Annotated in this window: 43 protein-coding genes (1 of these 43 cut by a window edge); 21 read left to right on the plus strand and 22 right to left on the minus strand. The window is 72.1% G+C overall.

The window, feature by feature from the left end; genetic code table 11:
• Positions 1 to 182: 182 nt before the first annotated feature.
• Positions 183 to 1,424, minus strand: coding sequence for a DUF6777 domain-containing protein (locus ACGFZW_RS15595; RefSeq protein ID WP_393893626.1), 1,242 nt, complete (start codon positions 1,422 to 1,424; stop codon positions 183 to 185).
• A 221-nt stretch (positions 1,425 to 1,645) separates the two neighbouring features.
• On the opposite strand from ACGFZW_RS15595, the gene ACGFZW_RS15600 reads away from it, so the two are divergent.
• Positions 1,646 to 2,983: a streptophobe family protein gene (locus tag ACGFZW_RS15600; protein WP_393893627.1), complete on the plus strand. Its 1,338-nt coding sequence runs from the start codon at positions 1,646 to 1,648 to the stop codon at positions 2,981 to 2,983.
• Positions 2,984 to 3,045: 62 nt separating this feature from the next.
• Here ACGFZW_RS15600 and ACGFZW_RS15605 read toward each other — a convergent pair whose 3' ends face one another.
• From ACGFZW_RS15605 to ACGFZW_RS15615, 3 genes are all read right to left on the minus strand, one after another.
• Positions 3,046 to 4,023: a serine/threonine-protein kinase gene (locus ACGFZW_RS15605; RefSeq protein ID WP_393893689.1), complete on the minus strand. Its 978-nt coding sequence runs from the start codon at positions 4,021 to 4,023 to the stop codon at positions 3,046 to 3,048.
• A 62-nt stretch (positions 4,024 to 4,085) separates the two neighbouring features.
• A complete protein-coding gene (locus tag ACGFZW_RS15610; protein WP_393893628.1) occupies positions 4,086 to 5,153 on the minus strand; it encodes a hypothetical protein in 1,068 nt (355 codons plus the stop codon).
• Positions 5,154 to 5,169: 16 nt separating this feature from the next.
• Complete coding sequence (locus ACGFZW_RS15615; RefSeq protein ID WP_393893629.1) at positions 5,170 to 7,515, minus strand: FHA domain-containing protein; 2,346 nt, start codon at positions 7,513 to 7,515, stop codon at positions 5,170 to 5,172.
• 505 nt (positions 7,516 to 8,020) lie between these two features.
• Between ACGFZW_RS15615 and ACGFZW_RS15620 the strand changes: the two genes are divergently transcribed.
• Entirely contained in the window at positions 8,021 to 9,460 is a 1,440-nt protein-coding gene (locus tag ACGFZW_RS15620; protein ID WP_393893630.1) for a nucleobase:cation symporter-2 family protein, read from the plus strand.
• Positions 9,461 to 9,555: 95 nt separating this feature from the next.
• Here the strand turns inward: ACGFZW_RS15620 and ACGFZW_RS15625 are convergent, their stop codons facing one another.
• Both ACGFZW_RS15625 and ACGFZW_RS15630 read right to left on the minus strand, forming a co-directional pair.
• Positions 9,556 to 10,278 carry a transcriptional regulator gene (locus tag ACGFZW_RS15625; protein WP_393893631.1) on the minus strand — a complete coding sequence of 241 codons (723 nt, stop codon included), beginning with the start codon at positions 10,276 to 10,278 and terminating at the stop codon, positions 9,556 to 9,558.
• Positions 10,279 to 11,076: 798 nt separating this feature from the next.
• The gene (locus ACGFZW_RS15630) at positions 11,077 to 13,866 is read right to left on the minus strand and encodes a SpoIIE family protein phosphatase (protein WP_393893632.1); all 2,790 of its coding nucleotides are present in this window, start codon (positions 13,864 to 13,866) and stop codon (positions 11,077 to 11,079) included.
• Positions 13,867 to 14,242: 376 nt separating this feature from the next.
• Between ACGFZW_RS15630 and rsgA the strand changes: the two genes are divergently transcribed.
• Positions 14,243 to 15,403: a ribosome small subunit-dependent GTPase A gene (rsgA, locus tag ACGFZW_RS15635; protein ID WP_393893633.1), complete on the plus strand. Its 1,161-nt coding sequence runs from the start codon at positions 14,243 to 14,245 to the stop codon at positions 15,401 to 15,403.
• 144 nt (positions 15,404 to 15,547) lie between these two features.
• Entirely contained in the window at positions 15,548 to 17,092 is a 1,545-nt protein-coding gene (locus ACGFZW_RS15640; protein ID WP_393893634.1) for a DNA-3-methyladenine glycosylase 2 family protein, read from the plus strand.
• A gap of 71 nt (positions 17,093 to 17,163) precedes the next feature.
• Here the strand turns inward: ACGFZW_RS15640 and ACGFZW_RS15645 are convergent, their stop codons facing one another.
• Positions 17,164 to 17,646, minus strand: a complete 483-nt coding sequence (locus ACGFZW_RS15645; protein ID WP_393893635.1) for a DUF456 domain-containing protein — start codon at positions 17,644 to 17,646, stop codon at positions 17,164 to 17,166.
• 370 nt (positions 17,647 to 18,016) lie between these two features.
• Between ACGFZW_RS15645 and ACGFZW_RS15650 the strand changes: the two genes are divergently transcribed.
• The 3 genes from ACGFZW_RS15650 to ACGFZW_RS15660 all read left to right on the plus strand — a co-directional run bounded on the left by ACGFZW_RS15650 (position 18,017) and on the right by ACGFZW_RS15660 (position 22,440).
• Positions 18,017 to 18,517 carry a hypothetical protein gene (locus tag ACGFZW_RS15650; RefSeq protein WP_393893636.1) on the plus strand — a complete coding sequence of 167 codons (501 nt, stop codon included), beginning with the start codon at positions 18,017 to 18,019 and terminating at the stop codon, positions 18,515 to 18,517.
• 245 nt (positions 18,518 to 18,762) lie between these two features.
• On the plus strand, positions 18,763 to 20,511 hold the full coding sequence (locus ACGFZW_RS15655) for a protein phosphatase 2C domain-containing protein (protein ID WP_393893637.1): 1,749 nt from the start codon (positions 18,763 to 18,765) through the stop codon (positions 20,509 to 20,511).
• A 186-nt stretch (positions 20,512 to 20,697) separates the two neighbouring features.
• On the plus strand, positions 20,698 to 22,440 hold the full coding sequence (locus tag ACGFZW_RS15660) for a pyruvate dehydrogenase (RefSeq protein ID WP_393893638.1): 1,743 nt from the start codon (positions 20,698 to 20,700) through the stop codon (positions 22,438 to 22,440).
• 22 nt (positions 22,441 to 22,462) lie between these two features.
• On the opposite strand, the gene ACGFZW_RS15665 is transcribed toward ACGFZW_RS15660, so the two are convergent.
• Entirely contained in the window at positions 22,463 to 25,597 is a 3,135-nt protein-coding gene (locus ACGFZW_RS15665; protein ID WP_393893639.1) for an alpha-mannosidase, read from the minus strand.
• Between the two features lie 315 nt (positions 25,598 to 25,912).
• Here ACGFZW_RS15665 and ACGFZW_RS15670 point away from each other — a divergent pair, with 315 nt between their 5' ends.
• Complete coding sequence (locus ACGFZW_RS15670; protein WP_393893640.1) at positions 25,913 to 26,278, plus strand: ATP-binding protein; 366 nt, start codon at positions 25,913 to 25,915, stop codon at positions 26,276 to 26,278.
• A 74-nt stretch (positions 26,279 to 26,352) separates the two neighbouring features.
• Here the strand turns inward: ACGFZW_RS15670 and ACGFZW_RS15675 are convergent, their stop codons facing one another.
• From ACGFZW_RS15675 to ACGFZW_RS15695, 5 genes are all read right to left on the minus strand, one after another.
• The gene (locus tag ACGFZW_RS15675; RefSeq protein WP_393893641.1) at positions 26,353 to 27,435 is read right to left on the minus strand and encodes a DUF2637 domain-containing protein; all 1,083 of its coding nucleotides are present in this window, start codon (positions 27,433 to 27,435) and stop codon (positions 26,353 to 26,355) included.
• Between the two features lie 1,193 nt (positions 27,436 to 28,628).
• The gene (locus tag ACGFZW_RS15680; RefSeq protein WP_393893642.1) at positions 28,629 to 29,372 is read right to left on the minus strand and encodes a flavodoxin; all 744 of its coding nucleotides are present in this window, start codon (positions 29,370 to 29,372) and stop codon (positions 28,629 to 28,631) included.
• A gap of 235 nt (positions 29,373 to 29,607) precedes the next feature.
• A complete protein-coding gene (locus ACGFZW_RS15685; protein WP_393893643.1) occupies positions 29,608 to 30,456 on the minus strand; it encodes an aldo/keto reductase in 849 nt (282 codons plus the stop codon).
• A gap of 41 nt (positions 30,457 to 30,497) precedes the next feature.
• The gene (locus ACGFZW_RS15690; protein WP_393893644.1) at positions 30,498 to 31,475 is read right to left on the minus strand and encodes an aldo/keto reductase; all 978 of its coding nucleotides are present in this window, start codon (positions 31,473 to 31,475) and stop codon (positions 30,498 to 30,500) included.
• Between the two features lie 97 nt (positions 31,476 to 31,572).
• Entirely contained in the window at positions 31,573 to 32,973 is a 1,401-nt protein-coding gene (locus tag ACGFZW_RS15695) for an MFS transporter (protein WP_393893645.1), read from the minus strand.
• 166 nt (positions 32,974 to 33,139) lie between these two features.
• Between ACGFZW_RS15695 and ACGFZW_RS15700 the strand changes: the two genes are divergently transcribed.
• On the plus strand, positions 33,140 to 34,030 hold the full coding sequence (locus tag ACGFZW_RS15700; RefSeq protein WP_393893646.1) for a helix-turn-helix transcriptional regulator: 891 nt from the start codon (positions 33,140 to 33,142) through the stop codon (positions 34,028 to 34,030).
• Positions 34,031 to 34,109: 79 nt separating this feature from the next.
• Here the strand turns inward: ACGFZW_RS15700 and ACGFZW_RS15705 are convergent, their stop codons facing one another.
• Positions 34,110 to 34,409 carry a hypothetical protein gene (locus tag ACGFZW_RS15705; protein WP_393893647.1) on the minus strand — a complete coding sequence of 100 codons (300 nt, stop codon included), beginning with the start codon at positions 34,407 to 34,409 and terminating at the stop codon, positions 34,110 to 34,112.
• A gap of 174 nt (positions 34,410 to 34,583) precedes the next feature.
• Positions 34,584 to 35,435, minus strand: a complete 852-nt coding sequence (locus ACGFZW_RS15710; RefSeq protein ID WP_393893648.1) for a (2Fe-2S)-binding protein — start codon at positions 35,433 to 35,435, stop codon at positions 34,584 to 34,586.
• A gap of 129 nt (positions 35,436 to 35,564) precedes the next feature.
• Here ACGFZW_RS15710 and ACGFZW_RS15715 point away from each other — a divergent pair, with 129 nt between their 5' ends.
• Positions 35,565 to 36,386: a GntR family transcriptional regulator gene (locus tag ACGFZW_RS15715; protein WP_393893649.1), complete on the plus strand. Its 822-nt coding sequence runs from the start codon at positions 35,565 to 35,567 to the stop codon at positions 36,384 to 36,386.
• 30 nt (positions 36,387 to 36,416) lie between these two features.
• On the opposite strand, the gene ACGFZW_RS15720 is transcribed toward ACGFZW_RS15715, so the two are convergent.
• The 3 genes from ACGFZW_RS15720 to ACGFZW_RS15730 form a co-directional block, all read right to left on the minus strand.
• Complete coding sequence (locus ACGFZW_RS15720) at positions 36,417 to 37,292, minus strand: hypothetical protein (RefSeq protein WP_393893650.1); 876 nt, start codon at positions 37,290 to 37,292, stop codon at positions 36,417 to 36,419.
• A gap of 454 nt (positions 37,293 to 37,746) precedes the next feature.
• Positions 37,747 to 38,583, minus strand: coding sequence for a hypothetical protein (locus ACGFZW_RS15725; RefSeq protein WP_393893690.1), 837 nt, complete (start codon positions 38,581 to 38,583; stop codon positions 37,747 to 37,749).
• A 560-nt stretch (positions 38,584 to 39,143) separates the two neighbouring features.
• On the minus strand, positions 39,144 to 40,808 hold the full coding sequence (locus tag ACGFZW_RS15730) for a PucR family transcriptional regulator (RefSeq protein WP_393893651.1): 1,665 nt from the start codon (positions 40,806 to 40,808) through the stop codon (positions 39,144 to 39,146).
• A 269-nt stretch (positions 40,809 to 41,077) separates the two neighbouring features.
• Here ACGFZW_RS15730 and ACGFZW_RS15735 point away from each other — a divergent pair, with 269 nt between their 5' ends.
• The 6 genes from ACGFZW_RS15735 to ACGFZW_RS15760 all read left to right on the plus strand — a co-directional run bounded on the left by ACGFZW_RS15735 (position 41,078) and on the right by ACGFZW_RS15760 (position 49,333).
• Positions 41,078 to 41,977, plus strand: a complete 900-nt coding sequence (locus ACGFZW_RS15735) for an FAD binding domain-containing protein (RefSeq protein ID WP_393893652.1) — start codon at positions 41,078 to 41,080, stop codon at positions 41,975 to 41,977.
• On the plus strand, positions 41,968 to 42,585 hold the full coding sequence (locus ACGFZW_RS15740) for a (2Fe-2S)-binding protein (protein ID WP_393893653.1): 618 nt from the start codon (positions 41,968 to 41,970) through the stop codon (positions 42,583 to 42,585). The genes ACGFZW_RS15735 and ACGFZW_RS15740 overlap by 10 nt, the downstream gene beginning before the upstream one ends.
• A gap of 5 nt (positions 42,586 to 42,590) precedes the next feature.
• Entirely contained in the window at positions 42,591 to 44,975 is a 2,385-nt protein-coding gene (locus ACGFZW_RS15745; protein WP_393893654.1) for a xanthine dehydrogenase family protein molybdopterin-binding subunit, read from the plus strand.
• 213 nt (positions 44,976 to 45,188) lie between these two features.
• The gene (locus tag ACGFZW_RS15750) at positions 45,189 to 46,646 is read left to right on the plus strand and encodes an NCS2 family permease (RefSeq protein WP_393893655.1); all 1,458 of its coding nucleotides are present in this window, start codon (positions 45,189 to 45,191) and stop codon (positions 46,644 to 46,646) included.
• A gap of 36 nt (positions 46,647 to 46,682) precedes the next feature.
• Positions 46,683 to 47,915: an XdhC family protein gene (locus ACGFZW_RS15755; protein WP_393893656.1), complete on the plus strand. Its 1,233-nt coding sequence runs from the start codon at positions 46,683 to 46,685 to the stop codon at positions 47,913 to 47,915.
• Positions 47,916 to 48,148: 233 nt separating this feature from the next.
• On the plus strand, positions 48,149 to 49,333 hold the full coding sequence (locus ACGFZW_RS15760; protein WP_393893657.1) for a winged helix DNA-binding domain-containing protein: 1,185 nt from the start codon (positions 48,149 to 48,151) through the stop codon (positions 49,331 to 49,333).
• Positions 49,334 to 49,357: 24 nt separating this feature from the next.
• On the opposite strand, the gene ACGFZW_RS15765 is transcribed toward ACGFZW_RS15760, so the two are convergent.
• Positions 49,358 to 49,924, minus strand: a complete 567-nt coding sequence (locus tag ACGFZW_RS15765; RefSeq protein WP_393893658.1) for a GNAT family N-acetyltransferase — start codon at positions 49,922 to 49,924, stop codon at positions 49,358 to 49,360.
• A gap of 121 nt (positions 49,925 to 50,045) precedes the next feature.
• Between ACGFZW_RS15765 and ACGFZW_RS15770 the strand changes: the two genes are divergently transcribed.
• Positions 50,046 to 50,963 (plus strand): LysR substrate-binding domain-containing protein, encoded by a 918-nt coding sequence (locus ACGFZW_RS15770; protein WP_393893659.1) that lies wholly within the window; start codon positions 50,046 to 50,048, stop codon positions 50,961 to 50,963.
• Positions 50,964 to 51,008: 45 nt separating this feature from the next.
• Here the strand turns inward: ACGFZW_RS15770 and ACGFZW_RS15775 are convergent, their stop codons facing one another.
• The gene (locus tag ACGFZW_RS15775; protein WP_393893660.1) at positions 51,009 to 51,926 is read right to left on the minus strand and encodes a response regulator transcription factor; all 918 of its coding nucleotides are present in this window, start codon (positions 51,924 to 51,926) and stop codon (positions 51,009 to 51,011) included.
• A gap of 92 nt (positions 51,927 to 52,018) precedes the next feature.
• On the opposite strand from ACGFZW_RS15775, the gene ACGFZW_RS15780 reads away from it, so the two are divergent.
• The 3 genes from ACGFZW_RS15780 (at position 52,019) to ACGFZW_RS15790 (ending at position 56,076) form a co-directional block, all read left to right on the plus strand.
• The gene (locus tag ACGFZW_RS15780; protein ID WP_393893661.1) at positions 52,019 to 53,722 is read left to right on the plus strand and encodes an AMP-binding protein; all 1,704 of its coding nucleotides are present in this window, start codon (positions 52,019 to 52,021) and stop codon (positions 53,720 to 53,722) included.
• Positions 53,719 to 55,356, plus strand: a complete 1,638-nt coding sequence (locus tag ACGFZW_RS15785) for an AMP-binding protein (RefSeq protein ID WP_393893662.1) — start codon at positions 53,719 to 53,721, stop codon at positions 55,354 to 55,356. Before ACGFZW_RS15780 ends, ACGFZW_RS15785 begins: the two co-directional genes overlap by 4 nt.
• 180 nt (positions 55,357 to 55,536) lie before the next feature.
• Positions 55,537 to 56,076: a GNAT family N-acetyltransferase gene (locus ACGFZW_RS15790; protein WP_393893663.1), complete on the plus strand. Its 540-nt coding sequence runs from the start codon at positions 55,537 to 55,539 to the stop codon at positions 56,074 to 56,076.
• Positions 56,077 to 56,135: 59 nt separating this feature from the next.
• Here the strand turns inward: ACGFZW_RS15790 and ACGFZW_RS15795 are convergent, their stop codons facing one another.
• Positions 56,136 to 56,510: an MmcQ/YjbR family DNA-binding protein gene (locus tag ACGFZW_RS15795; RefSeq protein WP_393893664.1), complete on the minus strand. Its 375-nt coding sequence runs from the start codon at positions 56,508 to 56,510 to the stop codon at positions 56,136 to 56,138.
• Positions 56,511 to 56,595: 85 nt separating this feature from the next.
• Between ACGFZW_RS15795 and ACGFZW_RS15800 the strand changes: the two genes are divergently transcribed.
• Complete coding sequence (locus tag ACGFZW_RS15800; RefSeq protein ID WP_393893665.1) at positions 56,596 to 57,360, plus strand: glucose 1-dehydrogenase; 765 nt, start codon at positions 56,596 to 56,598, stop codon at positions 57,358 to 57,360.
• A gap of 108 nt (positions 57,361 to 57,468) precedes the next feature.
• Here the strand turns inward: ACGFZW_RS15800 and ACGFZW_RS15805 are convergent, their stop codons facing one another.
• A protein-coding gene (locus tag ACGFZW_RS15805; protein WP_393893666.1) for a GNAT family N-acetyltransferase crosses the window boundary here: on the minus strand, positions 57,469 to 57,671 show its 3' end. It continues 331 nt past the right edge of the window; only the last 203 of its 534 coding nucleotides appear in the window; the start codon falls outside the window, past its right edge; the stop codon is at positions 57,469 to 57,471.

The following is a 57,671-nucleotide window of genomic DNA, read 5'->3' on the forward strand; positions in this document are numbered from 1 at the left end:
ACCCCCCCCCCCCCCCCCCCCCCCCCCCCCCCCCCCCCCCCCCCCCCCCCCCCCGCGGGGGCCCCCCCCCCCCCCCCCCCCCCCCCCCCCCCGCCACCGTCCGTCGCCGTCCGTCAGGGCGTGACGGACCAGGGGGCGCTCTCCAACTCCTGCGTCAGACCCCGCGGGCCGGGCGGGCCGCCCTAGGACTCACCACCGGAGGCCGAGCCCTGGGAGGCGGAGTCGGGTGCCTCGCTCGGCGGGGCCGGGGAGTCGGGGCCCGGCGTGTCACTGTCCGGCGGCGCGGACGAGGTGCCGGGCGCCGAGGGCGGTGAAGCGGGCGTCGACCCGGGCGGTTCGGAAGGGGGCTGCGAGGTCGGTGTCGGCGACGAGGGGGAGGCGGAGGGCGTCCGCGTCGGCGGTGTCGTCGGGACGTCCGAGCCACCGGTGTCGCCCTGGGGGCGCTGGAACCACTGTCCGGTGTCCGGGTCGACGAGGACGAAGACGTTCACCACCGTCGTGGCCTCCTGTACGACCACCACGTTCGAGGAGCGGTAGGCCGGCCAGGACTTGCCGACGGTCTTCGGTGTTCCCTTGACGGCCACCGGAGGCGTGAGGGGGTTCCCGCAGGCGCAGCGCACCCGCGGCACCCCACGGGAGTCGACCATGACGGCCGTGCCGGTCTGCAGCACCGCCTGGTAGGCGGTGGCCTTCCCGTCCTTGAAGCCGTGGTTGGTGACCCGGGTGTCCATACGCAGCTGTACGGGTGTCAGCGACCGCAGGTACGACGGGATCGAGCCGGTGTCGATGCCCGCGACGCCGGCGAACGCCGCGGCCTTGGTCCGGTCCTTCTGGAGGAAGGCGATCTGCTGATCGACGTCGCAGCTCGCGGCGTTCCGGCTGCCGCCGTACAGGCCGGGCGCCGAGCCGCGGACGCCGGTCGTGCCGTCGTCCCCGCCGGAGGGCGCGGCGGGTGTCGCCGTCGGGGAAGCGGGTGCGGAGGAGTCCTTCGCCGTCGACTCGGTGTAGGGGTCCGGGCCCTCGGCGGCGGCGGGCTGCAGGAACACCTCGCCCGAGCCCGAGGTGCCGTCCGGGCGGGTGAGCACCACGGTCAGGACCACGGCGGCCACCACGGCGGCCGAGATGATCGCGACGCGCGGCGCGGAGCGCCACCAGGGCTTGCCGCCGCCCCGCCCACCGGACGCGCCACCCGCGCCGCCGTCGCCCCCGGAGTCACCGCCGCCGCTGCCGCCACCGTCGCCGGGGCCACCCGGTGTGGTGGGAGGCCCCGGCGGTGCCGGCTGCTCGGGCGGTCCCTCCTGCGGGCCGGAGTCGACCTGGGTCGGCTCGGGCGAAGGGCCGGCGGGTGAGCCCGAGGAGGGGTCGGACAGTGGCCCCGACGGCGGGCCGGTCGGGTGGCTGTCAGGCGGCGGTGGCGTTGTCACGGGCCCCTCTTCCGATCTTCCGACGCGCGTGGGCCATCCGGCGATGCGAATTTTGCCCGTATTTGCCTATATCAAAGCCATTGTGTGCCCCGGCACGGCGGTGTCCGCAAGCGGGGCGGCCCGCTCGTGCTTACGGTGGTTCAAGGCGTCCCCACGGCACGGCACATGTCGTTCGGGCGAGTTGTCACCCCTCGGTCCCGCCCGCCCGGCAGGAGACTTGCGTGAGCCAGATGCGAGGCCATTCGCCGGCCGGCCCCGACAAGCCGTCACGTCCCGTCGGCGCGCCGCCGTTGGTGCGGGCCTGGGCGGAGGCTCTGGGGGCGGCCGCGGCGGGCATCGTCGCGATGTTCGTGGTCGCCGCGCTCGGCCTGTGGGCCGCGGGGGCGGGCGACCTGCCGGGCGGGGCATTTCCCCGGGTGGTCGCCGCCGTTGTCGTCATCGCGGCAGGCGGTTCGGTGGACCTGTGGGGCGACGCCGGCGTCATCGTGCAGGCGGACGCGGCCCTGGAGGTCGTGCCGCTGTCGGTGACATTGGCCGGCGTCCTGGCCACCGCCACCGTCTTTCTGCTGCCGCTCCGCCATCGGGCGGTGGCCGGCACCGGAGAACTGCTCGGCCGGGTCGCCCGTACCGCCCTGTTCTGGCTGCTCTTCCTGCTGTTCCTCGCCCTGGCCGCGCGCCACAGTTTCCGCATCTCGCTCGGCGACGACACCGCCGACGACCTCGGCGCGGAATTCGGCGCGACGCCCACCGTCAGTTTCCGCGCCGATGTCCCCGCCACGCTCGGTCTGGGGCTGCTGTGGCTGGTCGCGGTGCTCGCGCTCACCTTCCTCATCTCGCGCCGGGCGCCGCTCTCCTCCGGACTGCTGCACTTCCAGAACTCCGTACGGCCGCCCGGGTTCGCGATGCTGCTGGTGCTGCTCGGCTATGTCGTGATCGGACTGATCGCCGGCGTGGTGGTGCTCCTCACCAAGGGCCATCAGGCGGAGACCTTCGCGGTCATCTGCCTCGGCCTGCCGAACCTGGTGTGGATGGCGCTGGGCGTCGGGATGGGCGGCGCCTGGACGGGACACGTCGACAAGGGCATCGGTCTGCCCATGCCGCATGTGCTCGACCAGGCGCTGCGCAGCCGTGGCGGTGACCGCACCCTCGACGTGGGCGCCCTTGCCGCATACGACGGCCGCGCCTGGCTGTTGGTGGCCCTGGCGGCGGTGGTGCTGCTGGCCGCCGCGTTCGTCGCGGCGGTCCGTGCGCCGGCCGGGGTACCTGCCTGGCGGCACGCGCTGGAGATGGCCGTCGCCCTGGCGCTCACCCTGCTCGTCGTCGGACTGCTCACCGAGGTCTTCGCCCACTACGGCCTCTCCCTGATGGGCATCGGGGACCTCGGCGGCCTGGGAGGCGAGATCGTCCTGCAACCGGAACTTCTGCGGCTGGTGGGTCTCGGCGCGGCCTGGGGGCTGGTGACGGGCTGGCTCGGCAGCCTTCTGGCGCGCCGGGTCCTGCACCGTGGCCAGGTGCCGTTCGCCGAGGCGCGCCGCCCCGGGCCCTCTTCCGGCGCCTGACCTCTCCCCTTTCCCGGACCGGCGCCCAGGCCCCCGGGCGCGGCTCGCGTTCGGAAGGACCGCTAGGGCCGGCCCGGGAACACCGGTGTCGCCCAGCGCGGTGGGGGAGGGGGAGCCGTGCTGCGCGGACCGGTCTGTTCCACGTCGACGTCCACCCTGGTCGGCGCATGCTCCTCGGGCCGGACCGCCGTCGCCCCGCGCGGCACGGTTCTGCCCGCTGTCCGCAGCGCGGTGACGAACCCGCGGCAGGTCTCGTAGCGGTCCTCCGGTGCCTTGGCAAGCGCCGCGGCCAGCACGGTGTCGACGGCGGGCCCGAGGTCGGGCCGCAGCGTCGTCAGGGCCGGGGGCGGATCGTACTGATGCGCCCAGAGAAGCGCCATGTCGTCGTCGCGGCGGAACGGCGGCGCTCCGGTCAGCATTTCGAACACGACGCAGGCCAGGCTGTAGACGTCGCACCGGCCGTCCACCGGGCGCCCCGAGATCTGCTCCGGCGCCACATAGTCCAGCGTGCCCACGAACTGCCCGACGCTGGTGAAGCCGGTCAGCGACAGGGACTTCTTCGTCAGCCCGAAGTCGGTCAGGTAGACGTGCTCGGGGCGGTCGCTGTCGGTGCCCTCGGCGACCAGGATGTTGCCCGGCTTGACGTCCCGGTGCACGAGGTCGTGCGCATGGGCGGCGTCCAGCGCTGAGGCCACCTGGAGGGCGATCCGGCAGGCGGTCTCCAGGGGCAGCCTGCCGTCGCGGTCGAGCAGCGCACGCAGGTCCCGGCCCTCGACATAGCGCATGGCGATATAGAGGACGCCGTCGGTCTCCCCGGCCTCGAAGACCGGCACGATGTGCGGATGGTCGATGGCCGCGGCCACCCGGGACTCGTGGGCGAAGCGCCGGCGGAAGGTGTCGTTGCGGGCCAGTTCGGGGGCCAGCAGCTTCACCGCGACCGTGCGGCCGAGTCGCAGGTCCTCGGCGCGGTAGACGACGGCCATGCCGCCCCGGCCGATCTCGTCCTCCAGTAGATAGGCCGCGATCCGACGCCCCCGCAGCCCGGAGGCATCGGCTGCGGTCGAGCGTTCCCTCGGCCGGTCGGGCGGCGTCCCCTCGCCCCTCACCCGAAGTCACCCGGGCGGGTGGGCGGATGGTCTGGTGGCGGCGGGTGCGGTGTGCCAGGGCGGTCGGCGCCCTGCTGGATCGCCCGGGTCTCGTCGGGGTCCTGCTCCTCCGGTGTGCGGGCCCGGGCAGGGGCGCGCTCCGTCTCCTCTCGCGGCGCAATGGGCGAGGCCTCGTGCGAAAGGTCCTCCGGGCGGACGGTCCGTGTGGCGTCGGGGAGGAGCTCATCGGGGCGTACGGCGCGGGTGGCTTCCGGCGGTGTGGTGTCGGGGCGTAGGGCGGGAGTGGCCTCCGGGGGGAAGTCGTCCGGCCGGACGACGCGGGTCGCTTCGTAGGCGGCTTCGGCCGGTTGCGGCGCGCTGCGGCCGTCCGCGCCCGTCTCGCCGGGCGCCAGGACCGTGGTCTCCTGCGCCTCAGGAGCCGAAGGCGGTCCCGCGGTCGACGCCCCCGCCCCCGACGCCCCATGGGCCCCAGCCTCTCCGCGAGACCGCGGCGCCTCGTACGACCGTGATGTCTCGTACGGCCCCGATGCGCCGTACGACGGCGACGCGCCGCCCGTATCGTCCGGCGCCGGTGACGTCGAAGGCCGCGCGCTCACCGCGTAGGTCTCCATCGACGGCCCGTCGCAGTAGCACCACCGCTCGTGCCGCGCGTCGTACAGCCAGACCGCTTCGCCGTCCACGACGACCCCCACCCGCATGCCCCGGGTGCGCTGTCCGAACGACTCGCCGTCCAGCCGCCCCGCGGCCAGCTCCTCGATCAGCCGCCGGTAGCGGCTCAGTTCGCCCTCGACCGCGCCCAGCAGCGGCCGGGGGTCCGCGGTCCTGGCCGCGGGCTGACCCGCCGCCGGCGGGCCGTGCGGTACGGACAGCAGCAACCGCCCGTCGACCCACGCCGACCAGCCGTTGGAGCACAGCGCGAGCGCCCAGTCGCCCCGGCGCTCGACGACCTGGACCGGCAGCAGCGGGTCGAGCGGCACCAGCGGCCGGGTGGCGTCCGGGGCCGACCAGGTGGCCATGCCTTCCGGCGGGACGACATGGCTGGGGAGGAAGGCGGGCGCGGTCACAGGCGGCTCCTCGGCGCTACTTGCGCATGATCTCGGGCTCGCGCCGCCGCAGCAGCTTGGTGACCAGGAACCCCAGCACGAGGCAGAGCACGACCAGCATCCCCAGGTTGAGCAGCCAGACCCCCGCCGAATGCTGGAACAACGGGTCCGAGGTGATGTCCGTCGGCACGATCCGGTGCAGATCGATCGTGCCCGCCATGGCCCCCAGCGCCCACCGGGAGGGCACAAGCCACGCCAGCTGCTCCAGCCCCGGGACGCCCTGGAGCTTGAGCAGCGCGCCGCAGAAGACGACCTGCACGATCGCGAGGAGGACCAGCAGCGGCATGGTGACCTCCTCCTTCCGCACCAGGGCGGACACGAAAAGGCCGAGCATCATGGCGGTGAAGGCCAACAGCGCCACGGCGAGGGTGATTTCGATCAAGGGTGGCAGCAACACTCCTTTGCCGTCGGGCGTGTTGAGCTTCACCCCGAACAGCGCCACCATCGTCAGGACGACGGCCTGTACGACCGTGATCACTCCCAGCACCAGCACCTTGGACATCAGGTACGCCGAGCGGGACAGGCCGACGGCCCTCTCCCGCTGGTAGATCACCCGCTCCTTGACCAGTTCGCGCACCGCGTTGGCGGCGCCCGTCAGCACCGCGCCGACGCACAGGATCAGCAGCGCGTTCAGCGCCGAGTCCTTGGTGAGCCGGCTGCCGGCCAGGGCGTGCGCCATCGCCCCCATCACGAACGGCAGCGCCACCATGATGATCAGGAACGTCCGGTCCGCGGTCAGCGCCGCGGCGTACCGGCGGACCAGGGTGCGCAGCTGTGCGCCCCAGCTCTGCGCCTTGGGCGCGGCCACCGGGCCCCGCGGGGACTCGGGGGTGCGCCGCGGCTGCCGGGAGTCGGCGGCGATGTAGTGCCGGTGGAGGTGGGACCCCCGGAACTGCCCCGCCCAGTCCCGGTCCTGGTCGTTCTCGAAGGCCTCGAACGCCTCCGGCCACTGCGCGAACCCGAAGAACGGCAGGGCGTCCTCCGGCGGGCCGTAGAACGCGATCCTGCCGCCCGGTGCGAGGACCAGCAGCCGGTCGCAGACGTCGAGGCTCAGCACGCTGTGGGTGACGACGATGACGGTCCGGCCGTCGTCGGCCAGGCCGCGGAGCATATGCATGACCGACCGGTCCATGCCGGGGTCGAGACCGGAAGTCGGCTCGTCGAGGAAGAGCAGCGACGGCTTCGTCAGCAGTTCCAGCGCCACGCTCACCCGCTTGCGCTGGCCGCCGGAGAGGCTGTGGATCGGCTGCTTGACGCGCTGGTCCAGCCCCAGCTCATGGATCACCTCGTCGACCCGCGCCTGCCGTTCCGCTTTCGCGGTGTCCTCGGGGAAGCGCAGTTGCGCGGCGTAGCCGAGGGCCCGGCGCACGGTCAGCTGGGAGTGCAGGATGTCGTCCTGCGGTACGAGCCCGATGCGCTGGCGCAGCTCGGCGTAGTCGCGGTACAGGTCGCGGCCGTCGTAGAGCACGGTGCCGCCGTCCGCGGGGCGCAGCCCGGTCAGTGCGTTGAGCAGCGTCGACTTCCCGGCGCCGCTCGGTCCGACCACGGCGAGCAGCGACTTTTCGCCGACGGGGAAGGAGACCGTGTCGAGCAGCGTCCTGCGCCCCTTGTCGACCCGTACGGCGAGGTCCTGGACGTCCAGCGACACCTCGCCGGTGTCGATGAATTCCTGGAGTTCATCGCCGACGAGGGCGAAGGCGGAGTGGCCGATGCCGACGATGTCACCGGGGATGACGGCGGCGCCGGTCACCGGCTGGCCGTTGAGATAGGTGCCGTTGTGGCTGCCGAGGTCGACGATCTCGTAGCCCTCGGGGCCGGACCGCAGTTCCGCGTGCCGGCGCGAGACCACGAGGTCGTCGATGACCAGGTCGTTGTCCGGTGCGCGGCCGATCCGTATGGTCCGGGCCGCGGGGAGCGGCCGTACCGAACTCGGCTGCCGGAACGTGTGGGTGCCGGCCGGGTGGGAGACGGCGGACGGCCGTCGCGCCGACTTCTCGGGCCGGGGCACGCCGGTGAGCACCGCGCACGGGCCGTCGGCGGGGTTGCCGAACCGGATCACGCTGCCGGGGCCCACGCCGGACTGCTCCACCCGCCGCCCGTCGGCGTACGTCCCGTTGGTGCTGCCCTCGTCCTCCACCAGCCAGTGCCCGGACGTGGCCCGCAGCACGGCGTGATGCCAGGAGACGCGGGCGTCGCTCAGCACGACATCGCTCGTCGGATCGCGCCCCACGTGGTAGATGCGGTGCGGATCGATCACCTGCGAGTCGCCGTTGGACTCCACGAGGAGTTCAGGTGCGGGAGGGGATCCCGGCCGCTCTGCCATACAGGAATTTTACGGCGGGGGGCCGGGCCGCGCCTGTTTGCCCGGGGCGCCCCGCCCCGCACGGGGCCGCCGTCGCCGAGCCGTGCGGCGCGTCGGGCGGCGGCGGCGAACGGTGGTGCCGGACGGACCACTTAAGAGGGCATGCGGGGTGCGAATCCGCGCGATGACCCGGAAAGCGAAGGGTGTCCTTTTCCCTGCCGTGTGCCGTTCTCTTCCGGCTGTGTACGGGTGTGGTGTCCGGTTACTCGCGGGAAAGTGCGGGGGTCAACTATGGTGAGCGCTTCGATTGATCCCACCTGCAAATTCCATGGAAATGCCGGAATTTGCTGCGTTGATCGAAGGATGTCCTGTCGAACCAGGACGCAATGTGCAGCGCAGGGCTACGTGGTGTCGGCAACACCGCCGAGCGTCGGCTTTGTATGACCCAGCCGGCCCGTCCTGTCATCCGGGACACGACGGCGCCGGGTTCCCTCTTATTCACCTACCTCGTGAAGGCAAGGCAGAGATGGCACGAGTCTCCCGACAATCCTCCCAGCAGTTCCCCCGGCAGAGGGCGCACCCGGTCGACGAGGTGCTCCCCGTCGGCAAGCTCGCCCTCTACGGGTTCCAGCACGTCCTTGCCTTCTACGCGGCAGCGGTCATTGTCCCGATCCTTCTGGGCAACTCCCTGGGGCTCTCCCACGACGAGCTCGTCTACCTGATCAACGCCGACCTGCTGACCTGCGGTGTCGCCTCGATCATCCAGGCACTCGGCGTCTGGAAGATCGGCGCCAAGCTGCCCCTGGTCCAGGGCGTCACCTTCACCGCCGTCTCGCCGATGATCGCCATCGGCCTGGGGGCGGGCGGCGGCACCGCCGGCCTCCTCGTGGTCTACGGTGCGGTGATCACTGCGGGCATCGCGACGTTCCTCTTCGCACCCTTCTTCAGCAAGCTGGTGAAGTACTTCCCGCCGCTCGTCATCGGCACGATCCTCACCATCATCGGGCTCACGCTGATACCCCAGGGCCTGCAGGACGCGGCCGGCGGTGCGCAGTTGATCGGGAAGCCCGAATACGGCGACCCCAAGAACCTCCTCTACGCCCTGGGCACGCTGCTCTTCATCCTCGTCGTGGTGCGGGTCGGCAAGCCGTATCTGAGCAGCCTGGCCGTCCTGCTGGGCCTGGTCGTCGGTACGGCGGTCGCCTGGCTCCTGGGCGACGTGCAGTTCGGCGCGGTCGGCGAGGCCGACTGGTTCGGCGTCAGCACCCCGTTCCACTACGGCCTGCCGAAGTTCGAGCTCTTCCCCATCATCGCCATGGTGGTGGTCATGCTGATCACGATGGTGGAGACGACCGGCGACGTGTACGCCATCGGCGAGATCACCGGCAAGAGGGTCGACAACGACACCGTCGCCCGGGCGCTGCGCGCGGACGGCGCCGCCACCGTCCTCGGCGGAGTGTTCAACTCCTTCCCCTACGTCGCCTTCGCCGAGAACATCGGTCTGGTGCGGATGTCCAGGGTGATGAGCCGGTTCGTGGTGGTCGGGGCAGGCGTCTTCATGATCATCCTGGGCCTGCTGCCGAAGGCGGGCAGTCTGGTCGCCGTGATCCCGCACCCGGTGCTCGGCGGGGCGGCCATCTCGATGTTCGGCATGGTCGCCGCGGTCGGCATCCAGATCCTGGGCAAGGTGGACCTGCGCGAGGAGCGCAACGCCCTGATCCTGGCGGTCAGCCTGGGCGCTTCGATGCTGCCCACGGTGGTCGGGCCGTTCTTCGACCGGATGCCGGACGACGTCCGCGCGGTCCTCGACAGCGGCATCACGCTGGGCGGCCTCACCGCCATCGTGCTCAATCTCTTCTTCAACGTCTTCACGCGTCGCAAGTCGATGGAGATCGACTGGGACGACATCGAGGACGACGAGTCGGCCGAGCCGGCCGATCCGTACTTCGGCGCGGCCACCCGCTGAGCCGGACCACGGCCGCGGGCGGGGAGGGCACGGCGGTCCGCCGGCGCGTTCCCCGCCCGCCGCGGTGTGCCGCGGGGCTCGGCGAGCCGTGGCGGTCAGCGACCGACGGTGTTGAACGGCGGCGCCTCGCCCGCCTCGCCGATCAGCTCCCAGAACCGGTCCACCAGGCGGCGCAGATACGCCGAGCGCTCGGCCGCGACCTCCTTGAGGCGGGCATCGTCGTTCCGGGCCACCACATGTCCCATGTAGCGCTCGGAGAACTCCTGGAACTCCCCGTTCATGGTGCGCAGCGCGTCACCGACCCTGGTCTTGTTCAGGGTGGTGATCTCCGTGACCGGCCCGACGTGTGCCTTCCAGCGCCCGTCGATGGCCGACCGCAGGTGCCGGCCCAGGTCCTCGACCTGGCCCATGACGTCGATCAGCTTGCGCAGCGACAGACCCAGCGCCTCCACCAGGGCCTTGGTCTGCCGGTAGTCGCCGGTCCACTGCTGGGCCGCCTCCGCGGCCCGGTACATGTCCGGGTCCATGCCGATGATCTGCGCCAGCCGGTCCGTGCTCAGCTGCCGGGCCAGCCGGTGCTCGGCCAGGGTGCGCGGTTCGACACCCATCAGGACGGTCGGCGGGCACCACAGGACATCGGCCAGCACGAAGAGCTGCTGCTCGGTGGGCAGCTGGGAGCCGTACTCCCAGGCTTCGACCAGCTCGGGGCGGACCGGGGCGCCGCACGCCGTCATGGTCTGGGCGACCTGAGCCGTGGTCAGGCCCACCCGGGCGCGCGCGGATCTGGACTCTGCGGGGGAAAACGGAGTGCTGTACACGTGCGGGACACCTCGCTGCACCCGGGGAGCGGGGGGCGCTTGGGGGAGGGGGGACATGGAGGAACATCCAGGAGCGGGCAGATTAACAGATGGTCGAGAGGTACGAACCGACAGTTCCCCTTCGACTCGAAGGTGGCAGCACCCACGCGCGATCCCGGGGGACGAGATGTGCCTTTTCTGCTGATACACCTCATCAACTCGCTTACCGGGTATAGCAGATCGACCGGTGCGTACCGGTCGGTAAGGGCGTGGGGAGCCGTCTCGACGGGGTGACGTAATCAGAGCGTTACGCGGATGAAGGGGCGGCGTCGCAGTGATCGCGGAGGCCGGCGTTGCCGACGGCCCGCATACGGGCCGACCGGTGACAGCTCACCAGAATCCGCTCCTCCCCCCACAATCCGACCAGGAGGGGACCCTTCATATGCGAGACCAGCCGGAGTGCCCTCGCGCGCTTCGCTCCTCGACCGACCCACGTCCTCACGCGACGGGCCGATTCCCCCGGAGACGGCTCTTTCAGGAGGCCACTCTTGTCATGGATGTGGCAAATGTGCGAGAGGTCGTACGACGCCTTCCCCCCGGCCGTCGCGATCGTGCTGCTGGTGGCCGTGCCCACGGCGGTGGCGAGCTACTGGCTCGTCGAATAGCCGGCGAGCCTCCTCGGCCGCCTCAAGGACGCCGCCGACCGCCCCCGCGAGTTCTATCCGGAGCCGGTCCGCCTGACCGCGGCGGCGCCCGGCACCGAGCGCGGCTGATGTGCACCGCCGCGGCCCGGCGTTCTCCCGCGCCGGACCGCGGCGGTCACAGCGCCGGCTCGTCCCACTGGTCGAGGATGTCCTCGGCGAGCCCGGGGCCGGGCTCCTGGTGTCCGGCGTCGAGACTCTGCTCGGTCCAGATGATCTTGCCGTTCGGGGTGTAGCGGGTACCCCAGCGGTCGGCGAGCTGGGCCACCAGGAACAGGCCCCGGCCGCCCTCGTCGGTGAGCGCGGCCCGGCGCAGATGGGGTGCGGTGGCGGCACCGTCCGCGACCTCGCAGATCAGCGCCCGGTCGTACAGCAGGCGGACCCGGATCGGCTGGGTGCCGTAGCGGATGGCATTGGTGATCAGCTCGCTGAGGATCAGCTCGGTGGTGAACCCGATGTCCTCCAGCCCCCACGACTCCAGCCGCCGGCTGCACGCCGCGCGCACCCGCGCGACCGCGGCCGGGTCGGACGGTACGTCCCACTCGGCGACCCGCGCCGGATCCAGCAGGCGGGTCCTGGCCACCAGCAGCGCGATGTCATCGCTCGGTCGGGTGGGGAGCATGGTGCTGAGGACGGCCGCGCACACTTCCTCCGGAGTGCGGTCCGCCCCACCCCTCAGGGCGGAGCGCAGCAGCGCGAGGCCGGTGTCGAAGTCGTGCTGACGGCCCTCGACGAGGCCGTCGGTGTACAGCACCAGCCGTGACCCCTCCGGCAGCGGGATCTCCGCGGTTTCCACCGGCAGACTGCCGCCGAGCCCGAGCGGCGGCGCCACCGGCACGTCGGGGAACGTGACCGTGCCGTCGGGCAGCACCAGGGCCGGCCCCGGATGGCCCGCCCGCCCGAACGTCGCCCGCCCGTCCACCGGGTCGTAGATGGCGTACAGGCAGCTGGCGCCCGTGATGCCCGCCCGCTCGCCCGACTGCCCCGCACCGTTGTCCTCGCCCGCCCGGTCGGTGTCGATCCGGCTGACGAGTTCGTCGAGGTAGCCCAGCAGCTCCTCGGGCGGCAGATCCAGGGCCGAGAAGTTGTGCACGGCGGTGCGCAGCCGGCCCATGGTGGCCGCGGCATACAGTCCGTGCCCGACGACGTCACCGACGACGAGGGCGACCCGGGCGCCGGGCAGCGGGATGAGGTCGAACCAGTCACCGCCGACCCCGGCCTGCGCGGGCAGATAGCGGTGGGCCACCTCCAGGGCGGACTGCTCCGGCAGGACCCGGGGCAGCAGACTGCGCTGGAGGGTGACGGCGGTGGTGTGCTCGCGGGTGTAGCGGCGGGCGTTGTCGATCGAGACCGCCGCCCGGGTGGCCAGCTCCTCGGCGAAGACCAGGTCCTCCTCGTCGAAACGGTCGGACGCGCCCGAACGCCAGAACGTGGCCAGCCCCAGCACCACCCCACCGGCCTGGAGGGGAACGCTGATCAGCGAGTGGATGCCGTGTGCCAGCGCTGCGCGGGCCCGCTCGGGATCCTGGGCCCGCCAGCGGTCGGCCGTCCGCAGGTCGCTCTCCGGCACCGGCCGCCCGCGCGCCACCTCCGACGCCATCGCGGTGCCCGGAAGGAAGCCGAGCAGCTCGCCCGGCGGGTACAGCGGTGAGTCCTCCGCGAGGCCGCGGACGACCACCCGGTGGGCCTCCTGGTCCGCCCCGGTCGGTCCCTGTCCCCGCAGCACCGCTTCCTTCAACTCCACGGTGACGATGTCGGCGAACCGGGGCACGGTGACCTCGGCAAGCTCCTCCGCCGTGCGCACCACCTCCAGCGTGGTGCCGATCCGCATCCCGGCGTCGTACAGCAGCCGCAGCCGTTCCTGCGCCTCCTCCGCCCGGCCGGCCAGCACCCGCAGCTCGGTGGAGTCCCGCAGCGTCACCGCCGTCCCCGCAGGCCCGCCGTACGGGGCGGTGGGCCGGACGTTCACCGCGAGCAGGCGGTCGCCGGACGGCAGGACCTCGTCGGTCGCCTCCGTCCCCGAGGTCAACAGGGCCAGCAACCGCGGTTGCAGTCCCAGCTCCTGCACATGGCGGCGTTCGGCGTCCTCGGGGAGGTGCAGCAGGCGTCTGGCCTCGTCGTTGGCCAGCAGCAGCCGGCCGTCGCCGCCCACGATCAGCACGCCTTCGCGTACCGCGTGCAGCACCGCGTCGTGGTGGTCGAACATCCGCGTGATCTCGGCGGGATCCAGGCCGTGCGTCTGCCGACGCAGCCGGCGGCTCACCAGCGCCGCGCCGCCGGTCGCCAGCGCGAGCGCGCCCGCGGCGGATCCCAGCAGCAGCGGCAACTGGTGCCCCACCCGCTCCTGGGTGTTCCGTACGGTGATCCCGACGGACACCAGCCCGGCGACCTTTCCGTCGCGGTCCTTGACGGGGACGGTGGTGTTGACGGCCGGCCCGACGGACGTGGCGAAGGTGCTGGTGGTGGTCTTCCCGGCGAGCCCTTGCCGGTACGAGCCGATGACGTGCTCGCCGATCAGGCTCGGATCGGGGTGCGTCCATCGCAGACCGGTCTTCGGGTCGAACACGACGATGTAGTCGAGATCGGCCTCCTTGCGCGCCTCCTCCGCCCTGGGCTGGAGCCGTGCGGTGGGGTCGGAGGACTGGATGGCCTCCAGCGTGCCCGGCGCGTGCGCGAAGGCCTGGGCGCCGACGACGGAACGCTGGCGGGCCTCTTCCATGCCTGCGCCGCGGGCCTGCAGGACGAGGACCACCACCGCGGCGACGACGAGCACCAGGGCGAGGGCGAGCTGGAGCAGGAAAACCTGACCTGCGACGCTGTGCTCGCTCAGCAGGGAGCGAAGGCGTCGCCTCGGGGAGAGGCGTGCCGACGGGGGGCCGTCACCCTCTCGCCCGAAATTTTCCTGCATACACCATATCTAGCATTGTGTTCAGCTATTGGGCGTTCGGCGGCCGTACGCCACGAGGGCGGGCCCCTCCGGCGGCGGCCGGAGAAATGGGTGTGCACAACGGTGCTTCGGCCGGAGCGGGGGGCCGGGAATTAATTGTGTGGCGCGGCTGCCCGTGCTCTGTCTATCGTGAAGGCGTTCCGCACGGCGCCAGTTCGGCTGCCGTGCCCGGCTGTTGACGGACCAGGAGGTGTGACCGATGGCTGTTGTTGCGATGGGCGCTGCCCGCACTCACAGGATCATCAATCCCGCTTCCGTGGTCTCCGGCTGAACACACTCTCTTTCTTTCTCCGCGCGTTCCGCGCGGCGCCGGGGCCACCCTTGTGAAGGGTTTCCCTTGAATTCCTCTTCTGCTTCCTCCGTCCCCTCCGCCGCGTCCCCGACGCGCACGCTGGCTTCGTACGGCTGGGACGACGGGTTCGTGGACAGCTTCGCCCCCTTCGCCGGCAAGGGGTTCCTGCCCGGCCGGATCGTGCGAGTCGACCGCGGCCGGGTCGACGCGGTGGTGCCGGCCGGCCCCGCGGATGCCGACGGCGTACGGACCGTCCTCGCGGACACCGCGCTGGTGGCGACCGGCGACCCGATGCGGGTGCCCTGCACGGGTGACTGGGCGGTCATCGACCTCGACAACGGCCGCAGCGGCGATCACCTGGACGGCGTGGTGCGGGCCCTGCTGCCCCGGCGTACCGCTTTCGCTCGCTCCGCGTCGTCGAAACGCTCCGAAGGGCAGATCCTCGCGGCCAACGTCGATCACGCGGTGATCGCCGTCTCCCTGGCCGACGCTCTCGACCTCGGGCGGATCGAGCGGTTCGTGTCGCTCGCCTGGGAGAGCGGGGCTCAGCCGCTGGTGGTGCTGACCAAGGCGGACCTGGTCGCGGATCCGGCCGGGCTCGAATACCTCGTGGCGGACGCCGGGACCGCGGTGCCCGGGGTGCAGGTCCTCGCGGTGAGCGCGGCGACCGGTGAAGGGGTCGAGGTGCTGTCCGCCGTGCTGGCAGGGGGCACATCGGCGCTGCTCGGCCGGTCCGGCGCTGGGAAGTCGACCCTGGCCAACGCCCTGCTCGGGGAGGAGGTGCAGGAAGTCCGGGCCATTCGGGACCGGGACGGCAAGGGGCGGCACACCACGACGACACGGGATCTGCTGCCGCTGCCGTGGGGCGGGGTCCTGATCGACACCCCCGGTCTGCGGGGCGTCGGGATGTGGGACGCGGAGGGCGGCCTGGCCCGGACGTTCTCCGATGTCGAGGCGCTGGCCGAGGAGTGCCGTTTCCACGACTGCGCACACGAGTCCGAACCCGGCTGCGCGGTGCAGGAAGCCGTCGCGAGCGGGACTCTCCCGGAGCGCCGGCTGCACAGCTATCGCAAGCTGCTGCGGGAGAACCAGCGCATCGTCGCCAAGACGGACGTCCGGCTCCGGGCCGAGATCCGGCGCGACTGGAAGCAGAAGCAGGCGCTGGGCCGCCACATGATGGAGCGCAAGCGGGGGCCGCGGGGCTGACGCGCCGGCGTCCGGGTCCCGGTGCGGGCCGCCCGCCCGCACCGGCCCGGATCGCACGTATGCCGGCTCGGCCCTCGACGCCCTCCCGAAGGCCGTGTCCGAATCCCGCCAGCTCTCCTCCTTCGGGCCGCGCACACTGGTGGTGTGAGGGATGACGAGGCGAGATACGAAGCGGTGTCCAGCAGGGACGCACGATTCGACGGGGAGTTCTTCTTCGCGGTGGTGACGACCGGCATCTACTGCCGGCCCAGCTGCCCCGCGGTCACCCCGAAGCGGGTCAATGTGCGCTTCTTCCCGTCGGCCGCCGCGGCGCAGGGCGCCGGCTTCCGGGCGTGCAGGCGCTGCCGTCCGGACGCCGTCCCGGGCTCCGCGGAGTGGAACGTCCGCGCCGACCTGGTGGGCCGGGCCATGCGCTTCATCGGGGACGGCGTGGTCGACCGGGAGGGAGTCGGTGGGCTCGCCCGGCGGCTGGGATACAGCGCCCGCCAGGTGCAGCGGCAGCTGACCGCGGAGCTCGGCGCCGGCCCGGTGGCCCTGGCACGCGCCCGGCGTGCGCACACCGCGCGGCTGTTGCTGCAGACCACGGCGCTGCCCGTCACCGAGCTCGCGTTCGCCGCCGGGTTCGCCAGCATCCGGCAGTTCAACGACACCATGCGGGAGATCTACGCGGGCACGCCCAGCGAACTGCGGGCGGCGGCGGCCGGCCGTGCCGGCGTCGGGCGGCGGCACGCCCGGCGGACCGAGAGTGGCGAAGCGGGGCAGCCCGCGGGGGGCGGGATCGCCCTGCGGCTCGCCTACCGGGGCCCGTACGCCGCGGCCGAAGTATTCGACTTCCTGCAGGTCCGTGCCGTGCCCGGCGTCGAGGAAACCGACGGGGCACGCGGTAGCCGCACCTACCGCCGTACGCTGCGGCTCGCCTACGGCAGCGGGATCGCCGAGGTCGACGAGCACGCGGGGGCGCCGCAGCGGCGCAGGCCGCCGGCCGGGCTGGTCTGCCCGGCCGAGCGGGGCGCGGACGGCGGCTGGCTGGAGTGCCGGCTGCGGCTGACCGACCTGCGGGACCTGTCCACCGCGGTGCAGCGCCTGCGCAGGCTGTTCGACCTGGACGCCGACCCTTACGCGGTCGCCGAGCGGCTGGGGGCGGATCCGCTCCTCGGGCCGCTGGTCGCCGGGCGTCCGGGGCTGCGGTCGCCCGGTGCCGCGGATCCCGAAGAACTGGCCGTGCGGACCGTGCTCGGGTGGCCGCCGGAGCGTACCGCCGAGCTGGTGCGGGCCTACGGCAAGCCGCTGGACGCGCCGGACGGCGGACTCACCCACCTCTTCCCTGCACCCGGCGACCTCACCGGTGCGGAGGTGGCGGAGCCGGTGCGCGCACTGTGCGCCGCGCTCGCCGACGGGACGATCGTGCTGGACGCGGGGGCGGACCGCGACGCCGCCGAGCGGGCACTCGCCGAGCTGCCCGGCGTCGGGCACCGGTCGGCGGCCGCCATCCGGATGCGCGCGCTCGGAGACCCGGACGTGCCTGCCGCAGAGGCGGCGAGGCCGGAAGAGGCGACGTCGGGCGCAGGATGGCGGCCGTGGGGCGCGTACGCCCTGCACCACCTGTGGCGCGCCGGGCTCCTGCCGGACGGGGAATTTCCCCAAGCGGATCTGTCGGCGTTCGCGCCCGTGGGGGCACCGGCAGGCTGACCGGGCTGCACGGTAGTCGTGGGTGAGGTGCGTGGTCCCGCTGAGGCATCGGTGGTCGCGCGCCGGCTCGCTCAGCCCGCGAACACGACACCCATCCAGGCGCCGAAGATCAGCAGGCAGGCGAACAGTTCCAGCAGCACACTCAGGCCGATGGTGCGCATGACCGTTCGGGTGGAGGACCACGCGTCGCCGTGGCTGCCCAGCCGGATGCGCTCCAGGGCGTAGAGCCCGCCCACACCGCCCAGCACGCACCCCAGCACCGGGAGGACGAAGAAGCCCACGATGCCGGCGACCCCGGCGAGGAAGAGGGTGCGGTAGGGCGCTCCGGCGGTGCGCAGGTCACGCGCGGGCAGCAGCCACTTGAGGGCCTGGTTGAGGAGCAGGACGACGGTCGCGGCGATCAGGACCGTCCAGGCGGCGGAGGCCTGCTCGGTCAGCGCCCACCACAGGACACCCGCCCATACGATCAGCGGCCCGGGGATGCCCGGTATCAGCACCCCGAACAGACCGAGCAGCATGACCAGGCCGACCGCGACCAACTGCCACACGCTCATGCGCCGGCCTCACTCCGTTCGGCGGACGCGCGCTCGCAGCCGTGGGCCGTGGAACGCGCCCGGTGCAGCGTGCCGCCGCTCCCGGCTCGCACGCTGCGTTCCCTCATGGCCCAAGCCTGCCGGACGGAAAGCCGTCGCGCCCCTCGGGACCTGCTACCGCGTCGGCCCCGGCGGTGCCCGAACGCCCCGGGTCGCGTGACCTGGCTTCCTGACCTGCGATTCCCGCTTACCATGTCCCGGTCAATTCAACTTGGCGGGGGAACGGGGGAGAGCGGCCGGCGAGCAGCCGGGCCCGCTCCACCCCGCGGCCGAGGCGCCGCCGCATCCGGTCGGCGCGCTCGGCTCAAAGCCACATCTGCGAAGGAACGTCATGCGTTTCCACCGATCACTTGCCACCGTCGGAACCCTTCTCGCCCTGGCATCGGTTTCCGCCTGCGGCGGTCTGCCCTCCGCGGGTTCGTCCCAGGAGGCCGGGGAACTCCTGCAATCAGCGCTCGGCTGCGAGGGCATCGACATCGCCTCGCCCCGGGAGGTGCAGCAGGTGCGGGCGATGGGTCTCACGGGCGTCAACGGCGGCGGTGAGTGCGAGGATCCGGCGGGTGGCGACGGTGACGTCGACTTCCTCAGCGTCGAGGACATGGAGGCGTTCCAGACCGCCGTCAAGGCGGACGAGGACGAACAGGACGACCTCATGGTCGGCGACGACTTCGCCGTGGACCCGAGCAGCGACGACCAGCGGCGCTCCCTCCTCGACGCCGGTCTGCTGTTCCTCAATTGCACCCCGAACTTCACGGCGCCGGAGGGCAGTACGGCCGAGGACGGCGCCGTCGAGGGATGCACGACGACCGACTACGCGGAGGACCTCGACTGAGGTCCCGTCGACGGACCCGCGCGGACGACGTCCGCGCGGATCCGCTCCGCGCTCGTGAGTGGCCTCGGCGGGCGCGATCGGGGATTCTCGATAACTCACATCCACTGCACGGGACTTAGAGACGCCGTTCCCGTTCTCCGTCGGCATGGGGAGCCCGACTGAGCAGTCGTGCGGGTCGGTCCGCCGGTCGGTGCTGCTCTTTCGCGCCCTGTTGACGCAGCGCCCATCCATGGACAATACGGTCCATGAACCAGCAGGGGGCACCACGCGGCCACGAGGACGACTGGTGGCGGCGGTTGTACGGCGACGAAGACGACGACGGCGGGGGGAGAGGGGGCCGGGCGCGGGACACCGGGCCGTCCGCGGCTCCCGACTCCCTCGAAGACCGGGTCAACTCCGCGCTGCGGACGGTGGGTTCCTCACCGACGGATTCCAAGGGGCCGGTGGAACAGGAGGAGCGCGCGGACCAACTGGCCCCGGCCACCCTGGAGGAGCTGGCGGTCCCCGAGGAACTGGAGGACCGGACAGACCTCGGAGGCCCGGCGGACCTGGCGGACCCGGGTGGTCTCGTGGCGCCCCCGGACCCCGCAGGTCAGGCCGATGCGGGAAGCCCGGCGGGTCCGAGACCGGCGCGGCAGCAATCCGCAGAGCGGAACCCGGCGCCCCGGGCCACCGCGGCGCCCGGGTCCGGGGAGCGCAAGCCCTGGGAGCCGACCGCATGGGAGCCCAGACCCTGGGAGCCGCCCCGGCGGGGCTCGACGCCGCGCCCCCCTCGCCCCTCGGCCCCGATTCCGCTGCAATCCACCGGTCCGGGCTCGCGCGGGAACGCGCCACCGCCCACGGCGCCGCCGACGCCCTCGGCCCCCGCAGCTGCCGACTCGTACGACGCCCCGAAGGACACTCCACCCGACACACCGACACCGGGACCCGCAGCCCGCAATCCGGCCCCGCCTGAGCCGGCCCCGTCTGAGCCGGGGCCGTCGGCAGGTCCGTTGTCGGGGCCTGGAGTCGGGAAGCCGCCCTCGCATGAACCGGGGCCGTCGACACGGCCGTCATCGGCGCCCGCAGACCGCCCCACCCGCGACCGGGCGCCCGCATACGACCCCGACCCCCTCACCCTGCCCGCCGCCGACCCCGCCGCGCTCGACGAGCTGGTGCCCGACACCGCGCTCGACGGCGCCCGCTACGGCGCGCTGACCCTCCGGGCCGTCTCGCAGCGCGGGGAGGAGGGCCGTTATCGAGGCGCCCCCCGGCGCGATGCCCTGCTCACCGCCCGCTTCGGCACCGGACGGCACGCCCTGATCCTCGTCGCCATGGCCTCGGGCCGCCCGGACATCGACGGCTCGCACCGCGCCGCCCGCGACGCCTGCGCCTGGATCGGCGGCGCCGTCGGCCGCAGCCACACCCGTCTGTCCGACGACATCCGTACCGACCACCGCGATGCCCTGAAGTCCGGTCTCCAGCGGCTCACCGACCGCAGCTACGGCAAGCTGCGAGGCCGGGCGACCGAGCTGGGCGCGGAGCCGGAGGAGTACACCGCCGCGCTGCGCTGCCTGCTGCTGCCGGCCGACCCCGAGTGCGGCACCCGGGTGTTCTTCGGCGTCGGCGGGGGCGGGCTGTTCCGGCTGCGCGACGGCGCCTGGCAAGATCTGGAGCCTGTCGCGACGGACGCCGACGCGTTCGACGCGCCGCCGGGCCAAGGCCCCCGGCAGTACGGGAACGGGCAGGGCGGCTCCTACGCGTCCGAGGCCGCGGCGCGACCGGCTCCCTTCCTCTTCCGGGCGTGCACGGCCCTGCCGGGGGACACCCTGCTGCTCTGCAGTGCCGGAATGGCGGAGCCGCTGGCAGCGGAACCTTCGTGGGCCGCCCGGCTGGCCACGGAGTGGCGGGACGGCCGGCCCCCCGGTCCGGCCGCCTTCCTCGGCGATATGCAGTTCCCGGTCGAGGGGCACACGAAGGATCGGACCGCGGTGGGGGTCTGGGAGATCCCCTAGGTGTCCGCAAAGGCCGTCGTCCGCCAGGAAGATCCGCCGCACGGGGGACACCGGAGGCGGAGCCGGGCCGCGCGTGGGTTCATGGGAGGCAGGTGAGCCCGTGCCCCGGTACGCCACCCGCCGGTACGCCCGCCGGCGCGCGCCCGTGCGTCTTCCCCCGTCCGCCACTTGAGGAGCGACAGCGACATGGCGAAGCAGACCGTTGCCGAGCAGTTCGTGGACATCCTGGTGCGCGCGGGGGTGCAGCGGCTCTACGGTGTCGTCGGCGACAGCCTGAACCCCGTGGTGGATGCCATCCGCCGCAACCGCGCGATCGACTGGATCCAGGTCAGGCACGAAGAGGTCGCGGCCTTCGCGGCCGGGGCGGAAGCACAGCTCACCGGCAAGCTCGCGGCCTGCGCCGGCTCCTGCGGCCCCGGGAACCTCCACCTCATCAACGGCCTCTACGACGCGCACCGCTCGATGGCGCCGGTCCTCGCCCTCGCCTCGCACATCCCCTCCAGCGAGATCGGCACCACCTTCTTCCAGGAGACGCACCCCGACCGGCTGTTCACCGAGTGCAGTCACTACAGCGAGCTGATCTCCAGCACCAAACAGATGCCGCGGGTGCTGCAGACGGCGATCCAGCACGCCGTCGGGCAGAGCGGAGTCGCCGTCGTCTCTCTCCCCGGAGACATCGCCGGGGAGCAGGCCCCCGAACGGCCCGTCGAGCACGCGATGGTCACCTCGCGCCCGTCGGTGCGCCCGGGGGACGCCGAGATCGACGAGCTGGCCCGCATGATCGACGCGGCGGACAAGGTCACGCTGTTCTGCGGCAGCGGCACGGCGGGCGCGCACGCCGAGGTGATGGAGTTCGCGGAGCGGGTGAAGTCCCCGGTCGGGCACGCGCTGCGCGGCAAGGAGTGGATCCAGTACGACAACCCGTACGACGTCGGGATGAGCGGGCTGCTCGGCTACGGCGCGGCCTACGAGGCCACCCACGAGTGCGATCTGCTTCTCCTGCTCGGCACGGACTTCCCGTACAACGCGTTCCTGCCCGACGACGTGACCATCGTCCAGGTCGACGTCCGGCCCGAGCACCTGGGCCGCCGCACCAAGCTCGACCTCGCCGTCTGGGGCGACGTCCGCGAGACGCTGCGCTCCCTGACGCCGAAGGTGCGGCCCAAACCCGACCGCAAGTTCCTCGACCGGATGCTGAAGAAGCACGCCGACGCGCTGGAGGGTGTGGTCAGCGCCTACACCCGCAAGGTCGACAAGCACGTCCCCATCCACCCCGAATACGTCGCCTCGCTCCTGGATGAGGAGGCCGCGGACGACGCGATCTTCACGGTCGACACAGGCATGTGCAATGTCTGGGCCGCCCGCTATCTCACCCCCAACGGCCGGCGGCGGGTGATCGGCTCCTTCAGCCACGGCTCGATGGCCAACGCACTGCCCCAGGCGATCGGCGCACAGTTCCTCGACCGGGGGCGGCAGGTCGTCTCCCTGTCGGGCGACGGTGGATTCTCCATGCTGATGGGCGACTTCCTCACCCTGGTGCAGTACGACCTGCCGGTGAAGGTGGTGCTGTTCAACAACTCCTCGCTGGGCATGGTGGAGCTGGAGATGCTGGTGTCCGGACTGCCCTCGTACGGCACCACCAACCACAACCCGGACTTCGCGGCCATCGCCCGCGCGGCCGGGGCGCACGGTGTGCGGGTGGAGAAGCCCAAGCAGGTGCGCGGGGCGCTGCGCGATGCGTTCAAGCACAAGGGCCCGGCGCTGGTCGACATCGTCACCGACCCCAACGCCCTGTCCATCCCGCCGAAGATCAGCGCGGAGATGGTGTCCGGCTTCGCGCTCTCGGCGGGCAAGATGGTGCTGGACGGCGGGGTCGGCCGCATGCTTCAAATGGCCCGTTCCAACCTACGTAATATTCCGCGGATGTGACGCTCAGTCATGCACAGATGTACTACCGATGCTGTGGACGCAGCCGCAGCGTCAGGATCTGGAACGGCCGCAGCTCCACCGTCACGTCGGAGGTCGGCCCTTCTGCCTCCTCGTGCAGTGGCCGCTCCAGCAGATCGGTGACGGTGACCTGCTCGACCGCGAAACCGGGGGAGAGGGTGCCGGTGGCGCGGCCCCCACGGGATTCGTAGACGCGTACCACCACGTCGCCGCTGCGGTCCTCGGCCAACTTGACCGACTCGACGGTGATCGCCGGATGGTCGAAGCGGATCAGCGGATCCGGCGCCGGGAGCGGAGCTGTCGGGGAGGTGGGCCCCATGGCGGCGGCCCGGAGGGGAAGGTTGAGGGCCAGGCCCTCGGCGACCGCGTCGCCGACCTCGGCGCCGGGCAGCAGCGCGTAGGTGAACCGGTGCGTGCCCTGGTCGGTCTCCGGGTCGGGGCTGTGCGGGGCGCGCAGCAGCGTCAGCCGGACCGTTGTGCCCAGGCCCTGGTCGTGGGGCGCCCGGGTGACGTCGTGGCCGTACGTCGAGTCGTTGAGCAGCGCGACGCCGTAGCCCGGCTCGGCGACCCGCAGCCAGCGGTGCGCGCAGATCTCGAACCGGGCAGCGTCCCAGCTGGTGTTGGCGTGCGTGGGACGGTGCACATGCCCGAACTGCACCTCCGCCGTGGACCGTTCGGCGTGTACATCCAGCGGGAAGGCGGCCTTGAGCACCTTCTCCGACTCGTGCCAGTCGATGTCGGTGGTGATGTCGACGCGCCGCGAGCCGGCCCGCAGCGTCAACTCCTGGGTGACCCGGGAGGCGCCGAACGCCCTGGTCACCCGCACCGTGGCGGACAGCGGTCCTGGCGTCACCAGCTCGACGGACTCGGCGCCGGTCAGATCAGTGTGCCGGTTGCGGTAGTGCCGGTCGAGGTCCCAGGCGTCGTACTTGTTGGGGTGGTCGGGGTGGAGCTGGAGGAGATTGCCCCGTGCGCCCGGCGCCAGCACCTCGCGCCCCACGGTGAGGTCGCGGACGGACGTCAGCAGTCCGTCGGAGTCGACGTGCAGCCGCAGCAGGCCGTTGTCGAGGGTGAAGGCGCCGCCGTCGCTCTTCGCGCGCACGGGCGGCGGCGCGTGGCCGTTCGCCACGGCGCCGACGACAGCCGCACCGAGGGCGGGCACGTGAACCGCGACGGCGGTGTGCCCGCCCGGCGCCGGCACCTCGACGACCTCGTCCCGCGCGTACGGCGAGGCGTTGAAGAGCGTCAGGCCCTCCGCGGCGTCCGCCGGCTCACCGGCCGCCCCCAGCGCCGCGAGGGCGGCGTCGGTCAGCGCGGTCAGCTCCGCCTCGACGGCGGCGTACGTGGCGCGGGCCTCCCGATGGACCCAGGCGATGGACGAGCCGGGGAGGATGTCGTGGAACTGATGCAGCAGGACGGTCTTCCACAAGCGGTCCAGCGCGTCGTACGGGTAGGCGTACGTCCCCGTGTCGCCGGCCCGCACTGCGGCCGTCGCCGCCCACAACTCCGCCTCGCGCAGCAGGTGTTCACAGCGCCTGTTGCCCTGCTTGGTCTTCGCCTGCGAGGTGTACGTGCCGCGGTGGAACTGCAGGTAGAGCTCCCCCGACCAGACCGGCGCGGCCGCCCCGTACTCCTCGTGGGCCGCCGCGAAGAACCGGGACGGCGGCTCGATCGTGACCGTGGGCGAGCCCTCCAGGGAGCGCAGCCGCCGGGCACGCTCCAGCATCTCGCGGGTCGGACCGCCCCCGCCGTCGCCCCAGCCGAACGGCACCAGCGAGCTGGTCGCGCGCCCCTTGTCGGCGAAGTTCCGCTCCGCGTGGGCGAGTTCGCGGGCGTGGAACTGGGAGTTGTAGGTGTCGACCGGCGGGAAGTGCGTGAAGACACGGGTGCCGTCGATGCCCTCCCACCAGAAGGTGTGGTGCGGCATCTTGTCGGTCTGGTTCCACGACAGCTTCTGGGTCAGGAACCACTTCACCCCGGCCAGCCGCGCCAGCTGCGGGAACGCCGCCGTGTAGCCGAACGAGTCCGGCAGCCAGATCTCCTCGGTCTCCACCCCCAGCTCCTCCAGGAAGAAGCGCTTGCCGTGCACGATCTGTCGCGCCAGCGCCTCACCTCCGGGCATGTTGGCGTCCGACTCCACCCACATCGAGCCGACCGGCGCCCAGTTCCCCGCGCGCACTGCTTCCTTGATGCGCTCCCAGATGTGCGGCTGGTTGTCCCTGACCCACGCGTACTGCTGTGCCTGCGAGCACGCGAACACCAACTCCGGGTATTCCTTGGCGAGTTGCGTGACATTGGCGAATGTCCGGGACGCCTTGCGCACGGTCTCCCGCAGCGGCCACAGCCAGGCCGAGTCGATATGGGCGTGTCCGGCGGCCGACACCCGGTGCGCGCTCGCGCAGGCCGGACGGCTCAGCACCTCGGTGAGCTCGGCCCGTCCCGCGGCCGCCGTCCCGGAGACGTCGTGCAGGTCCAGCGCGTCGAGCATGTTCTCCAGCGCCCGCAGGATCTCGTGCCGCCGCGGCCGGTCGGCGGGCAGTTCGTGCATCAGCTCGGAGAGCACCTCGACGTCGAGGACCAGCTGCCAGACGGTCTCGTCGAGCACGGCCAGATCCGCCGAGGCGAAGCGGTACAGCGGCCGGCCCGGGGCGGTGGTGACGTCGCCGAGCGAGGTGGGCCGGAAGTCCCGCAGCACCGCGGGGTTCGCGGCAGCCTCCAGGAGCAGGCGCACTTCCTCACCGCCGCGCGCCGGGGCGCCGACGGGGACGTGCCGGTTGCGCGGATGGATGCCCTTGAGGGGGACGCCGTCGGCGTCGTGGACCAGCCCCTCCGCCTGGAAGCCCGGCCCGTCGCCGCTGAACCCGGGGTCGAGGACGGCCTCCACCCGCAGCCCCGCCCACTCCTGCGGCACCTCACCCGCCAGCCGGAACCAGCTCGTCGACCAGGGCGGGCCCCATGCGTCGCCGGGGGCGAACGGCTCGTACGCGGCCTGCAACGCCTCCCGCACCGGCACCGGCTCGCCCGGCACATGCCATGCGGTGAGGCGCAGCGGGACCCGCGCCGCGTACTGCGCGGGCCTGATGAACTGCCCCAGCGCCCGCTCCAGGCGCCCCTCCACCAGCAGTCGGTCGTCGTGCACAGCTGCTCCTCACGCTCGTACGGAACACGTCCCAGGCGTGTCACCGCCAGGCATACCCACTGGCGGCCGGGTCGGCCCACCCGGCGCGCGGAAGCCGTGCCCCCGCCCGGGCGGACGCCGAAGCATGGCGCCCGGCCCGTTGGGCATGCATGACCGTGAGGCTGTTCGAGGAAGAGCGCCGATGGTTCGTTCGGGGCGGGGGAGAGAATGCGTCAGCCTGTGCGGCGCGAGGAACGGGACAGACGACACGAAACGGCAGACCGGAGCCGGCGAGGGGCGTTATCCGCGCCCCCTCCGCGGACCCTGGAACGCAAGGTGCGGCCCGCGGACCTGCGCGCGGTCGGCGAGGTGCGCCAGGAGCTGCGGCAGCTGCTCAGCCGCTGGGCGCCACCGGGCAGCGGCGAACTGGAGGAGGTCGCGACGCTCCTCACCAGCGAACTCGTCACCAACGCGCTGGTGCACGCCAAGGGCGGCGCCGTCGTCACCGCCACACTCACCGACCGGCTGCGGGTGGAGGTGCGAGACTTCGTCTCCCGCCGCCCCGAACCCCGGGCGCCGACCACTGACGGCACCTCCGGCAGGGGCCTGATGCTGGTGCGCTCCTTGGCCGACGCGTGGGGCATACGGTCCCACGGCGTCGGCAAGAGCGTGTGGTTCGAGCTGGGCGGCGGACCGGCCTGACGGGCGTCGGGGTGTGCCGGCCGGCACGGTCCGCCACCAGGGATGGCGCGGGCGGGACGGAATGTGGTCACCGCCTAGCCGAATTGCCGTTCGATCTGGGCGAGTTTCTCCTCCAGGGAGTCCAGCCGGGGCAGGGTCTGGGTGTCGTCCTCGGCGGTGAGGTCCACGGTCAACCGGGACTCGGCCGCTGCCGCGTTCGCGGCGGCCTCAGCGGCGGACACGGCCTTGAGGGCCGGGCGGGAGCGCACCGGCAGTTCCCCTGCGGAAAGCGGCTGGTGCCCGGCTATGGCCGAGTCCTGACCGGCCATCTCCCCAGCCGTGGTGCCCTGCGTCACCGCCAGCCTGCCGCCGCCCCGGCCGATGCCCCAGGAGCGGTGCTGCCGGTTGATGGCCTTGATCCGGGCCCGGTCGAGCTTGCCCTGCTCGCGCCTGCGGTGACGGTTCTGCTCCTTCTCCCGGCGGTCCTCCCGCACCTCCTCGACGGCCTCGTCCAGTGTCCGCACGCCCTCGAGCAGCATCAGCGACCACGCCGCGAAGGTCTCGCGGGGAGCGCGCAGCCAGCGCACGATCCGGATCTGCGGCAACGGGCGGGGCACCAGGCCCTGTTCACGCAGCGCCGCCCGGCGGGTCTGCTTCAGCGCCCGGTCGAAGAGGACAGCGGCCGACAGCGACATCCCGGCGAAGAACTGCGGCGCGCCCGCGTGGTCCAGGCCCCGGGGTGCGTGCACCCAGTTGAACCACGCCGCGGCACCGGCGAACGTCCACACCAGCATGCGGGAGCCGAGTGCCGCGTCGCCGTGGCTGGCCTCGCGCACCGCGAGCACGGAGCAGAACATCGCGGCACCGTCGAGGCCGAAGGGCACCAGGTACTCCCAGCCTCCGGAGAGGTTGAGGTTCTGGACCCCGAAGCCCACCAGGCCGTGGAAGGACAGTGCGGCGGCAACCGCCGCACAGCAGAACAGCAGCAGATACGAGGCCGAAGCGAAGACGGCCTCCTTGCGCCGCCGGCGCTCCTCGCTGCGCTCCCAGGAGTCCTCGCCACCGGACCGGGCCGCCGCGCGTTTGCCGCGCACGACCAGCGCCACGGCCCCCAGGACCCCGGCGAGCATCAGGACTGCCGGAATCAGCCAGTCCAGCGATATGTCGGTCATCATCATTCTGGGATCCCTTGCCTCGCGTACGCGGTTTCGCGCGACATCCTGACGGAAGCCGCTGTCCCAACCGAGGTATTCGGAACAAGAGGATGCCAAGGGGTGCGGTGAGGGCGCGTTCATGTCGAACTACCGTTCCTGCTCAGGAGGTTGAGTTCGAAAGAGATCACCCTGACGGGTGACGACGGGGCTCGGGTGCGGCACCGAGCGCGGGTCCGCGTCCGAATCCCGTGCCGCCTGATGCCGGCTTTCCTTACCGCCCGTCAGGTGCGGAGAATCCGTGCCGACTCGCCGCGTCCGGTGGATTGTCGGCCGGTGTCGGGCGGCGCCTCGGGGGTGGTACGCGCGGTTTATGAACTCAGCTCAAGGGACGATGACTTGGGGGAGAGGGCGTCGGATTCGCATTGCGCGAAGAACCGATGTGACGTGGCCGGCGTCTTGACCACAGTGTTGCCGGTGTCGCTTCCGGTGGTCGCTGGTACGGCGCGCAGGCGGCGCCGTGGGGGCGAAGACGACCGCGGAGGACCTCGATTCCTCGGGGGTTGGCCCCGGCTCGAAAATGCTGCAACTGGGCAGGCGTGCGCGGGCCATGGGGTACCGCCGCAGTCGCCTCCCCCGGAGTGGATCCACGAATGAGGTCGCAATGAAGTGCCGGGTTCTCCGCGAGGCCGCCATCTGCGCATGGGCCGGCTTCATGCTGCTCGGTTCCGCGGGGTGCGGTACCGGTCATGAGAAATTGAGAACGCGAGAAGTTATCGGCTCGTGGGTCGGCGACGGGGAGGGGCGTGTGCGGTTCCATGCCAATGGGCGGTTCGAGATGTCCAGGATTCCCCGGAGCGCGATCGTCTTCAGCTTCATCAAGCCTCCCCCGGGGAATGGGCCACTTTCCGGGAAGGGAGACTGGGAAATGGATCACGGAAGCCCCAGCTCTGCCGTGATGCTCAACTTCGCGGCCGGGGGATCCTTTTCGGATTCAGCGGTTGGTCAGCTGAGCGTTAGCGAGGGGGGAGATCGTCCGGTGATGTATTTCGACGTGAACGTGGACAAGGGGTATGGATACGAGATCCGGCGCGTGGGCGGGTAACCCAGCCGCCGATCGTCACCGGGCCGCCGCACTGCACGGGTAACGTCGGCTTCGGCCCGGGCTGCTGTGCCGCCCGGTGGGCGGCGCCGTCCCGCCGGTCCGTACGAGAGTTGGTTCAGTCCTGGCGGGCGCCGATGCGCCGTAGCCAGGAACGGACATCGGCGTCGGCCTCCCGGACCTTCTCGCCGCGTACCGCGAGTCCTTCCCCCACGGTCGCGCCCGGGCAGGACGCGGCGTAGTCCCGCTCGGTCGTGCCCAGTCCGCTCATGGCATACGTCGTGAACGGAAACACCGTCTTGCCGCGGCAGTCGAACTTCTCCGCGAAGGTCGACATGATCATGGGTGCCCGGACGTTCCAGATGGGGCCGCCCAGCAGCACTGTGTCGTAACGGTCGATCGACGACGGCAGGTTGGCGATGGCGGGCCGCGCATCGGCTTCCTGTTCCCGGGCATTGCGCGCGACCGCGTCGTCGTAGGAGTCCGGGTAGGGGACGGCGGCATCGAAGCGGTGCACGTCGCACTCCATGCGCTCGCTGATCATCCTGGCGAGGACCTCGGTGTTTCCCACCTGGAGATCCGTGCGCACGCCGTAGTGGTAGTTCTCACCCGGCCGGGAGAAGTAGGCCAGCAGGACCCGCTTTCCGCGCTCGGCGGCCGAGGCGGGCCGGTCGGTACGCGCCGACGGGTTCGTGCCCCGCGGCGACGAGGGGGAACAGCCGGTGGTCCGGAAACCTGTCAGGACGGTAGTTCCTCCGAGAAGCACGCCACGAAGGAGCGCGCGCCGCCCCGGTACGGCGGGAGCACCCCTCCTGGAGCCGGAGCCGGAGCCGGAGCCGGAGCCGGGCCCGTCCGCGGTCATGAGCCGGTTCCCCGGCGCGATCGAACGGCATCGCGATGCGCACCGCCCCCGGATATCTCGGTGCTGGTCTGATTCTGCGACATGGTGAAGCCCCTGATCCATGAGGCGGGTGCCGTCGTAGGGCGGCGAGGAGGAAGCCCCCCACGCGGGTGCCCGGCCCGTGAGGACGAAGGCACCCGCGCGCGGGAGCAGGGGCGTGGTGTGTCGGCGCGGGCGCCCGCACCAGGTCAGTCGTTCACGCCACGCGTCGCTTGCTGAGCCAGCCGACCATCTCCGGGTCGCGGTGGTCGAAGAACAGCGAGCCACCCGTGTTCAGGGTGGCGATGGACGCCATCTGGTCGTCGGTGAGCTCGAAGTCGAAGACGTCGATGTTCGCCGCCATCCGTTCGGGGCGGACGGACTTCGGGATCGCGACGACGCCGCGCTGGACGAGCCATCGCAGCACGACCTGCGCCACGGACTTGCCGTGCTTCTCGCCGATCTCCCTCAGGACCGGGTTCGTGAACAGGTTGTTCCTGCCCTCGGCGAAGCCGCCCCACGACTGGATCTGGACCCCGTGCTCGCGCATGAGCTCCTGATCGGCCGTGCGTGGGAAGAAGGGGTGGGTCTCCACCTGGTTGACCGCGGGTGTGATGTCGTTGTTGAGGACGAGGTCGAGGAGCCGGTCGGGGTAGAAGTTGGACACGCCGATCGCCTTGGCGCGGCCTTCGCGATACAGGTGCTGCATGGCACGCCACTGCCCGTACACGTCGCCGTACGGCTGATGCATCAGGTACAGGTCGAGGTAGTCCAGGCCGAGCCTGCGCAGCGAGGCCGCGAAGGCGCGCTCGGTGTTCTCCTCGCCGGGCGCGTCCTGGACCCACAGCTTGGTGGTGACGAACAGCTCCTCGCGCGGGATGCCGCTGCTCTTGATGGCGCGGCCGACGGCCTCCTCGTTCTCGTAGGCGGCGGCCGTGTCGAGCAGCCGGTAGCCGGCGGCGAGCGCGTCGGTGACGGCCCGTTCGGTCTGCTCGGGCGGGATCTGGTACACGCCGAATCCGAGGATCGGCATCTCGACACCGTTGTTCAGGGTGACGTTCTGCATGGGCTTTCCTTACGTGCGCAGGGTGCGGGTGTGGTGGCCGGTCAGCGTTCGAGCATCCGCCGCCCCGCTTCCGTGTGGGTCTCGCCGGCGGCCGGGGGCAGGCTGCCGAGCCTGTCGATCTGCTCGGGGGTCAGCCGGATGCCGTCGGCGGCGGTGTTCTCCTCGACGCGGTGGACGCGTTTGGTGCCGGGGATGGGCGCGATGTCGTCGCCCTGGGCCAGCAGCCAGGCGAGGGCGACCTGGGCGGGGGTGGCGCCGGCTTCGGCCGCGAGGGCCTGGACCTCGTCGGCGAGGCGCAGGTTGCGCCGGAAGTTCTCGCCGGTGAAGCGCGGGTTGCCGTGCCGGAAGTCGCCTTCCTTGAAGTCGTCGGTGGAGCGGATCGTGCCGGTGAGGAAGCCGTGCCCGAGCGGCGCGAACGGCACCAGGCCGATGTTCAGCTCGCGCAGCACCGGCAGCACCCGCTCCTCCAGACCCCGGGTCCACAGGGAGTACTCGGACTGGACGGCCGTGACCGGGTGGACGGCGTGTGCGCGGCGAATGGTGTCCGGTCCGGCCTCGGACAGGCCGAACGCACGGACCTTCCCCTCGGTGACCAGCTCGCCCACGGCGCCGGCCGTCTCCTCGATGGGAGTGCTGGGGTCGACGCGGTGTTGGTAGTAGAGGTCGATGTGGTCGGTACCCAGCCGCTTGAGCGAGCCTTCGACCGCCGTGCGGATGTTGGCCGGAGCGCTGTCGAGATTCCAGGGGCCTGCGCCGGCGTGCGAGACCATGCCGAACTTGGTCGCCAGCACCACCTGGTCGCGGCGGCCCTTCAACGCCCGGCCGAGGAGCTCCTCGTTGGTGTAGGGACCGTAGATCTCGGCGGTATCGATGAGTGTGACGCCCAGCTCCAGCGCCCGGTGCAGGGTGCGGATGGACTCCGCCTCATCGGTCCCGGAGTCGGTGTAGCCGTGGGACATACCCATCGCGCCCAGCCCGATCCGGGAAACTTCCAGTTCGCGCAGCTTGATGTACTTCATTGCACTTGACTCCCTTCTTCGACCATTTCCTGGTTCGTTGTCTCCCGCCGCAACCGCAGTGCCGCGCGGGCGTCGTACGTGTCCGGGGGCTGCCGGTTCACGTGCGGATGGTGGGCCGCAGCAGAAAGCTCGCCGTCGTCGCGAGGAGGACCACCGAGGCGGCGATCAGCAGGCCGGTCTCCAGCCCGGTCGCCAGGTGGTGGCGGTCGGCGATGAGCGCGCCGAAGACCGCGACCGCGAGCGCGCCGCCGACCTGGCGGGAGGTGTTCAGCACGCCGCCGGCCGTACCGGCCCGCTCGGCCGCCACGTGGTCGAGCAGCAGGGAGGTCAGGGCGGGGACGGCCAGCGAACCGCCCGCGCCGACCGGAACCATCGCGGCGATCAGCAGCCACACGGGCGCGGAGGCGGGTACGAGCGCCAGCAGGACGAGCCCGGTCGTCATGGCCACCTGGCCGGTGATCACCGGCATGCGGGGGCCGAACCGTGCGGCGAACCAGGCTGCTGTCGGGCTGACGAACGCGGTCAGGAGGGTCATCGGTACGAAGGCGAGCCCGGTGGCCGGCGCGGACATTCCCCTGGCCTGCTGCAGAGAGAGGCTGAGCAGGAAGACCATGCCGTAGAAGCCGACATTGAGCGCGAAGCCGATCACGGCCGAGACCACCATGGTGCGCTCCCGCAGCAGCGCCAGCCCGACCATGGGATGTCGGCCTCGGGCCTGCGACACGATGAACACCACGGCCGCGGCCACGGCCAGCGCGAACGAGACGATCACCTGCCGCGCGGTGAGGCCGTCGGCACCGGCCTCGATCGCCGCGAAGGTCAGCGCGCCCATCGCCACGACCGCCGAGACCTGGCCCGTCCAGTCGAACGAGGCCACCCGCTTCGAGCGCGGCGAGCGGTCGGTGCGCAGGAGCAGGAGCAGAGCGACCAAGCCGGCCGGCAGGTTGACGAAGAAGATCAGTCGCCAGTCGACCTGACTGAGCACACCGCCCGCGACCGGCCCTGCCGCCGAGCCGACGGAGCCGCCCAGCGCCCAGACGGAGACCGCCCTGGCCCGCGTGCCCGCGTCCGGGAAGGTCGTGCGGATCAGCGCCAGGGACGACGGCACGATCACCGCCGCACCGGCGCCCTGCACCAGCCGTGCCGCGACCAGCACCCCGAGGCCCGGGGCCATGCCACAGGCGGCTGAGGCGGCCACGAACAGGGCCAGGCCCACACCGAAGGTGCGGCGGGCCCCGAGCCGGTCCGTCAGTGAGCCCGCGGCGAGCAGGAGAGCCGCGAACATCAGGGTGTAGCCATCGACCACCCACTGCAGCCCCGTGATGCCGGCACCCAGACCGTCCTGGATCGACGGCAGCGCGACGTTCACCACGAGGGCGTCCAGCGTGATGACGAAGAACCCCAGCAGTGCGGCCCCGAGAGCCGCACCGGCGCCGGGACGGCGCGGTGCGGTGGTCTGTTCCGCTTCGGCGACAGCTGTGGTGAGGGCGGTGGACACGAGAGGGCGTGCTCCTGCTCGACGGAGGGAAAGGGCGACGTCGTCCACCGTGCCGCCGTCCGCGCCATATAGGCAGGCCGGGTCGTTCCGGGGCGTGGCCAGCGGGGGTGTGACAGGGCCCCTCTCGCTGACGGCGCCCCGGTGCCGGCGGAGCGACACTGGCCCTATGGCACCCGAGCAGCACACGAGCGGAGACGCACTGGGACGCTTCCTGCGCGCCCGCCGCACGCAGACCAGTCCCGAGAGCGCCGGACTCACCCCCGGGCCCGGCGTACGCCGCACCCCCGGTCTGCGCCGCGAGGAGCTGGCCACCCTCGCCGGGGTCAGCATCGACTACTACACCCGCCTCGAACGCGGCAAGGAAACCCGGCCCAGCCCCGGCGTCGTCGACGCGCTCGCCCGCGCCCTGCACCTCGACGACGACGAACACCACCACCTGCGCGAGCTCGCAGCGCGTGCCGCCCGCTACGCCCCCGAGCCGCCGCCCCCTCCCAGCCGGACGGTCCGCCCGCACCTGAAGCTGCTGTTGGAAGCGATGCGGCCGAACCCGGCCTACATCGTCAGCCGCAGCATGGATCTGCTCGCCTGGAACCCCGCCGGCCTGGCCCTGTACGCGGGGCTCGCCGACTGGCCCGCCACCCAGCGCAACCTCGCCCGCTATCTCTTCCTCCACCCCACCGCACGCGAGCTGTTCCCCGACTGGGACACCCAGGTCCGCGGTTGCGTCGCCCGTCTGCGCGCCGAGGCCGGCACCAACCCGGATGCCCCCGACCTCACCCACCTCGTCGGCGAACTGCTCCTCAAGAGCCCCGACTTCGCGAAGCTGTGGGAGCGCTACGACGTCGTCGGGCGCAAGAAGACACAGAAGACCTTCCACCATCCCCAGGTCGGCATCCTGACCCTGAGCGCCCAGAGCATGCACCTCGAAGGCACACCTGGCCAACGCCTCGGCGCCTACACCGCCGAGCCCGGCACCCCCGACCACGACGCCATGCTCCTGCTCGACATGACAGCACCCCGGAAGGCCGAGCAGCGAAACGCCGAGCGCCGGCTCTGAACCACCGCACGTCGGTCAGGCGAGCGACCAACTCTGCTTTCCCGAGGGTGAGTTGAGGCGTTCCGTACCATCGGTCCGGCTACTGGACGCTCAAGGCCAGGACGAGGGTGATGACGCCGGTGAGTCCGACGACGCCGAAGGCGGTTCCGGCGATGGCGGTCCACAGGCGGCCGGCGCCGCGGCGGGCGCAGTGGATGCCCGCCGCGCCGAGGGTGACGGCGAGGCCCCCTGCGATGATCGCCAGAGGGAAGGCGCCGAGGGTGAGCGCGGGCGCCCACGCGCCTACGGCGGAGAGCACGCCGAGGACAAGCGCGGTGGGGCCCAGGGCGACGGCGGGCGATTCGGCCCGGCGGGGCGCGGTCGTGGTCGACTCAGGCATGATCTGGTCCCCCCTTTTTTGAACGAGTTCAAAATATCTGCCGATCGTAGCGGCAGGGGGTACGCCGGGGCGGGTCGGGGTACGGCGAACCCCCCGAGGCTCGGGCCAGGTTGGGGGCAAGCCGTCGCCGGCGGAAGCTGTCGCCGGGCCGCCTTGCCGGTCGCGTGGCGTGCGTCAGGCGGATTCCGTGAGCCGCTTGACCCGGTCCCCATCGCAGGTGCGGGGGCAGGTGACGCAGGTGTCCTCGGGGCGCAGGGTGTAGAACATGCAGCAGCTGGCACGGTTCCGGGTCGGCAGTGCCTCGCCGCGCGGACCGGTCAGCTCGCGGAACGCGGCACCCCCGACGTACGGCGCGGTCGCCCCCGGCAGCAGGAGCCGGGCCTCGGTCACCGCGCGCGCCTCCTCGCCCAGCAGATGCCCGAGGTACCACAGGCCCTCGACAATCTCGTCGGTCGCCATCCCCCACAGGGCGCGGGGGCCGCGTCGCAGGCGCGGACGGAAGCCGTCCAGCACCGGCGAAAGATGCTCGGCCACCGCTTCCCGGACCTCGGCGCGCAGCGCTTCCTCGTCCGGGACCACCCGGGCGCCGGGCAGCGCCGCCGCCGGGTCGTCCGGAAGGCACGCGAAGGAGCGAACGCGCACCGCCATGCGGCCCAGCTCGCGCTGGAAGGACACGTCCTGCACGGGCAGCCGTGGGACCCGGCGGTGCAGGAACCACGGCATGGTGATCAGCAGGCAGGCGGGCCAGGCGTAGCGGTGCAGTGCGAAGCTCGCGACGACATCCGGCCGGGCGGTCTGTCCGTAGTCCTTCAGGACCTGTGCGTCGTCCCAGGCCAGGAACGCGTCCAGGGCCTCGCCGCCCGCCGCGAGGCCGGCCGCGCACACCCAGCCGTCGCCGCTGGGCGGGGCCGCGTCCCACTCCGTGATGCGCAGGCCGGGGAACACCTCGGTCAGCCGTGCGTAGGCCCCGGCGACGGGCTGGACGACGGGCTGCGCGAGGGGCGGGGCGGCGAGGGCAGGAGTCATGCGGGAGACCACCGAATCGCGATCGTTGGCAGGTAAGCCTTACCTTACCGGAAGTCTTACCCACGTCCACCGAGGTGTGAACCGCCGCCGTCGGCGCCTATGGTGCTGGGGACGTCAGGAGGAACCGCCATGGAGCAGGGCACAGCGGAACAGCAGCCGCGAACAGGGGCGTGGCTGTCCGCACCGGCCGGCACCGCCGCGCCGTACGCCGATCACGTCGTGCACGAGCGCGCCGTCCATGAACGCGACGTCCCGGCCCCCGTCGTCCCCGGCCCGTCGTCGACGGCCGCAGCCACCGGGCCGCTGGTGCCCACGCAGGCCCCCCGGCCGCAGCGGCATTCCGTCCGCGGCCAGGTGCTGACCGCGCTGCGCCAGGCCCTGCTCAGCGGCGAGCTGGCTCCCGGCGAGCTCTACTCCGCCCCCGCCCTGGGCGAGCGCTACGGCGTCTCCGCGACCCCCGTCCGCGAAGCCATGCAGCAGCTCGCGGGCGAGGGCGCCGTCGAGGTCGTGCCCAACCGCGGCTTCCGGGTCTGCGAACGCAGCCCCCGCGACCTCGCCGAGCTGGCGGAGGTCCGCTCCATGCTGGAGGTCCCGGCGATCGCCCGGCTGGCAAGGGCGCTGCCGCCCGAGCGCTGGGAGGAGCTGCGCCCGCTCGCCGCGGCGGGCGTCACGGCCGCCGCCCACGGCGACCGCGCCGGCTACGCCGAGGCCGACCAGGTGTTCCACCACGCGCTGGTCTCGCTCACCGGCAACCGTCACCTGGTGCAGGTCACCGACGACCTGCTGCGCCGCACCCAGTGGCCGGCCGGCGGGGCCCGGCTGCGCACGGCGGATCTGCTCGCCGACGCCTCCGAGCACACGGCGCTCCTGGACGCCCTGATCACCCAGGAGTACGCGGTCGCCGAACGCATCGCCCGCGCCCACCTCTCGGTGGCGCGCCACCCGCACTGACCGGCCCCGCCGGCCGTCGCGGGGCCCGGCTCAGCCGGGCAGCAGCTCCGTCAGCGGGACCGCCACGGCATCGGCCGCGGGCCGGGAGAGATACAGCTCCGCGTGGTAGAAACCGTCGTCCTCCTTGCCGGCGGTGGACAGCCCGTGTCCGGCCAGCGCGGTGAAGGCCGCCTGCCGCTCGCCGTCGTCGGCGAACCGCCGCTGGCGGAACGTCCGCGTGGTGCACTTCTCCGTCACCAGCCCCGCGCGGGCGAGCAGATCCGAGACCGGCCGGTAGGACACGGTGCGCAGGACGAACGCCGCTACCCAGGGCGGTGACGACACGCAGTCGAAGAGCCGGGCGAAGGTGCGTGCGGTGATGTAGCCGACGCCGCCGGTGACGGTGATCAGGTCGGTGCCGGCCAGCGCCCGCCGCAGCGCCGCGCTCGGCTCGTCGTGTTCGAGGTTCTCCGCGAAGCCGTGGTCGAGCAGACCGACCTTCTGTGCGTACTCGACCGCCTGCTCCGCCGCGTCGATGCCGATCACCCGGGCGGCTCCCGGCCGTCGCCTGGTGGCGAAGAACGTACCGTCCTCACGCGCGAGTTGACGGGTCTGCGGCACGCCGGGACCGTGCGCCGCGTACCGGTCGTAGAGATCGCCGAGCGAGAGTCGGTGGTTGAGCAGCGCCGCGTTGACCCCGTATGAGCAGCAGAGGTCGACGACATCGAGCGGTGCGCGGTCGGCCCTGCACCGCTGCAGCGTCTCGGCGACGGTGCGGAACACCGCCTGGCCGTGGTGCGGAATCTGGTAGTCCAGGGGTTGCAGAGTGGTGAAGTACCGCCGGGGATCAGGGCAGTTGTAGATCGCCTCGAAATCCGCCTTGCCCCAGTCGGATCCAGCGGTCTTGTTGATCGCTCCTGCTGCCACGAATGGGCCTCCTGAAAGGCTCTGTCAACGGGGGGAACCGGCTGGTCCCGGACCAGCATCCAGGCCCCGCCACCGCCTCACAGTGCGACTTGCGGCCATTCTCGGGGCGCGTGGGACGGGTGCCCGCCGCGTCGCCCCGCGTCAATCAGGGGCCGTCCCACCTCCCTGTTCGTCGGCCGGGTGATCTCGCCGAGGGGGGCGCCGGCCGTCGTGCCGCGGCTGTCCCGGCGACGGGATACCGGCTGATGGGGTCGCTGCCCGCCCTGTTCCCCGCCGCGGGGCGGGGAAGGGCCCCGACGGCAGCCGCCCGCGGTGCCGCCTTCCGGCCGAAACCTCGTGGGCGGCGTCCGGTTCCGGCCAATCCGTGTCGGAACCGGCATGGCCGACGACGGGGGGTTGACAGGCCCGGCAGGGGCGCGCGCCCGTCAGTCGTGCGCCCCTGCCGGGCTCTCCGTCACGGAACCGGCGGGAGCTGCCCGGCGAGCCAGGTGGGGACGCCGCCCATGAGGCGGAACAGCCGGGCCGCCTCGGCACGCAGACCGGCCGCCTCGTCCTCCTCGACGGCATCGGCCAGCGCCGCGAGCGCCGGCGCGGTACCGATGAGGAAGCCGAGCTCCTCGCGGATCCGCAGCGACTCGGCGAAGCCGTGCCGAGCCTCCGTCAACTCCCCGTCACGCAGGGCGAGTCCGGCGAGATGACGCCAGGTGAAGGACAGCAGCAGCGAGTCCTTGTGGGCGGTGGCGCCCGCGTGCGCACGGCGGTAGGCGGCGCGCGCCGAATCCGGGCTGTCGGCGATGTGCTCGGCCATCAGTCCGCGGCGGAAGTCCAGCAACGGGCGTCCGGGCGCGGTCGGATCGAGCAGCGCGGCGGCCCTGCCGAGCGCCGAGCGCGCCTCGTCTGCCCGGTCGCGGGCGCCCAGGACCGTGGCGGCGTACGCGAGATGGCCGCGCTCACAGGCCGCGCCGCCCCGCTCGTCGTCGTCACCGGCGAGCGCCTCGGCGGTGCGCAGCGCGTCCTCCGCCGCCGCCCAGCCGGTCGCCGTGAACATGCAGCGCTCGACGAGAAGGGCCGCGCGGCGCAGGGCGGACGGGGCGTGATGGACGGAGTGGGGTTCCAGGAGCGCGGCCGCGTCGTCCCAACAGCCGCGGGACCGCAGCCGCCAAACGGCGCGGTCGAGGGGATCGTCCCCCTCGACCGTTCTCGCTGCCGGTACCGCCGGTGGAAATGCCGCCCGCATCGAAAGCGGTTCCGCGGACCTGATGGGGTCCGCGGAATCCGCGGAACCTGACATGGCGGTATCCGCCACATTGCCCTCCCCGAGCGCGCCATTGAGCTGGAACTGGAAGCAGTGGGCGAATCTCAGCACGATTTCCGTCGCCGGGCCAAGGGGGTGGGTGAATGAATTCACAATCTTCGGCGGGGCGGTGGAGGCCGGTACGGGGGCCCTGATCGGCCGTGCCACGGCCGGGCGAGGTCGCCGTGGGAGGCAACGGCGTTGAGCGGATGCCGCCCGATCGAGTTACTCCGCATGGCGGCAACGGACCGGTGGGCTCCGGCGGACATTCATGGAAGGGAGCGCATGTCGGGCACCCGGCGCACGCGCCCCCGGCGACGGGATCAGCACCCACGCCGCACGAACCCTCCCGTCCCCACGGGATCCGCAGGGGCGCGCAGCCGGGTGACGGGGCGAGCCACGGGCAGCACGTCACGTCACGGACACCGTGCAGCGGGCGTGGCGCGAACCGCCCCGCCCGCCTTAGACCATGGGAGGGATCTTTCCGGCGACGGGGCAGCGCGAGACCAACGTCCCGGGCACGGGCCGGGGAGGAGTGTTCCCCGGCCCGGCGGTCGTCAGCTCATCCGCAGGGCGAGGAAGAAGTCGAGCTTGTCCTCCAGGCGGGCCAGATCGCGGCCGGTGAGCTGCTCGATACGCCCGACGCGATAGCGGAGGGTGTTCACATGCAGGTGCAGACGGGTGGCGCAGCGGGTCCAGGAGCCGTCGCTGTCCAAGAACGCCTCCAGCGTGGGGATCAGTTCGGCGCGATGCTTGCGGTCGTAGTCGCGCAGCGGGTCCAGCAGCCGCGCGGTGAACGCCCGGCGGACGTCGTCGGGCACGAACGGCAGCAGCAGGACGTGCGAGGCCAGCTCCTCGTGGCCGGCGGCGCAGACCCGCCCCGGGCGGGCGGCGGCCACCCGGCGGGCGTGCCGTGCCTCTTCCAGCGCTCCGCGCAGCCCCTCCGCGGAGTGCACCGAGGCGCTGACGCCGATGGTCAGCCGCCCGTCCTCCGCGAGACCGCGACCGAGCGGTTCCTGGACGACGCGGAGCAGGTCGTCGGCGTGCAGCCCGGACACCTCGGGGGCTCCGGAGTCGTCCGGTACGGCGGGCAGCGGGACCAGCGCCACCGCCTCGTCGCCGGTGTGCGCGACCGCTATGCGGTCCGAGGGCTCGGGGCCGAAGGTCCCCGGGTCGACCAGCACCTCTTCGAGCAGGGTCTGTGCCACCGCCCCGCCGGGGACGTCGCCGTTCTCCCACTCCACCCGCGCCACCACCATCTGCCAGTGCGGCGCGCTGCCCAGGCCGGGCAGCAGCACCGGGGCCGCCACCCGCAGGCGGGCCGCGATCTCGGCGGGCGGTGCACCCGTCTGGACGAGTTCGAGCACCTCCTGCGCGAGCCGGCGGCGGACCGTGCGCGCCGCGTCGCGCCGGTCGCGCTCCACGGCGATCAGCTGGGTGACGCCGTGCAGCAGGTCCAGGCGCTCCTCCGGCCAGTCGCCGGCGTCCGCCTCGACGGCGAGCAGCCAGTCCGACAGCAGGGTCTCGCGCAGATCCCGGCCGTCGTAGCGGATCGGGAAGAGCGAGTACGTCGCGCCGCCCAGGGTGACGCGGTGCGGGCCCCGGCGGCCGGTGCGGGAGGCGGCCAGATGCTCGCCCGCGAGCCGGGCGGCCAGCTCGCCGGGCAGCTCGGGTCCGGAGTCGGCCAGCGTCGAGCCGGCGATCTGCCGGCCGGTGGGCGAGAGCACCCAGGCCCGCAGATCCAGGTCGGAGCCGAGGAGGTCCAGGACCACCTCGGGACCGCCGCCCGCGGGGCCCGACGTCATCAGGCGGCGGTGGCGGTCCACCACGGCGGCCAGGTCGCCGGCGCGCTCGCTGGAGACCTGCCGCACCACGTACTCCGTGATGGACGCGAACGACACGTCCTCGACGACGGAGAACAGCGGCAGCCGGTGCCGTTGGCACGCCTGCACCAGGTCGTCGGGGACCGACCCGAGTTCCGCCTCGCCCGCCGCGAGACCGGCGACGCCCGCGGTGGCCAGGATGCGCACGAACCGCTCGGAGTCCTCCGGCTCGCGCCGCCAGGCCAGGCCGGTGAGGACCAGCTCGCCACCGGAGAGATACCGGCTGGGATCGCGCAGGTCGGTGGTCATCACGCCACGTACGGTGCGGTCCAGCTCTTCCTCGCCGCCGAGCAGCCGCAGGCCCAGGGTGTTGGTTTCCAGGAGTGCGCGGAGCCGCATGACCTCGCCCGCCGTTCTTTGCGTGTCTTGTGTTGCCGGTGGAATGCCGCGAGGTTTTGGTGCCTCGTCTTTCGTTCGAATCTACAAGACGGGCACCTTGGCCAGCCAACCGCTTCATGGTTTCGGTGACTGCACCGGGCGGGTTGTGGCGTCGTTCACTTGGCTCATCCGCGTTAACAAGACATGAACAGCTGCATGGCGACGAGGGCCCGCAGTCCTCACCATGAGCAGCGAACGACTCGAAATCGTAGAAGCAGAAGAGGCCACCCATGGACTTCCTTCGCCCCGCCAGCTGGGAGGAGGCGCTCGCCGCCAAGGCAGAGCACCCCACCGCTGTGCCCATCGCGGGCGGCACGGACGTGATGGTCGAGATCAATTTCGACCACCGCCGCCCCGAGTACCTGCTCGACCTGAACCGCATCGGTGATCTGAGCGAGTGGGAGGTCGGAGAGAAGACCGTACGACTGGGTGCCTCGGTTCCCTACACCCAGATCATGGAGAACCTGCGGACCGAGCTGCCGGGCCTGGCTCTCGCGTCGCACACCGTGGCCTCGCCGCAGATCCGCAACCGCGGCGGCGTGGGCGGCAACCTCGGTACCGCCTCGCCGGCCGGTGACGCACACCCCGCGCTGCTCGCCTCCGGAGGCGAGGTGGAGGTCGAGTCGGTACGCGGCGTCCGCATGATCCCGATCGACGACTTCTACCTGGGCGTCAAGCGCAACGCGATGGAGGCCGACGAGCTGATCCGCGCGGTGCACTTGCCCAAGGCGGACGGCCCCCAGCAGTTCTCCAAGGTCGGCACCCGCAACGCCATGGTGATCGCGGTCTGCGCCTTCGGTATCGCGCTGCACCCCGAGACCCGCACGGTGCGGACCGGCATCGGCTCCGCCGCCCCCACCCCCGTACGGGCCCGCGAGGCCGAGGACTTCCTCGCCGCGGCGCTGGACGAGGGCGGCTTCTGGGAGTCGGGCAACACGATCCCGCCGGCCGTCGCCAAGCAGTTCGCGCAGCTCGCGAGCGGCGCCTGCAACCCGATCGACGACGTGCGCGGCAGCGCCAAGTACCGCCGCCACGCGGTCGGCATCATGGCGCGCCGCACCCTCGGCTGGACCTGGGAGTCCTACCGCGGTAACGACCATGGCACCAAGGGAGGCGCACAGTGCGCGTGAACTTCACCGTCAACGGCCGCAAGCAGGAGGCCGACGACGTCTGGGAAGGCGAGAGCCTGCTGTACGTCCTCCGTGAGCGGATGGGCCTGCCGGGCTCCAAGAACGCCTGTGAGCAGGGCGAGTGCGGATCCTGCACGGTCCGTCTCGACGGCGTGCCGGTCTGCTCCTGTCTGGTGGCCGCCGGCCAGGTCGAGGGCCGCGAGGTCGTGACCGTCGAGGGCCTCGCGGACTTCGCCAAGCAGCGTGCCGAGCAAGGCGGTTGTGCCTCCGGCGCGTGTGGCGGCACCAGCGTCGACGCGGCCAAGCAGTGGCAGGCGCGCCCGGCCACCGCCGACAGCCAGACCGGCGAGCAGGTCGAACTGTCCCCGATCCAGCAGGCGTTCATCGACGCCGGCGCGGTCCAGTGCGGTTTTTGCACCCCGGGCCTGCTGGTCGCCGCGGACGAACTGCTGGAGCGCAACGACTCCCCGTCCGACTCCGACATCCGTGAGGCGCTGTCGGGCAACCTGTGCCGCTGCACGGGTTACGAAAAGATCCTCGACGCGGTCCGGCTGGCAGCCGCCCGCGGTGAGGGTGCAGCCTCTGCGACCACCGGACAGGGGGCCTGATCGCCATGGGAGTGACCCGCACACCCACCAACCTCACGCAGGGCGGCAAGACCAAGGCCGGCATCGGCGAGTCGACGCTGCGGCCCGACGGCACCCTCAAGGTGACCGGCGAGTTCGCGTACTCCTCGGACATGTGGCACGAGGACATGCTGTGGGGCTTCACGCTCCGCTCCACCGTCGCGCACGCCGAGATCGTCTCGATCGACACCTCCGAGGCGCTCGCGACCTCCGGTGTCTACGCCGTTCTCACCTACGACGACCTGCCCACCGATGTGAAGAACTACGGCCTGGAGATCCAGGACACGCCGGTTCTCGCCCACGGCAAGGTCCGTCACCACGGTGAGCCGGTGGCTCTGGTCGCCGCCGACCACCCGGAGACCGCCCGTCGCGCGGCCGCCAAGATCAAGATCGAGTACCGCGAGCTGCCGCTCGTCATCGACGAGGCGTCCGCCATCGCCGAGGGCGCGCCGCTGCTCCACGAGGGCCGCGACGACCACCACGCGGGCCACGTACCGCACCCCAACATCGTGCACCGCCAGCCCATCGTCCGCGGCAACGCCGACGAGGCCGCCAAGCGCGCCGATGTCATCGTCACCGGCGAGTACGTCTTCGGCATGCAGGACCAGGCGTTCCTCGGCCCGGAGTCCGGCCTCGCGGTGCCCGGCGAGGACGGCGGCGTCGACCTCTACGTCGCCACCCAGTGGCTGCACTCCGACCTGCGGCAGATCGCCCCCGTCCTCGGCCTGCCCGAGGAGAAGGTGCGCATGACGCTCTCCGGCGTCGGCGGCGCGTTCGGTGGCCGCGAGGACCTGTCGATGCAGATCCACGCCTGCCTGCTGGCGCTGCGCACCGGCAAGCCCGTCAAGATCGTCTACAACCGGTTCGAGTCCTTCTTCGGACACGTCCACCGGCACCCGGCGAAGCTCTGGTACGAGCACGGCGCCACCAAGGACGGCAAGCTCACGCACCTCAAGTGCCGCATCGTGCTGGACGGCGGCGCCTACGCGTCCGCCTCCCCGGCCGTCGTCGGCAACGCCTCCTCGCTGAGCGTCGGCCCCTACATCGTCGAAGACGTCGACATCGAGGCCATCGCGCTCTACTCCAACAACCCGCCCTGCGGCGCGATGCGCGGCTTCGGCGCGGTCCAGGCGTGCTTCGCCTACGAGGCGCAGATGGACAAGCTCGCCGCGAAGCTGGAGATGGATCCGGTCGCGTTCCGCCAGCTCAACGCCATGGAACAGGGCACCCTGCTGCCGACAGGGCAGCCCGTCGAGTCGCCGGCTCCGGTCGCCGAACTCCTGCGCCGCGTCAAGGCGATGCCGCTTCCCCCCGAGCAGCAGTGGCTGTCGGCCGGTGAGAGCGCGGACGTCCGCGCCCTGCCGGGCGGCCTGTCCAACACCACGCACGGCGAGGACGTCGTCCGCGGGATCGGCTACGCCGTCGGCATCAAGAACGTCGGCTTCTCCGAGGGCTTCGACGACTACTCCACCGCCCGGGTGCGGATGGAGGTCGTCGCCGGCGTACCGGTCGCCACCGTGCACACCGCGATGGCGGAGGTCGGCCAGGGCGGTATCACCGTGCACGCCCAGATCGCCCGTACGGAGCTGGGCGTCGAGCAGGTCACCATCCACCCCGCCGACACCCAGGTCGGCTCCGCCGGCTCCACCTCCGCCTCCCGGCAGACGTACATGACCGGCGGCGCGGTGAAGAACACCTGCGAGGCGGTGCGCGAGAAGGTCCTGGAGATCGGCCGCACCAAGTTCGGCACGTACCACCCCGCGTGGGCCACCGCCGAACTGCTGCTGGAGGGCGGCAAGGTCGTCACCGACGGCGGCGAGGTCCTCGCCGATGTGGTGGACGTCCTCGAAGGCGAGGCCGTCGACCTGGAGCTGGAGTTCCGCCACCGCCCCACCGAGGCGTTCGACCTGGAGACGGGTCAGGGCCACGGCCACGTCCAGTACTCCTTCGCCGCGCACCGCGCGGTCGTCGAGGTGGACACCGGCCTCGGCCTGGTCAAGGTCATCGAGCTGGCCTGCGCCCAGGACGTCGGCAAGGCGCTCAACCCGCTGTCGGTCGTCGGCCAGATCCAGGGTGGCACCACCCAGGGCCTGGGCGTGGCGGTCATGGAAGAGATCATCGTCGACCCCAAGACCGCGAAGGTGCGCAACCCCTCCTTCACGGACTACCTCATCCCCACCATCCTCGACACCCCGACCATCCCGGTCGATGTGCTCGAACTCGCCGACGACGCCGCCCCGTACGGGCTCCGCGGTATCGGCGAGGCCCCGACCCTGTCGTCGACCCCGGCCGTCCTCGCGGCGATCCGGAACGCGACGGGGCTGGAGCTGAACAAGACGCCGGTACGCCCCGAGCACCTCACCGGCACCTGAGACCTCCGGGCGGTGGGTGTCAGGGGTGTCCCTGTCCGTCCTCCTCCGCGCACCGCCCGGAGTCAGTATTCGCACCACGCAGTCGCTGCTCTTCGCACCACCTGAGCAGTACCCAGTTCGTCTCGGGCCGTCCCCCGGGTCGTGCAGCCGAAGTTTCGTCCCAAATCTCGCACCCGATGCGAGGGCCCCTATGAACCTTGGGAGTCAGGCACCATGACCCAGCAGTCCACTGAGCCGAAGACGGTGGCGGAAGACGCGGGTGAGGGCTCGCGTCAGCCCGCCGGCCGCTCTTGGCTCGACCGGTACTTCCACATATCCGACAGAGGATCGTCGATCTCGCGCGAGGTCCGCGGCGGCATCACCACCTTCATGGCGATGTGCTACATCCTCCTGCTCAATCCGCTGATCCTCTCGACGCCCGACGTGGAGAAAAACACGCTCGCCCACGCGGGGGTGGTGACCGCGACAGCGCTCGCCGCGGCGGTCAGTACGTTGCTGATGGGCTTCATCGGCAAGGTTCCGCTCGCCCTGGCGGCCGGACTGAACGTTTCGGCGGCCCTGACGACCCAGGTCGTCCCCAACATGACGTGGCCGCAGGCCATGGGCATGTGTGTGATGTACGGCGTCGTCATCATGCTCCTGGTGGTCACCGGCCTCCGCGAGATGATCATGAATGCCATCCCGCTGGCGCTCAAGCACGCCATCACCATGGGCATCGGCATGTTCGTCGCCCTGCTCGGACTGGTGAAGGCCGGCTTCGTCGGCAAGGGCGAAGGCGGCCCCGTCCAGCTCGGCGCCACCGGCCAACTCGTGGGCTGGCCCGTCCTGTTCTTCTGCGTCACCCTGTTGCTCATCTTCATGATGCAGGCCCGCAAGGTCCCCGGCGCCATCCTCATCGGCATCGTCGCCGGCACCGTCCTGTCCATCGTCGTCAGCAAGATCGGCGGGCTCACGGACAAGGACTGGGGCGGCACCGCCCCCGCGCTGCACGGCAGCGCCGTCTCGGCACCCGACTTCGGGCTCCTGGGACACGTCGAGTTCGGCGGCTGGGGCTCCATCGGTGCCCTCGGCGTCGGCATGATCGTCTTCACCCTGGTGCTGGCCGGTTTCTTCGACGCCATGGCCACCATCATCGGCGTCGGCACGGAGGCCAAGCTGGCCGACGACAAGGGCCGCATGCCGGGCCTGTCCAAGGCGCTGTTCGTGGACGGCGCGGGCGGTGCGATCGGCGGTGTCACCGGCTCGTCCGGTCAGACCGTGTTCATCGAGTCGGCGAGCGGTGTCGGCGAAGGCGCCCGTACGGGCCTGTCGTCGGTCATCACCGGCCTGTTCTTCGCGGCCTGCCTCTTCTTCACCCCACTCACCCAGCTCGTGCCGGCGCAGGTTGCCGCGGCCGCCCTCGTCGTCATCGGCTCGATGATGATGAGCGCCGCCAAGCACGTCGACTGGAGCGACCGATCGGTGTCCATCCCGGTCTTCCTGACCGTGGCCCTGATGCCGTTCACGTACAACATCACCGCCGGTGTCGGCGCGGGCGTCATCGCCTACACCGCCATCAAGACGGCCCAGGGCAAGTGGCGAGAGGTCGGCGGCTTCATGTGGGCGCTGAGCCTCATCTTCCTCGTCTACTTCTCGCTCAACCCGATCGAGCAGTGGCTGGGCGTCAAGTAACGGCCTGCCCGCCCCACCACCCATAAGGAGACCGACATGCTGGACATCGCCGAAGAGCTGCACCGGTGGGTCGAGCAGGGACGCGACTTCGCGGTGGCCACCGTGGTGGCCACCAACGGAAGCGCGCCCCGCCAGCCCGGAGCCGCCCTCGCCGTCGACACCGACGGCACGGCGATCGGGTCGGTCTCCGGCGGCTGTGTGGAAGGGGCGGTCTACGAACTGTGCCAGGACGCGCTCCAGACCGGGCAGCCGGTGCTGGAGCGGTTCGGCTACAGCGACGAGGATGCCTTCGCAGTGGGCCTGACCTGCGGTGGAATCATCGACATCCTCGTCACCCCGGTACGGACGAGTGCCCCCGCAGCCGCCGGCGACGGCGGAGCGGGGGAACCGGTGGACAGCACTGCCGAAACACTCGCCGCCGCGCTGGCCGCTGCCGCCAAGGGGGAGGCGGCGGCGGTCGCGCGAGTCGTCGAGGGGCCCGCCGAACTCCTCGGTCGTGCTCTCCTCGTCCGCCCCGACGGCAGCCACACCGGCACCCTGGGCGGCCACCCCGCCCTCGACCGCACCGCCATCGGGCACACCCGCGCGCTGCTGGACGCCGGACGCACCGCGACCGTCGAGATCGGCAGCGTCGATTTCGAGGACGCGGCGGAGAACGCCGACGGAGCGCAGTGGGGTACGCAGTGCGGGCCGCGGGTGCTCCTCCTCGTCGAAAGCTCCGTCCCCGCCCCGCGGATGATCGTGTTCGGCGCCATCGACTTCGCCTCGGCGCTCGTCAAAGTCGGCAAGTTCCTCAATTACCACGTCACGGTCTGCGACGCCCGCCCGGTCTTCGCCACCGGACAACGCTTCCCGGACGCCGACGAGATCGTCGTGGACTGGCCGCACCGCTATCTGGACTCCCAGGACCTGGACGCCCGTACGGTGCTGTGCGTGCTGACCCACGACGCGAAGTTCGACGTGCCGCTGCTGGAGCGGGCACTCAAGCTCCCGGTCGCCTACGTCGGTGCGATGGGCTCGCGCCGCACCCACCTCGACCGCCTGGAGCGGCTGCGCGACATCGGCCTCAGCGAGATCGAGCTGAACCGGCTGCGCTCACCCATCGGTCTCGACCTCGGCGCGCGCACCCCTGAGGAGACCGCGCTGTCCATCGCCGCCGAGATCGTCGCCAACCGGCGCGGCGGCACCGGCGTGCCGCTCACCGGCGCGCACACCCCCATCCACCATGACACGGCCCGTCCGGTGGGGCGGATCGGGTCGGTGGCCTGACCGTCCGGGACTCCTCCGGGCCCCGGACGGAACGGCCACCTGGTGCACCGGCACGGACTCCTCAACGGGAGCCTGTGCCGGTGCACTTGGGTGTTCGGGCCCGCGGCGTGGCCGCGCCGGGCCCCTCCGGCCCTCCGTGCGCGAACCGGCCGGGGCCGGCATGGGCGAAACGCGCGGGACACCCGGGCCGTTGCGGACCGATTCTGTCCGCGAGGGCCCGTACTGTCGTCCGCATGACGCAGCGCACCGCTCCCACACTCACCGCCCGCGCCCTCGGCCGTGCCACTCTGGAACGTCAACTCCTGTTGCGCCGCAGTGACATGACCGCGCTCGACGCGGTGGAGCGGCTGCTCGGACTGCAGGCCCAGTCGCCCAGGCCGCCGTACTACGCACTCGCCGCGCGGCTGGCCGGCTTCCGCCCACAGGAGCTGTCCGACCTCCTGGAGACCCGGCAGGCCGTCCGCATCTCGGTGATGCGCTCCACCATCCATCTGGTGAGTGCCAGCGACGCCCGGCTGCTGCGGCCGCTCACCCGGCCCGTGCACGACCGCACGCTGCGCGGCAGCTTCGGCAAGCAGCTGACCGGCGTCGACCTGGACCGGCTCGCCGCGGCGGCCCGCGCCCTGGTCGAGGAGCGGCCGCTGACCTTCAAGGAACTGGGGGAGCGGCTCCAGGAGGAGTGGCCGGGCCACGACCGCTGGCCGCTGGCGATGGCCGCACGCCAGCTGCTGCCGCTGGTCCAGGTCACCCCGCGCGCCCTGTGGGGACGCAGCGGGCAGGCCGCGCACACCACCCTCGACGCCTGGCTGGCCGGAGCTCCGGACGCGGCCGCCACCGGCGGGAAGGACACCCCGGCCGAGGAGCCCGGGGCCGGTCCGCAGGAGGCCCTGGCCGCGGTTCTGCTGCGCTATCTGGCCGCGTTCGGGCCCGCCTCGGTCAAGGACATGCAGGTGTGGTGCGGGCTGACCCGGCTGCGGGAGGTGATCGACCCGCTCCGGCCCCGGTTGCGTACCTTCCGGGACGAACACGGGGTGGAACTCTTCGACGTGCCCGACGGGCCACTGCCCGACCCGGACACCGAGGCACCGGTGCGCTTCCTCCCGGAGTTCGACAACGTCGCCCTCTCGCACGCCGACCGCACCCGGATCCTCGCGCCCGAACACCAGGGCCGCACCTGGGATCGCAACGTCGCCTACCGGGTGCTGCTCGTCGACGGCGGCATCCGCGGCCTGTGGCGGATCGAGACCGCCGGCGACAGCGCCCGGCTGACCGTCGAGCCGTTCGATCCGCTCACCCGCGCCGAACAGGCCGCGGTGGCGGACGAGGCCGCCGGCGTCCTGCGGATGACCGCCCCGGACGCCCGGCACGACCTCCGCTACGGCCAGGTCGCCAGGAAGCCCGCAGGGGCGACCTCGTAGGCCGCCGGGCGGGCCACCGACGGCCTACCGGGCGCCCGTGGTCGGGCGCGCACTGCTCAGCGCCGCCATCATCAGCACGTCGTGCCACTCGCCGTCCCACGCGAGCGCCTCGCGCATCCGGCCCTCCACCTCGAAGCCGCACCTCTCGTACGCGCGCCGGGCCCGGTCGTTGAAGGCGAAGACCTCCAACTGGACGCGGTGCAGCCGCACACGGTCGAAGGCGTGGTCGAGGAGCAGCCGGATCGCCTCCGTCCCGATGCCGCGGTCGGTGGCGCCCGGCACGAGGGCGATGCGCAGCACGCCATGGGCGTTGTCGGCGTCGACGCCGAGCAGCGCGAGGTCGCCTAGGTAGTCGCCGGTCTCCAGGTCCTCGATGGCGAGGTCCAGCCGGTCCTTCTGGTCCGCGCGTCCCGAGCACCAGGCCCGGATGTCCTCCAGCGTGAACCGGCGGTGGGTGCCGGTCAGCCTGCGGGTCTCCGGATCCAGGGTCGTGGCGTGAAAGGCGGCGGCGTGCCGTATGGAGAGCGGCGCGAGCCGGATGCGGGAACCGGACAGAACCGGCTTCTCGGAGAGTGCGCTGGCATCGATCATGGGTGGATGATGGCGGGGCCGCGGATGCCGCGGCAATCGAATTGACCTCCGGATCGGCAGGGCACGGCGCCGGCACGGCGCCGCCCGGCTGATGCGGCGGCCGGGTCGGGAAGGGGGCGGCGTGGAGCTGCGACAGGTGCGGTGTTTCGTGACGGTCGCCCAGGAGATGCACCTCGGCCGGGCGGCGGACCTGCTGGGCACCGAACAGCCGGCGGTACGACGGGAGATCGGCCTGCTGGAGCGGGAGCTGCGGGCCGAGCTGCTCGACCGGTCGGCGCACCAGGTGCGGCTCACGGCCGCGGGGGAGCGCTTCCTGCCGGAGGCGCGGGCGCTACTCGCCGCCGAGGCGCGGGCCAGGGCGGTCGTCGCAGGCCCGCCCGCCGCGCGGACGTGCACCCTGCGGGTGGGCGCCAGCACGGGCCTGGGTGCCCACCTGGACCGGGTGATCGAAGCCCTCGCCGACCTCGCCCCGCACCTCACCCTGGAGCTGATCGCGGCCCCCGCCGGGGAGCGGCTGGACCGGGTGGCCGACCGCGACCTGGACGCGGCGTTCGTGCGGGGGGAGCCGGACGGCGCGGGCCGGGAGGGTCTGCGCTTCGTGCCGCTGTGGCAGGATCCGCTGGTCGCGGCCCTGCCGGCCCGCCACCCGGTCGCCGCCTCACCGGGTACGGTCGCGCTCGCCGACCTCGCCGGCCTGCCGCTGGTACTGACCGAACGCCGTGCCCACCACGCCCTGTTCGACCTGGTCGTCAGCGCGTGCCACGACGCCGGGTTCGCCCCCGTACCGGGCCCGAGGACCGGGTCGCTCGACGACACCCTCGCCGCGATCCGCGCGGTGGGTCCCGGCGAGGGGCTGTGGACCGTCGTCTACGCCTCGCACGCCCGCCGGCTGAACACACCCGAGGTGCGGTTCCTGCCGTTCCGCAACCCCGGCATGGAACTCACCGCCTACCTCGCCGTACCCCGCGCCGACCCGCCCTCCGGGCTGGATCTGCTGCTGAGGGCCTGCGCTCCGACGGGCGGCGCGGAGGTCTTCTGATCGTGGTCGGCGCTCGCGGCTCGCTCCGGATCCCGGCCGCCGCGCCTACGGAAGCAGCCCACACCGCCGGGCCGCGATCACGGCCTGCAGTCGGGTGTGGGCGCCCAACTTCCGCATGGCGGAGCGCAGATAGCCCTTCACCGTCTCCGGGCGCAGTCCCAGCCGCTCCGCCACTTCGGCATTGGTCGCCCCCAACGCGACACACGCCAGCACGTCCACCTCGCGCGGCGACAGCACCGGACCCCGCCCGCCCGCTCGGTCCGCCCGGCCTTCGCCGTCCTCACCACCCACCGCGCCGGGCCGCCCGGAGGAGGCCGCAGCGAGCCGGCCGCAGGCCGCGAGCATCTCCTGCCGCAGTGAGGGATCGGCGACCCGCTGGGCCAGCGCCCGCAGAGCGCCGTGCGCCTCACGGACCTCCTCCCACCTCGCCGGATCCACGGCGGCCTGCGGCGAGGACGCATCACCTGCTGCCGGGACAGAAGGATGGGCCACTGACAGCAACCGAGCTGCCTCGTCCTCGAGCAGCAGCGCCTGCTCCAGCTCCCGCGCCACCTCCATGGCGGCCGTCAGCGGCCGGTCGCCCAGCCGCACCGGTCGGCGCAGCGCCCCGTACAGCACCCCGCGCACGCGCCTGCGGACGACCACCGGCACGGCGAGCACCGACCGGAGCCCCTCCGCCGCCACCGCCGCGTCGTACTCGTGGCTGATCACCGACGAGGCGCTGTACTCGGTCACCGCGAACGGGCGGGCCAGCGAAGCGGCCTTCCCGCCCAGGCCGTTGCCCTGGAGAATGTCCAGCCCGCTCAGCACCGCGGTCGCCGTCCCGGACAGCTCGTTGATGCGAAAGCGCCCGGGGGAGGTCAGCAACCCGCCGAACGCCACCGGCAGCCCACTTGCCCGTCGCAGCCGGGACAATGCCGTCCGTACGTCCACGGAATCGTTCGCCCCCGATGCGAGCTGCACGCGAAACCTCCGGTTCCCCCCTTTCGGGGGTGGTGAGACCTGCGCCACTGATTACACGATGGCGGGTAGCGGTGCGGCAATGAGGAGGACACATGACGGACACGGAAACCGCGGCGGCGGGCCGCTCGCCCTCCGCCACCGAGGAGTTCCGGGCGGCGCGGGACCTCCTGCTCCGGCACCGGGAGGACTACGACGCGGCCCGCGAGGCCTTCCGCTGGCCCCGGCCCGAGCACTTCAACTGGGCGCTCGACTGGTTCGACGTCATCGCGGAGGGCAACGACCGCACCGCCCTGCACATCGTCGAGGAGGACGGCGCCGAGACCCGGCTGAGCTTCGCCCAGCTGCGCCACCGCTCCGACCAGGCCGCCAACTGGCTGTCCGCCAAAGGGGTGCGGGCGGGCGACCGCATCGTGGTGATGCTCGGCAACCAGGCCGAGCTGTGGGAGACCGCGCTGGCCGCGATGAAGCTGCGTGCCGTCGTCATCCCCGCGACGCCTCTGCTGGGACCTGCCGACCTCGCCGACCGCATCGACCGCGGCCGGGCCCGGCACGTCCTCGTGCGCGCCGCGGACACCGAGAAGTTCGCTGCGGTCCCCGGGGACTACACCCGGATCGCCGTCGGCGGGGCGAGGGACGGCTGGCTCGCGTACGAGGAGGTGTACGACAGCCCCGGCGCGTTCGAGCCGCAGGCGCCCACCCGGGCCGATGACACGCTGATGCTGTACTTCACCTCCGGCACCACCGCCCGCCCCAAGCTCGTTGAGCAGACCCACGCCTCGTACCCCATCGGCCACCTCGCGACGATGTACTGGACGGGACTGCGGCCGGGCGATGTGCACCTGAACATCTCCTCGCCCGGCTGGGCCAAGCACGCCTGGTCCAACCTCTTCGCGCCCTGGAACGCCGAGGCCACGGTCTTCATCCACAACTACACCCGCTTCGACGCGGCGCGGCTGATGGCCGAGATGGACCGTGCGCAGGTCACCAGCTTCTGCGCCCCGCCGACCGTGTGGCGGATGCTGATCCAGGCCGATCTCTCGGCGCTCGCGCGCCCCCCGCGGGAGATCGTCGCGGCCGGCGAACCGCTCAACCCGGAGATCATCGAGCAGGTGCAGCGCGCCTGGGGCGTGACGATCCGGGACGGCTTCGGGCAGACGGAGACCGCCGTCCAGGTCGCCAACACCCCTGGCCAGCAGGTCAAGCCCGGTTCCATGGGCCGACCCACCCCCGGATTCGACGTGGTCCTGCTCGACCCGGTGAGCGGCGCCCCGGCCGACGAGGGCGAGATCGCCCTCGACCTCGGCGCGCGCCCGGTCGGCCTGATGGCCGGCTATCAGGGCGACGCGGCCCGCACCGCGGAGGCGATGGCAGGCGGCTACTACCGCACCGGCGACATCGGCTCCCGCGACGGGGACGGCTGGATCACCTACGTCGGGCGCGCCGACGACGTCTTCAAGGCATCCGACTACAAGATCTCCCCGTTCGAGCTGGAGAGCGCCTTGTTGGAGCACGAGGCGGTCGCCGAGGCCGCCGTGGTCCCGGCGCCCGACCCGCTGCGGCTGGCGGTTCCCAAGGCCTATGTGGTGCTGGCCGCGGGCTGGGAGCCGGGTCCGGAGACCGCGAAGCTGCTCTTCGCGCACTCCCGCGCCGTCCTCGCCCCGTACAAGCGGGTCAGAAGGCTGGAGTTCGCCGAACTGCCGAAGACCGTCTCCGGCAAGATCCGCAGGATCGAACTGCGCGAGCGCACCGCGCAGGGCGACGGCGGTGCCGAATACCGGGAGGAGGACTACCGATGACCTCGTCGCAGACGGAGCTGTCCTACACGAGCGGTGCGGCCGAGCTGCCGCTGCTCGGCCGCACCATCGGTGCGGACCTCAGCCGTACCATCGCCCGCTTCGGTGACCGCGAGGCGCTGGTCGACGTGCCGAGCGGGCGGCGCTGGACGTACGCGGAACTGGGCCGCGCCGTGGACGAGGTGGCCCTCGGGCTGCTCGCCAAGGGCGTCGGCAAGGGCGACCGGGTCGGCATCTGGTCCCCCAACTGCGCCGAGTGGGTGCTGATCCAGTACGCCACCGCCCGCATCGGCGCGATCCTGGTCAACGTCAACCCGGCCTACCGGGTGCACGAGTTGAGTTACGTCCTGCGGCAGTCCGGGATACAGGTCCTGGTCTCCGCGACCCACCACAGGACCAGCGACTACCGCCGGATGATCGAGCAGGTGCGCGGCCGGAGCACGGCGCTGCGCGACGTGGTCTACATCGACGACCCGACCTGGGGCGGGCTGCTGGCCGCCGGTGCCGCCGTCCCGTCCGCACGGCTCGCGGAGTGCGAAGAGGGTCTGTCGGCCGACGACCCGGTCAACATCCAGTACACCTCCGGCACCACCGGTTTCCCCAAGGGCGCCACCCTCTCCCACCACAACATCCTCAACAACGGCTTCTGGGTGGGTGAGACGGTCGGCTACACCGCGGACGACCGGGTCTGTCTGCCGGTGCCCTTCTACCACTGTTTCGGCATGGTCATGGGAAACCTCGGCGCCACTTCGCACGGCGCCTGCATCGTCATCCCGGGGCCCGCCTTCGACGCCGCGGACACCCTCCGCGCGGTCCAGGACGAGCGCTGCACCTCGCTGTACGGCGTGCCGACGATGTTCATCGCCGAGCTCGACCACCCCGACTTCGCCACCTACGACCTGACGTCGCTGCGCACCGGCATCATGGCCGGCTCGCCGTGCCCGGAGGAGGTGATGAAGCGGGTGGTCGCCGAGATGCACATGGCGGAGGTGTCCATCTGCTACGGCATGACCGAGACCTCGCCGGTGTCCACCCAGACCCGCAGGGACGACGATCTGGAGCACCGCACGGCCACGGTCGGCCGGGTCCTGCCGCACATCGAGGTGAAGGTCGTCGACCCGTCGACGGGCGGGACCGTGCCCCGCGGCACGCCGGGGGAGCTGTGCACCCGCGGCTACAGCGTGATGCTCGGCTACTGGGAGGAGCCCGAGCGCACCGCCGAGGTCATCGACGCCGCCCGGTGGATGCACACCGGGGATCTGGCGGTGATGAACGACGACGGCTATGTCCGCATCGTCGGCCGCATCAAGGACATGATCATCCGAGGCGGCGAGAACGTCTATCCGCGCGAGATCGAGGAGTTCCTCCACACCCACCCGAAGATCGCCGACGTCCAGGTCATCGGCGTCCCGGACGAGAAGTACGGCGAGGAGATCGCCGCCTGCGTGATCCTCCGCGACCCCGCTGACCCGCTGACCCGGGACGAACTGGTCCGTTACTGCCGCTCCCGGCTCGCCCACTTCAAGGTGCCGCGCTATCTCGACATCGTCGACGCCTTCCCGATGACGGTCAGCGGCAAGGTCCGCAAGATCGAACTGCGCGAACGGCTGGCGAAGGAGCTGGGCCGGGTGTCATAGCACCGCCGAGCGGTACCCCGGCCGTGTGTCCGCGGCCGCGGGGGGCCATCTCGGCGCCACGGGTCGCCAGTTCGCCCCTGCGTCTCAGCAGACGTCCCGCAGCTGAGGCGCAGGAGGTCCCACGCCTCACCCCCCTGCGGCTCCTTCCCTCCTGGACTGCATATAAGTACAGTGAATCGCATGAATATCCAGAGAGTCTCCTTCGGTCACCCCGACGCGGTCGAGCTCAACGACCGCGTCCAGCTCGAATACGCGGCGCGGTTCGGTAAGGAGGAGGGCGACATCACGCCCCTGGACCCGGCCATGTTCGAGCCGCCGCAGGGCCTGTTTCTGATCGTCTACGACGAGCGGGGTGTCCCCGTCGCCACCGGGGGCTGGCGTGGTCAGGAGGAGGACGGCCACGGCTACGCCGACGGCGACGCGGAGATCAAGCGCATGTACGTCGTCCCGGAGGCCCGGGGCCGCGGCCTGTCCCGGCTGGTGCTGGCCGCCCTGGAAGACGACGCCCGCGGTGCCGGCCGGAGCCGCATGGTCCTGGAGACAGGCATCAAGCTGCCGGAGGCGATCTCCCTCTACACCTCCAGCGGCTACCGCCCCTGTGCCAAGTTCGGCCCGTACCGCTTCGATGAGCTGAGCCGCTGCTACGCCAAGCCCCTGGCGGCCGCCGCCGGCGAGTCCGCCCCCGGCGTGACCACCGGACGACAGGCCGCCTCTGTCTGACCGGCTACCTGAGCGTCCACCGTTCTGTTCCGCCCGACCGTCCCGTCCCGCCGATACGGTCAGCTGCCGCCCGGCCAGTCCAGAAGCAGGCGCTGGGCGCGGGGGAGGGAGGCGACCACGAGGTCGTACGAGTCCTCGATCATGTCGACGACGAGCTGGTCCGGGAGGCCGCCCGACAGGGAGACGGTGTTCCAGTGACGCTTGTTGAGGTGATACCCCGGCACCACCTCCGGGTGGGCCGCCCGCAGTCGTTGCGCCTCCTCCGGATCGCACTTGAGGCTCACGCCGAGCGGCTCCGCGTCGAGGCTCGTCAGCGCGAAGATCTTGCCGCCGACCTTGAACGTCGCCACGTCCGGATGGCCCGGGAAGGGGAATTCCTCGGTCGCGCCGTTGAAGCCGAGGCAGACGGACCGTAGGGCGTTCGCGTCGATCATCTCCCCAGTATGGACCGCGCACCCCTTGACCTGACTATCCGTCATATAGCTGACTGAAGCCTCCGGACGATCCGCTGGAGGGCTTGTGCTCACTCGAGAGGGAAAGACCGCCGTCATCACCGGTGCGGCACGGGGCCAGGGCGCCGAGGCGGCCCGGCTTCTCGCCCGCCTCGGCGCGCGGGTTCTGCTCGGCGACGTGCGGGACGACCTGGGCCGGGAGGTGGCTGCGGGGATCGGCGCCGGGGCGCACTACGTCCACCTCGATGTCACCGAGGCCTCCCACTGGGCCGCCGCCGTGGACACCGCCTGCGAGGTCTTCGGACGGCTCGACATTCTCGTCAACAACGCCGGGGTGTTCCGCTCCGTGCCGCTGCACGAGGAGACCCCCGAAGCATTCGAGGCGACCCTCCGCGTCAACCTCGTCGGGCCGTTCCTCGGGATGCGAGCCGTGCGTACGGCGATGATCCGTGCGGGAGGAGGCGCGATCGTCAACGTCTCCTCCATCGCCGGCCTCACCGGTATCGCCCGCACCAGCGGCTACGGCGCGTCCAAGTGGGGCCTGCGGGGACTCACCAAGGTCGCAGCCCTCGAACTCGGCGAGCACGGCATCCGGGTCAACTCCGTCCACCCCGGCATCATCGACACCCCGATGGTCGAAGGCATCGCCCCACCGGCCGGGGCCGGGAACCACCCCGCCGTCGCCCTGCGCCGCATCGGTCTGCCGCAGGACGTCGCCGGCCTGGTCGCCTTCCTCGCCTCCGACGCCGCCGGCTTTCTGACGGGCGCCGAGATCGCGGTCGACGGGGGTTCGACGGCGGGGGAGGCGCCGTCAGCCGCGCGGGCGGGGTGAGAGTGGCGGGGCCTGCACCCGGACCACGAGGTGCGGTCGACCGGACGGACGAGGGACCGGCGTACGATCGCCGGCCGACGCCCCGTCAACGGCGCCCGTGCCGACGGCTCACCGTGGCCCGTCCACGTGCGCGACCTGTCGCCGCATGCAGACCCGAGGCCAGGCGTCCAGGCCGAGCGCCGCCTCGTGTGCGCGGATGGCCCGCAGCCCGGGGGTGAGCGCGGCGTCGTCGAGCACCTGGAAGCCGAGGCGGCGGTAGTAGGGCGCGTTCCACGGCACCTCGGCGAAGGTGGTCAGGGTGACGGCGCCCA

This window comes from Streptomyces sp. NPDC048248 (assembly GCF_043201875.1).
In the GTDB taxonomy this organism is placed as follows: Bacteria; Actinomycetota; Actinomycetes; order Streptomycetales; family Streptomycetaceae; genus Streptomyces.

Excerpts from the sequence above, each read along its gene's own strand:
- ACGFZW_RS15700 (WP_393893646.1), top strand. The coding sequence starts at position 33,140 with ATGGCACCCGAGCAGCACACGAGCGGAGACGCACTGGGACGCTTCCTG.
- ACGFZW_RS15765 (WP_393893658.1), bottom strand. The coding sequence starts at position 49,924 with ATGATCGATGCCAGCGCACTCTCCGAGAAGCCGGTTCTGTCCGGTTCC.
- ACGFZW_RS15745 (WP_393893654.1), top strand. The coding sequence starts at position 42,591 with ATGGGAGTGACCCGCACACCCACCAACCTCACGCAGGGCGGCAAGACC.
- ACGFZW_RS15785 (WP_393893662.1), top strand. The coding sequence starts at position 53,719 with ATGACCTCGTCGCAGACGGAGCTGTCCTACACGAGCGGTGCGGCCGAG.
- ACGFZW_RS15620 (WP_393893630.1), top strand. The coding sequence starts at position 8,021 with ATGGCACGAGTCTCCCGACAATCCTCCCAGCAGTTCCCCCGGCAGAGG.
- ACGFZW_RS15675 (WP_393893641.1), bottom strand. The coding sequence starts at position 27,435 with ATGATGATGACCGACATATCGCTGGACTGGCTGATTCCGGCAGTCCTG.
- ACGFZW_RS15645 (WP_393893635.1), bottom strand. The coding sequence starts at position 17,646 with ATGAGCGTGTGGCAGTTGGTCGCGGTCGGCCTGGTCATGCTGCTCGGT.
- ACGFZW_RS15715 (WP_393893649.1), top strand. The coding sequence starts at position 35,565 with ATGGAGCAGGGCACAGCGGAACAGCAGCCGCGAACAGGGGCGTGGCTG.
- ACGFZW_RS15655 (WP_393893637.1), top strand. The coding sequence starts at position 18,763 with ATGAACCAGCAGGGGGCACCACGCGGCCACGAGGACGACTGGTGGCGG.
- ACGFZW_RS15630 (WP_393893632.1), bottom strand. The coding sequence starts at position 13,866 with ATGCAGGAAAATTTCGGGCGAGAGGGTGACGGCCCCCCGTCGGCACGC.
- ACGFZW_RS15650 (WP_393893636.1), top strand. The coding sequence starts at position 18,017 with ATGCGTTTCCACCGATCACTTGCCACCGTCGGAACCCTTCTCGCCCTG.
- ACGFZW_RS15705 (WP_393893647.1), bottom strand. The coding sequence starts at position 34,409 with ATGCCTGAGTCGACCACGACCGCGCCCCGCCGGGCCGAATCGCCCGCC.
- ACGFZW_RS15690 (WP_393893644.1), bottom strand. The coding sequence starts at position 31,475 with ATGAAGTACATCAAGCTGCGCGAACTGGAAGTTTCCCGGATCGGGCTG.
- ACGFZW_RS15780 (WP_393893661.1), top strand. The coding sequence starts at position 52,019 with ATGACGGACACGGAAACCGCGGCGGCGGGCCGCTCGCCCTCCGCCACC.
- ACGFZW_RS15735 (WP_393893652.1), top strand. The coding sequence starts at position 41,078 with ATGGACTTCCTTCGCCCCGCCAGCTGGGAGGAGGCGCTCGCCGCCAAG.
- ACGFZW_RS15615 (WP_393893629.1), bottom strand. The coding sequence starts at position 7,515 with ATGGCAGAGCGGCCGGGATCCCCTCCCGCACCTGAACTCCTCGTGGAG.
- ACGFZW_RS15725 (WP_393893690.1), bottom strand. The coding sequence starts at position 38,583 with ATGTCAGGTTCCGCGGATTCCGCGGACCCCATCAGGTCCGCGGAACCG.
- ACGFZW_RS15730 (WP_393893651.1), bottom strand. The coding sequence starts at position 40,808 with ATGCGGCTCCGCGCACTCCTGGAAACCAACACCCTGGGCCTGCGGCTG.
- ACGFZW_RS15660 (WP_393893638.1), top strand. The coding sequence starts at position 20,698 with ATGGCGAAGCAGACCGTTGCCGAGCAGTTCGTGGACATCCTGGTGCGC.
- ACGFZW_RS15710 (WP_393893648.1), bottom strand. The coding sequence starts at position 35,435 with ATGACTCCTGCCCTCGCCGCCCCGCCCCTCGCGCAGCCCGTCGTCCAG.
- ACGFZW_RS15790 (WP_393893663.1), top strand. The coding sequence starts at position 55,537 with ATGAATATCCAGAGAGTCTCCTTCGGTCACCCCGACGCGGTCGAGCTC.
- ACGFZW_RS15755 (WP_393893656.1), top strand. The coding sequence starts at position 46,683 with ATGCTGGACATCGCCGAAGAGCTGCACCGGTGGGTCGAGCAGGGACGC.
- ACGFZW_RS15750 (WP_393893655.1), top strand. The coding sequence starts at position 45,189 with ATGACCCAGCAGTCCACTGAGCCGAAGACGGTGGCGGAAGACGCGGGT.
- ACGFZW_RS15685 (WP_393893643.1), bottom strand. The coding sequence starts at position 30,456 with ATGCAGAACGTCACCCTGAACAACGGTGTCGAGATGCCGATCCTCGGA.
- ACGFZW_RS15795 (WP_393893664.1), bottom strand. The coding sequence starts at position 56,510 with ATGATCGACGCGAACGCCCTACGGTCCGTCTGCCTCGGCTTCAACGGC.
- ACGFZW_RS15680 (WP_393893642.1), bottom strand. The coding sequence starts at position 29,372 with ATGACCGCGGACGGGCCCGGCTCCGGCTCCGGCTCCGGCTCCGGCTCC.
- ACGFZW_RS15760 (WP_393893657.1), top strand. The coding sequence starts at position 48,149 with ATGACGCAGCGCACCGCTCCCACACTCACCGCCCGCGCCCTCGGCCGT.